Origin of the sequence: Acidaminococcus massiliensis, from assembly GCF_900095825.1 — a bacterium.
Classification (GTDB): domain Bacteria; phylum Bacillota; class Negativicutes; order Acidaminococcales; family Acidaminococcaceae; genus Acidaminococcus; species Acidaminococcus massiliensis.
Genome location: NZ_LT608315.1, coordinates 57,672 through 115,342 on the forward strand (window position 1 = coordinate 57,672; position 57,671 = coordinate 115,342).

49 protein-coding genes, 6 tRNA genes and 1 other annotated feature (2 of these 56 cut by a window edge) are annotated in these 57,671 nt (G+C 52.1%); of the genes, 16 read left to right on the forward strand and 39 right to left on the reverse strand.

Annotated features, from left to right (window positions below; translation table 11 throughout):
• The 3 genes from BQ2657_RS00480 to BQ2657_RS00490 form a co-directional block, all read right to left on the reverse strand.
• Window positions 1-458, reverse strand: the 5' portion of a protein-coding gene (locus BQ2657_RS00480; RefSeq protein WP_075578882.1) for a hydroxymethylglutaryl-CoA lyase. 448 nt of this gene lie to the left of the window's left edge; only the first 458 of its 906 coding nucleotides appear in the window; the start codon lies at window positions 456-458; its stop codon lies off the left edge, out of view.
• A 12-nt stretch (window positions 459-470) separates the two neighbouring features.
• The gene (locus tag BQ2657_RS00485; protein WP_075578883.1) at window positions 471-1,664 is read right to left on the reverse strand and encodes a CaiB/BaiF CoA transferase family protein; all 1,194 of its coding nucleotides are present in this window, start codon (window positions 1,662-1,664) and stop codon (window positions 471-473) included.
• A gap of 209 nt (window positions 1,665-1,873) precedes the next feature.
• Window positions 1,874-3,796 carry a sigma-54-dependent Fis family transcriptional regulator gene (locus tag BQ2657_RS00490; RefSeq protein ID WP_075578884.1) on the reverse strand — a complete coding sequence of 641 codons (1,923 nt, stop codon included), beginning with the start codon at window positions 3,794-3,796 and terminating at the stop codon, window positions 1,874-1,876.
• A gap of 140 nt (window positions 3,797-3,936) precedes the next feature.
• Here BQ2657_RS00490 and BQ2657_RS00495 point away from each other — a divergent pair, with 140 nt between their 5' ends.
• The gene (locus tag BQ2657_RS00495; protein ID WP_075578885.1) at window positions 3,937-4,989 is read left to right on the forward strand and encodes a mechanosensitive ion channel family protein; all 1,053 of its coding nucleotides are present in this window, start codon (window positions 3,937-3,939) and stop codon (window positions 4,987-4,989) included.
• Between the two features lie 24 nt (window positions 4,990-5,013).
• Here BQ2657_RS00495 and BQ2657_RS00500 read toward each other — a convergent pair whose 3' ends face one another.
• From BQ2657_RS00500 to BQ2657_RS00540, 9 genes are all read right to left on the reverse strand, one after another.
• Entirely contained in the window at window positions 5,014-5,514 is a 501-nt protein-coding gene (locus BQ2657_RS00500; RefSeq protein WP_075578886.1) for a shikimate kinase, read from the reverse strand.
• The gene (locus tag BQ2657_RS00505) at window positions 5,507-6,340 is read right to left on the reverse strand and encodes a shikimate dehydrogenase family protein (RefSeq protein ID WP_075578887.1); all 834 of its coding nucleotides are present in this window, start codon (window positions 6,338-6,340) and stop codon (window positions 5,507-5,509) included. Before BQ2657_RS00505 ends, BQ2657_RS00500 begins: the two co-directional genes overlap by 8 nt.
• On the reverse strand, window positions 6,337-7,191 hold the full coding sequence (gene pheA, locus BQ2657_RS00510; protein ID WP_075578888.1) for a prephenate dehydratase: 855 nt from the start codon (window positions 7,189-7,191) through the stop codon (window positions 6,337-6,339). Before pheA ends, BQ2657_RS00505 begins: the two co-directional genes overlap by 4 nt.
• Window positions 7,192-7,194: 3 nt before the next feature.
• On the reverse strand, window positions 7,195-8,283 hold the full coding sequence (gene aroC, locus BQ2657_RS00515) for a chorismate synthase (protein ID WP_075578889.1): 1,089 nt from the start codon (window positions 8,281-8,283) through the stop codon (window positions 7,195-7,197).
• Complete coding sequence (gene aroA, locus BQ2657_RS00520) at window positions 8,264-9,556, reverse strand: 3-phosphoshikimate 1-carboxyvinyltransferase (protein WP_075578890.1); 1,293 nt, start codon at window positions 9,554-9,556, stop codon at window positions 8,264-8,266. Before aroA ends, aroC begins: the two co-directional genes overlap by 20 nt.
• On the reverse strand, window positions 9,537-10,625 hold the full coding sequence (gene aroB, locus BQ2657_RS00525; RefSeq protein ID WP_075578891.1) for a 3-dehydroquinate synthase: 1,089 nt from the start codon (window positions 10,623-10,625) through the stop codon (window positions 9,537-9,539). Before aroB ends, aroA begins: the two co-directional genes overlap by 20 nt.
• Window positions 10,606-11,523: a prephenate dehydrogenase gene (locus tag BQ2657_RS00530; RefSeq protein WP_332835096.1), complete on the reverse strand. Its 918-nt coding sequence runs from the start codon at window positions 11,521-11,523 to the stop codon at window positions 10,606-10,608. Before BQ2657_RS00530 ends, aroB begins: the two co-directional genes overlap by 20 nt.
• Window positions 11,504-12,517 carry a 3-deoxy-7-phosphoheptulonate synthase gene (gene aroF / locus BQ2657_RS00535; protein ID WP_075578893.1) on the reverse strand — a complete coding sequence of 338 codons (1,014 nt, stop codon included), beginning with the start codon at window positions 12,515-12,517 and terminating at the stop codon, window positions 11,504-11,506. The genes BQ2657_RS00530 and aroF overlap by 20 nt, the downstream gene beginning before the upstream one ends.
• A gap of 370 nt (window positions 12,518-12,887) precedes the next feature.
• Window positions 12,888-13,490, reverse strand: a complete 603-nt coding sequence (locus tag BQ2657_RS00540; protein WP_075578894.1) for a hypothetical protein — start codon at window positions 13,488-13,490, stop codon at window positions 12,888-12,890.
• A 343-nt stretch (window positions 13,491-13,833) separates the two neighbouring features.
• Between BQ2657_RS00540 and BQ2657_RS00545 the strand changes: the two genes are divergently transcribed.
• Entirely contained in the window at window positions 13,834-14,682 is an 849-nt protein-coding gene (locus BQ2657_RS00545; RefSeq protein WP_075578895.1) for an Mrp/NBP35 family ATP-binding protein, read from the forward strand.
• Window positions 14,683-14,716: 34 nt separating this feature from the next.
• Here BQ2657_RS00545 and BQ2657_RS00550 read toward each other — a convergent pair whose 3' ends face one another.
• Window positions 14,717-15,253 carry a chromate transporter gene (locus BQ2657_RS00550; protein ID WP_075578896.1) on the reverse strand — a complete coding sequence of 179 codons (537 nt, stop codon included), beginning with the start codon at window positions 15,251-15,253 and terminating at the stop codon, window positions 14,717-14,719.
• A gap of 450 nt (window positions 15,254-15,703) precedes the next feature.
• On the opposite strand from BQ2657_RS00550, the gene BQ2657_RS00555 reads away from it, so the two are divergent.
• The 7 genes from BQ2657_RS00555 to BQ2657_RS00585 all read left to right on the forward strand — a co-directional run bounded on the left by BQ2657_RS00555 (window position 15,704) and on the right by BQ2657_RS00585 (window position 21,924).
• Window positions 15,704-16,909: an aconitase X catalytic domain-containing protein gene (locus BQ2657_RS00555; protein ID WP_075578897.1), complete on the forward strand. Its 1,206-nt coding sequence runs from the start codon at window positions 15,704-15,706 to the stop codon at window positions 16,907-16,909.
• Window positions 16,910-17,311 (forward strand): aconitase X swivel domain-containing protein, encoded by a 402-nt coding sequence (locus BQ2657_RS00560; protein ID WP_075578898.1) that lies wholly within the window; start codon window positions 16,910-16,912, stop codon window positions 17,309-17,311.
• 39 nt (window positions 17,312-17,350) lie between these two features.
• Window positions 17,351-18,376, forward strand: coding sequence for a TRAP transporter substrate-binding protein (locus tag BQ2657_RS00565; protein ID WP_075578899.1), 1,026 nt, complete (start codon window positions 17,351-17,353; stop codon window positions 18,374-18,376).
• 70 nt (window positions 18,377-18,446) lie between these two features.
• Window positions 18,447-18,941 (forward strand): TRAP transporter small permease, encoded by a 495-nt coding sequence (locus BQ2657_RS00570; protein WP_075578900.1) that lies wholly within the window; start codon window positions 18,447-18,449, stop codon window positions 18,939-18,941.
• A 6-nt stretch (window positions 18,942-18,947) separates the two neighbouring features.
• Window positions 18,948-20,219, forward strand: coding sequence for a TRAP transporter large permease (locus tag BQ2657_RS00575; protein ID WP_075578901.1), 1,272 nt, complete (start codon window positions 18,948-18,950; stop codon window positions 20,217-20,219).
• Window positions 20,220-20,235: 16 nt separating this feature from the next.
• Complete coding sequence (locus tag BQ2657_RS00580; protein WP_075578902.1) at window positions 20,236-21,207, forward strand: C-terminal binding protein; 972 nt, start codon at window positions 20,236-20,238, stop codon at window positions 21,205-21,207.
• Between the two features lie 15 nt (window positions 21,208-21,222).
• Window positions 21,223-21,924, forward strand: coding sequence for a GntR family transcriptional regulator (locus tag BQ2657_RS00585; RefSeq protein WP_075578903.1), 702 nt, complete (start codon window positions 21,223-21,225; stop codon window positions 21,922-21,924).
• 38 nt (window positions 21,925-21,962) lie between these two features.
• Here BQ2657_RS00585 and BQ2657_RS00590 read toward each other — a convergent pair whose 3' ends face one another.
• From BQ2657_RS00590 to BQ2657_RS00605, 4 genes are all read right to left on the reverse strand, one after another.
• Complete coding sequence (locus BQ2657_RS00590; RefSeq protein ID WP_075578904.1) at window positions 21,963-23,168, reverse strand: DUF401 family protein; 1,206 nt, start codon at window positions 23,166-23,168, stop codon at window positions 21,963-21,965.
• A gap of 694 nt (window positions 23,169-23,862) precedes the next feature.
• Entirely contained in the window at window positions 23,863-25,152 is a 1,290-nt protein-coding gene (locus BQ2657_RS00595) for an SLC13 family permease (RefSeq protein WP_075578905.1), read from the reverse strand.
• A gap of 59 nt (window positions 25,153-25,211) precedes the next feature.
• Window positions 25,212-26,090 (reverse strand): amidohydrolase family protein, encoded by an 879-nt coding sequence (locus BQ2657_RS00600; RefSeq protein ID WP_075578906.1) that lies wholly within the window; start codon window positions 26,088-26,090, stop codon window positions 25,212-25,214.
• Window positions 26,091-26,122: 32 nt separating this feature from the next.
• Window positions 26,123-27,319: a sodium/glutamate symporter gene (locus tag BQ2657_RS00605; RefSeq protein WP_075578907.1), complete on the reverse strand. Its 1,197-nt coding sequence runs from the start codon at window positions 27,317-27,319 to the stop codon at window positions 26,123-26,125.
• Window positions 27,320-27,640: 321 nt separating this feature from the next.
• Between BQ2657_RS00605 and BQ2657_RS00610 the strand changes: the two genes are divergently transcribed.
• Entirely contained in the window at window positions 27,641-29,032 is a 1,392-nt protein-coding gene (locus tag BQ2657_RS00610) for an MmgE/PrpD family protein (protein ID WP_075578908.1), read from the forward strand.
• 44 nt (window positions 29,033-29,076) lie between these two features.
• Window positions 29,077-30,018 carry a LysR family transcriptional regulator gene (locus BQ2657_RS00615; protein WP_075578909.1) on the forward strand — a complete coding sequence of 314 codons (942 nt, stop codon included), beginning with the start codon at window positions 29,077-29,079 and terminating at the stop codon, window positions 30,016-30,018.
• A gap of 205 nt (window positions 30,019-30,223) precedes the next feature.
• On the opposite strand, the gene BQ2657_RS00620 is transcribed toward BQ2657_RS00615, so the two are convergent.
• From BQ2657_RS00620 to BQ2657_RS00645, 6 genes are all read right to left on the reverse strand, one after another.
• Window positions 30,224-31,171 (reverse strand): LysR family transcriptional regulator, encoded by a 948-nt coding sequence (locus BQ2657_RS00620; RefSeq protein WP_075580923.1) that lies wholly within the window; start codon window positions 31,169-31,171, stop codon window positions 30,224-30,226.
• Window positions 31,172-31,444: 273 nt separating this feature from the next.
• The gene (locus BQ2657_RS00625) at window positions 31,445-32,461 is read right to left on the reverse strand and encodes an aminopeptidase (protein ID WP_075578910.1); all 1,017 of its coding nucleotides are present in this window, start codon (window positions 32,459-32,461) and stop codon (window positions 31,445-31,447) included.
• 100 nt (window positions 32,462-32,561) lie between these two features.
• The gene (locus BQ2657_RS00630; RefSeq protein ID WP_075578911.1) at window positions 32,562-33,872 is read right to left on the reverse strand and encodes a dicarboxylate/amino acid:cation symporter; all 1,311 of its coding nucleotides are present in this window, start codon (window positions 33,870-33,872) and stop codon (window positions 32,562-32,564) included.
• A 507-nt stretch (window positions 33,873-34,379) separates the two neighbouring features.
• Window positions 34,380-35,678, reverse strand: coding sequence for an MATE family efflux transporter (locus BQ2657_RS00635; protein ID WP_075580924.1), 1,299 nt, complete (start codon window positions 35,676-35,678; stop codon window positions 34,380-34,382).
• Between the two features lie 161 nt (window positions 35,679-35,839).
• Window positions 35,840-37,219 carry a triphosphoribosyl-dephospho-CoA synthase CitG gene (gene citG, locus BQ2657_RS00640; RefSeq protein WP_075578912.1) on the reverse strand — a complete coding sequence of 460 codons (1,380 nt, stop codon included), beginning with the start codon at window positions 37,217-37,219 and terminating at the stop codon, window positions 35,840-35,842.
• Window positions 37,220-37,226: 7 nt separating this feature from the next.
• Entirely contained in the window at window positions 37,227-38,138 is a 912-nt protein-coding gene (locus BQ2657_RS00645) for a LysR family transcriptional regulator (protein WP_075578913.1), read from the reverse strand.
• A gap of 241 nt (window positions 38,139-38,379) precedes the next feature.
• Here BQ2657_RS00645 and citD point away from each other — a divergent pair, with 241 nt between their 5' ends.
• The 5 genes from citD to BQ2657_RS00670 all read left to right on the forward strand — a co-directional run bounded on the left by citD (window position 38,380) and on the right by BQ2657_RS00670 (window position 44,581).
• On the forward strand, window positions 38,380-38,679 hold the full coding sequence (gene citD / locus BQ2657_RS00650; RefSeq protein ID WP_075578914.1) for a citrate lyase acyl carrier protein: 300 nt from the start codon (window positions 38,380-38,382) through the stop codon (window positions 38,677-38,679).
• A 1-nt stretch (window position 38,680) separates the two neighbouring features.
• Window positions 38,681-39,592: an aldolase/citrate lyase family protein gene (locus BQ2657_RS00655; protein WP_022486945.1), complete on the forward strand. Its 912-nt coding sequence runs from the start codon at window positions 38,681-38,683 to the stop codon at window positions 39,590-39,592.
• 1 nt (window position 39,593) lies between these two features.
• Complete coding sequence (gene citF, locus BQ2657_RS00660; RefSeq protein ID WP_075578915.1) at window positions 39,594-41,156, forward strand: citrate lyase subunit alpha; 1,563 nt, start codon at window positions 39,594-39,596, stop codon at window positions 41,154-41,156.
• Window positions 41,157-41,583: 427 nt separating this feature from the next.
• Window positions 41,584-42,918, forward strand: coding sequence for a CitMHS family transporter (locus BQ2657_RS00665; RefSeq protein WP_075578916.1), 1,335 nt, complete (start codon window positions 41,584-41,586; stop codon window positions 42,916-42,918).
• A gap of 328 nt (window positions 42,919-43,246) precedes the next feature.
• Window positions 43,247-44,581, forward strand: coding sequence for a CitMHS family transporter (locus tag BQ2657_RS00670; RefSeq protein WP_075578917.1), 1,335 nt, complete (start codon window positions 43,247-43,249; stop codon window positions 44,579-44,581).
• A gap of 46 nt (window positions 44,582-44,627) precedes the next feature.
• On the opposite strand, the gene BQ2657_RS00675 is transcribed toward BQ2657_RS00670, so the two are convergent.
• The 16 genes from BQ2657_RS00675 to BQ2657_RS00750 form a co-directional block, all read right to left on the reverse strand.
• Complete coding sequence (locus BQ2657_RS00675; protein ID WP_075578918.1) at window positions 44,628-45,884, reverse strand: O-antigen ligase family protein; 1,257 nt, start codon at window positions 45,882-45,884, stop codon at window positions 44,628-44,630.
• Between the two features lie 4 nt (window positions 45,885-45,888).
• The gene (locus BQ2657_RS00680) at window positions 45,889-47,169 is read right to left on the reverse strand and encodes a bifunctional folylpolyglutamate synthase/dihydrofolate synthase (RefSeq protein ID WP_075578919.1); all 1,281 of its coding nucleotides are present in this window, start codon (window positions 47,167-47,169) and stop codon (window positions 45,889-45,891) included.
• Between the two features lie 19 nt (window positions 47,170-47,188).
• Window positions 47,189-49,843, reverse strand: a complete 2,655-nt coding sequence (locus tag BQ2657_RS00685) for a valine--tRNA ligase (protein ID WP_075578920.1) — start codon at window positions 49,841-49,843, stop codon at window positions 47,189-47,191.
• Window positions 49,844-49,879: 36 nt separating this feature from the next.
• Window positions 49,880-50,079: a binding site (T-box leader), on the reverse strand.
• 199 nt (window positions 50,080-50,278) lie between these two features.
• Entirely contained in the window at window positions 50,279-52,003 is a 1,725-nt protein-coding gene (locus tag BQ2657_RS00690; RefSeq protein ID WP_075578921.1) for a vWA domain-containing protein, read from the reverse strand.
• A 6-nt stretch (window positions 52,004-52,009) separates the two neighbouring features.
• Complete coding sequence (locus BQ2657_RS00695; protein WP_075578922.1) at window positions 52,010-52,924, reverse strand: AAA family ATPase; 915 nt, start codon at window positions 52,922-52,924, stop codon at window positions 52,010-52,012.
• Between the two features lie 130 nt (window positions 52,925-53,054).
• Window positions 53,055-53,525, reverse strand: a complete 471-nt coding sequence (locus BQ2657_RS00700) for a DUF805 domain-containing protein (protein ID WP_075578923.1) — start codon at window positions 53,523-53,525, stop codon at window positions 53,055-53,057.
• A 144-nt stretch (window positions 53,526-53,669) separates the two neighbouring features.
• Window positions 53,670-54,206 (reverse strand): transcription repressor NadR, encoded by a 537-nt coding sequence (locus tag BQ2657_RS00705; RefSeq protein WP_075578924.1) that lies wholly within the window; start codon window positions 54,204-54,206, stop codon window positions 53,670-53,672.
• Window positions 54,207-54,619: 413 nt separating this feature from the next.
• Window positions 54,620-54,696: transfer RNA gene (locus BQ2657_RS00710), tRNA-Arg, on the reverse strand.
• A gap of 8 nt (window positions 54,697-54,704) precedes the next feature.
• Window positions 54,705-54,778 (reverse strand) — tRNA-Gly (locus tag BQ2657_RS00715).
• Window positions 54,779-54,786: 8 nt separating this feature from the next.
• Window positions 54,787-54,863: transfer RNA gene (locus BQ2657_RS00720), tRNA-Pro, on the reverse strand.
• Window positions 54,864-54,906: 43 nt separating this feature from the next.
• A tRNA-Val gene (locus BQ2657_RS00725) sits at window positions 54,907-54,982 on the reverse strand.
• 10 nt (window positions 54,983-54,992) lie between these two features.
• Window positions 54,993-55,067 (reverse strand) — tRNA-Glu (locus tag BQ2657_RS00730).
• A 3-nt stretch (window positions 55,068-55,070) separates the two neighbouring features.
• Window positions 55,071-55,145, reverse strand: a tRNA-Asn gene (locus tag BQ2657_RS00735).
• A 440-nt stretch (window positions 55,146-55,585) separates the two neighbouring features.
• Entirely contained in the window at window positions 55,586-56,989 is a 1,404-nt protein-coding gene (gene hutW / locus BQ2657_RS00740) for a heme anaerobic degradation radical SAM methyltransferase ChuW/HutW (RefSeq protein WP_075578925.1), read from the reverse strand.
• A 3-nt stretch (window positions 56,990-56,992) separates the two neighbouring features.
• Window positions 56,993-57,520, reverse strand: a complete 528-nt coding sequence (locus BQ2657_RS00745) for a flavodoxin family protein (RefSeq protein ID WP_075578926.1) — start codon at window positions 57,518-57,520, stop codon at window positions 56,993-56,995.
• Window positions 57,521-57,531: 11 nt separating this feature from the next.
• A protein-coding gene (locus tag BQ2657_RS00750) for a TonB-dependent receptor plug domain-containing protein (RefSeq protein ID WP_075578927.1) crosses the window boundary here: on the reverse strand, window positions 57,532-57,671 show its 3' portion. Its footprint extends 1,846 nt past the window's final position; the window shows 140 of its 1,986 coding nt (coding positions 1,847-1,986); its start codon lies off the right edge, out of view; its stop codon occupies window positions 57,532-57,534.

Sequence of the window (57,671 nt, forward strand, 5' to 3'; positions counted from 1 at the left end):
TCCACCGGCATCTCGCCTTCGAAGGGGCAGCCAAAAGCGGTGGCGATATCTTGCGTGATCTTCACATCGGGAAATGCCTGGCGGATCTTTTTCATCTCTTCGATGGATTGGGCTACAGTCCGTTTTACATTATTCATATTGTGGGATTCGCTCAGGGACAGGACTGGAGAAATTTCCGTAAGGCCTGCTTCCACAGCCAGCCTGGCCCCGGTGAAATTGGGGACCAGGGCGAACAGTTTGTTTTTGGGATATTTTGCCAAGCAGTGTTCCACCACCTGACGGCAGTCCCGGAGCTGCGGAATTGCTTTGGGACTGACAAAGGAAGTGATCTGGATCTTCTGGAAGCCTGCAGCCACCAGCTGATCGATGATACGCAGTTTTGTTTCCGTAGGAATGAATTCTTTCACATTCTGGAATCCGTCTCTCGGTCCGATTTCTACCACTTTGACTTTTTTCATGATTGCCACCCCTTAAAATACGCCTTTTTTCAATGCATCCAAATACTCTTCATGGGTCATCCCCAGTTTTTTCTGGAGGATCAGTTCCGTGTGCTGGCCCAAAGTAGGCGCCGGGCGGGTAATGGAGACCTTTTCATGGGTGAACTTCAGCTGGCTGCCTGTAACCTTGATTTTTCCAGCTACTGGATGTTCCATTTCCACAAACATTTCCCGTGCTCCAGCAATGTGGGGATCTTTGACCACCCGGTCGATGGTATTGACCGGAGAAGAAGGGATGCCCGCTTTCAGCATGATATCCACAATGTCATCGATGTTCCGTTCCCGGGTCCAGGCTTCGATGATTTCTTTCAGCGGTCCATGGTTTTCCACCCGCTTGATATTGGTGGCAAACCGTTCTTCTTCCAGCGCCGGGATCTTCAAGACTCCTTTCAGCAGATTGTAGAGTTTGTCATTCCCGCAGGCAATGATGACCATGCCGTCTTTGGCATCGAAGGAATCATAAGGATAAATGGCTTCATACCGATTGCCGATCCGGGTAGGGATCCTGCCGGTGCACAGGTAAATCATATTGATGATTTCCAGCGAGGAAACCATGGAATCCACCAGGGCCACATCCACTTTGTCCCCCTTGCCCGTTTTCAGCCGATGGGCATAGGCTGCCAGGACGCCCACACAGCAGCTGACTCCGCCCATCACATCGGAAATTGCAGTACCAGTCCGGGTGGGTTTTCCTCCCGGCCAACCGGTGGTACTCATCAGTCCGCTCATGGCCTGTCCCAGGATGTCATAGCCTGGCCGCTGGGAATACGGTCCATAGTCGCCGAAGCCAGAAACAGCTCCGTACACAATGGCCGGATTGATTTTTTGGAGTTCTTCATACCCCAGCCCCAGTTTTTCCATGACCCCCGGGCGGAAATTTTCCAGGACGATATCACTTTGCTTCACCAGTTCCCGGAAGATTTCCTTCCCCTTTTCACTTTTCAGGTTCAGGGTCATGCCCCATTTATTGCGGTTCAGATTCATAAAATAGGCACTTTCACCATGGACGATGGGAGCATTTTTCCGGGAGTCATCGCCTCTTCCCGGCATTTCGATCTTAATGACTTCTGCCCCCATATCTGCCAGCATCATCCCGCAGTAAGGTCCGGCCAACACCCGTGTCAGATCCAGTACTTTCACTCCATCCAGCATGCCTTTTCCGTTCATTTTCATTTCTCCTTTCAGAATGGATTCTTGTCTGCCCCGTTTTATTGCAAAATCTATGCCAATTCGAAATTTTCTTTTCATTCCATAAAAAATATGTTTCTTCCCCGCTTAGAAGGCAAAAAAGACTCCTGCAAAACAGAAATTTCTCGTTTTGCAGGAGTCATCCATGCTTCTTTGAAATTAATTGTTTCAAATCATTTCATTTTGTTTCATTTACTTTCTGTATCGTATTTTTTCATTTTCCGCCATAAGGTACTGCGGCTGTATCCCAAAGCAGCTGCCGTCTTGGCCAGATCAAGATCATTTTCCTTCAGGACCCGAAGGATCCGTTCCCGTTCCCATTCCAGCAGTTCGCCGCCAGAAACCCCCTTGCCCATTTCCTGGATCTGCGGCAGAGACTGGAGCAGATAGCGGCGGATAAAATCAGGACCAGCACCCTGCTGGAGGAGCAGGCTGAGCCGTTCCAGCAAGTTGGACAGTTCCCGCACATTCCCCGGCCAGCTGTAGCCCTGGAGCTTTTCCAAGATTCCGCGGACTGTTTTGCGGCTGTTTCCGTCACTTTCCGGCCAAAGCCTGTTGAAAAGTTCCATGCCCAGAGGAAGGATGTCTTCCTGCCGTTCCCGCAAAGGCGGCAGATACAAGTTCAGGACATTCAGCCGATAATAAAGGTCCGCCCGGAACTTTTTCTCCTGGATCTCTTCCAGCAGATTCCGGTTGGTGGCCGCAATGATCCGGATATCCACAGGAGTCACCGTATCGCTGCCCAATCTCCTGACCTCCTTTTCCTGGAGTACCCGGAGCAGCTGCACCTGGGTGGCTACCGGCATCTCTCCGATTTCATCCAGAAAAATCGTCCCCTGATGGGCCATTTCGAACAGTCCTTTTTTCCCGCCCCGGCTGGCACCGGTAAAGGCGCCTTCCACATACCCGAAAAGCTCAGATTCCAAGAGATCCCGGGGAAAAGCACCGCAGTTGACAGCCACAAAGGGGCCGCTGGCCCGAAGACTGGCATTGTGGATGCTTTGGGCAAACATTTCCTTCCCTGTCCCGGTTTCTCCCTGGATCAGGATGGTGGCATCCGTCTTGGAAAATTGTTCAGCCAAGGAGACGGTATCCCGGAGCTGTCGGGATCCGCCTTTGATATCCACAAAATGATATTTGGCCGTCAGTCCTTTTTGGTGGAGCTGGATCCGGATTTTCTGTTCCTGGGCCTGGAGTTTCTTCACATCCTGGAAGATCCCTACGGCACCCAGGGTACGTCCTTCTACTTTGATAGGAAGCAGATTGGCAGAAACCAGTTTCCCTGCCAAATGGTGGAGTTCTCCCAGCCGGGGCTTGCCTCCCTGCAGCACTTCCAGCATCCGGACCTTTCGGATGGCTTCCGTCAAATGCCAAGGATTTTCTCCGGCAGGATTCCCCAAAAGCATCCTGGCCCTTTCGTTCATAAGATCCGGCCGGCCCTGGCTGTCAATGGACAGCACCGCATCATGGGTATAGTCCAGGATCAGGCCATACCGTTCCAACTGCAGTTTCAGGGCCTGCTGTTTCTTTTCTTCATTTTTCTGTACTTCCAGCCATTGGACAGCGGTTTCCATGGCCAAAAGCAACGAATCCACTGAACTTTCAATGGTGGTATGTTCCAGTCCTTCCTGTGCAGAAAAACGGGCGCTGTCCGCACCGCCCACGCCCAGGACCGCTCCGTCCTTTACGGCTTCTGCAACGGCTTCCGCACACTGTTCCAAAGAAGAAAAAGTATAATACAGTGCCTGGATATGCTGAAGGCTGCAGGCCGTCTTCACATCTGCCGGGATCCTCCCGTAGGAGAACAATGCCACCTTTCCCTGGATGGCGGCTGCTTTTTCCAGGGCATCTACATAATCAGCCAAGGTCATGCCGATTTCCACGATAGGAACGGCAAACTGTGCTTCCAGCATTTTCTTCGTCCCTCGGCGGCTGATGAACAGCCTAGCTCCTGCCTTGATCAAATTTTCTCCCACTGACAGGGCATCGCCAAGAGAAGCCTTCACCACCCCGATGGGAAAACGATGCTCCTGCACAAGCTGCCGGCTCCGCCGCGAAAGTTCTTCCGTAGGGGCGATCAGCCAAATCTGCCTATCTTGAGAAGAATCCATGATATCCTCCTTTTCCCATTTTCCCTCATTATACCCTATTTCTCAACTCCCTGAAAAATACCCGGAAATCCGGCACAGCCTTGCACCAAAGTACGGACGGATGGTACAATGGGGCAAACAGCTGAAAAAGGAGTCTTTCCATGACTTTCTATCATGATTTTCTTGCCTGGCTGCCGGCCCTCCTGATCTTGGGGGTGACGGTCCTGTTTTACATCGGCTTCCGGATCGTCAGCATCCGGGTCATCCGGTTCATCCTGGATAAACTGCCCTTTGCCGCTGATGAAAACATCGCTGCAGCGGTTTATCGGCCCGGCCGGATGGCCATCGGAGTTTTCGGGACTTACACGGCCCTGGCCAATTCTCCCTGGGAAAGATTGGCCCAGACGGCCTTTGTTTCCAACTCCGTATCTTCTCTGCTGATCATCGCCTTTTACTGGAGCCTGTACAATTTCAGTTCCACCACCAATGTGATCTTCAACCACTTTTTCAACAAATCCGGCAAAAAACTGGATCCGGCCATCAGCGGCCTGTTCTCTTCTTTCTTCCATGCTCTGATCCTGTTTTTTGCCCTGGCCACCGTCCTGAGCACCTGGGGCTTCAACATCAGCGGCTTCATCGCCGGGCTCTCCATCGGCGGGCTGGCCGTCTCCCTGGCGGCCAAGGATTCCCTGGCCAACATCTTTGCCTGTCTGGTGATCCTGATGGACCAGCCTTTCCATGTAGGAGACTGGATCATCTGCAACAATGTGGAAGGAATCGTGGAATCCATTTCCTTCCGCAGCACCAATGTACGGACCTTCACCCAGGCCCTGGTGTACATCCCCAATTCCCTGATCATCAGCACCCCCATCCAGAATTTCACCAACCGGCATATGCGCCGGCTGGAAATGACCCTAGGAGTCACCTATGACAGCACCCGGGAGCAGATGGAAGAGCTGGTCCGGAAAATCACGGAATTCCTCCGGCAGGATCCGGATATCGTGAATGAAGGGATCACCGTGGCTTTTTCCAATATGGGAGCCAGCAGCCTGGATATCAGCATCGTCTGCTACTGCTGCCATACGGGTTATGACAAGTACATGAAAAGCAAGGAACGGATCAATCTGGAACTGATGCGGCTGCTGGAAGAAACCGGCACCAGCGCCGCCTTTCCCAGCACCAGTGTGTATATCGAAAAAGGACCGGCCGCCTGAGCGGCTGGTCCTTTTTGGTCGGCCTTACAGCCCCGCCTTCCTCACCAGTTCGATGATGTACTCCGTTGTCTTGTCGAAGTCTTCATCCACGGGGATGGTGTAGTCAGCGTATTTCAGATACAGGGGCATCCGCTCCCGGTACAGCTGGGTGAGCCGGTCTTCTGCAGAATTCAGCAGGGGCCGGCTTACTTTGTCCACGCAGCCGGCAATGGCTGCCAGGTCCCGGTTCAGGAAAAAGATTTTTCCCGTTGCCTGGAGAAAAGCGATATTTTCCGGCCGTTTCACCACCCCGCCTCCGCAGGAAATGATGATGCCGTCCATGGCGGAAAGGGCCTTCACCGCAGCCGTTTCCGCCTGGCGGAACACGTCTTCCCCTTCCTGGAACAAGTCCTTGATGGTGCGTCCGGTCTGTTCCACCACCTTATCATCCGCATCCAGCACCGGCCGTCCCAGTGCCTTGCTCAGCTTCCGTCCGATGGTGGTCTTGCCAGCCCCGGGCATCCCGATGAGTACGATATTAGCCATGGAAAGTTGCCTCCAGTTGTTTCATGATTTCCGGGATCAGTTCCGGATCCATTTTTTTCTGCTGCCAGATTTCTTCAGAGGCCACGGCCTGGGCCACCAGCATGTAAAGGCCGTTGCAGGTCCGGGCTCCTGTCTCCCGGGCATCGGCCAGGAAGCGGGTTTCCCCTGGATTATAGATGATATCCACAGCCGCAGCGAACCGGGCAGTGAACGCTGCCGAAACCGGGCTTTCCCCCACTTTGGGGAACATGCCCACTGGGGTGGTATTGATGATCACCTGACCGCCTCTTCCTTCCCGTTCTGCTGATCCATAAGTCTCCAGCAGGGTGTCCGGCCGCTGTGCCAAGAAACGGGCCAATGCGTCCTCCGCCTTCGCCCGGTCCCGGACCAGGATCCGGATGGAAGCCGCCCTGCGGTCCGCCAGTACCTGAAGGACCGCTTTGGCTGCCCCGCCGTTGCCCAGGACGGTCACTGCTGCCCCCTCCAGGGAGATCCCAGCCGCCTGGAGCATCCGATCAAACCCCAGATAATCCGTATTGTACCCCTTCACTCCCTGGGGAGTAAAAGACAGGGTATTCACCGCTCCGATCTTTGCGGCTTCCGGCGCAATGGCCGCCAGATACGGCAGCACCGTTTCTTTGTAAGGGATGGTCACATTGCTGCCCCGGAGCCCCTCTGGATTTTCCTGGACAAAAGAAGCGACCTCTTCCGGTTCCCGTTCCAGGAGCTCATAGGTATCCTCCGTGCCCAGGGCCCGAAAGAGCGCCTGATGGATCTGGGGCGACAGGCTGTGCCCCAGTACCCTTCCCAACAATCCAAATTTCATGATTCTTTTTCTTCCTTTCCGTGATCCGCCGGATAATTCCCCAGGATCTTGCATTCCGTGGTGTCTTCCGGCAGATCTCCCAAGGCTTTCTGCACCGCTGGATCCGTCAGATGGCCGGTGATATCGATGTGGAAATAATATTCCCAAGGCCTTCCTGGTATGGGCCGGGATTCGATGTTGGTCATATTGATCCGATACCGGGCAAAATGGGACAAGACCCGATACAAGGACCCGGGCTGATGCTTCAGGCTGACGATCAGGGTGATCTTGTCTGCTTCCGGCACCAGTTCCCGCTGCCGGCTGAGGATGATGAACCGGGTATAATTGCTCTGGTTGGTATTGATGCCCCGGGCCAGGATGGCCAGTCCATACTGTTCCGCCGCTTGGGCGCCGGCTACCGCCGCCATATGGGGATCTTTTTTCTGGGCCACCAATTCTGCCGCTTTGGCCGTATTGAAATAATTGAATTGCCGCATAGCAGGGTGTTCTTTGAAGAATACCTGGCACTGGGAAAACCCTTGGGGATGGGAATAGACTTCGGTGATCCCTTCCAATTTGGCTCCTGGACAGGCCAGGAGGCAGTGCTCCACTTTGACGATTTTTTCCCCCACGATGGAAGCGCCATACCGCCGGACCAAGTCGTACACATCGGTGATCCCTCCCGTGGAAGAATTCTCGATGGGCAGCACGCCATACCGTACCTTCCCTTCCATCACAGCCTGGATCACGTCCTCGAACAGCATGAAGTTCCTGGCGTCCACCGGTTTTCCGGCAAAATAAGTCTGGAGGGCCAGATGGCTGTACGCCCCGGGCACCCCTTGATAGCCTACAGGAATGGTTTCTTCTGCCATGGTTTACCTCCGTTCTGCCAGCAGGGACAGATCCAGCAGTGTCCAAGCCGTGACGGCTTCGATCACCGGGACAGCCCGGGGCAGGATGCAGGGATCGTGGCGTCCGGTGACTTCCAGGGTGGTGTTTTCTCCTGTAACCACATTCACTGTATGCTGGGTCTTGCCGATGGAAGGGGTTGGTTTGACGGCCACCGTGAACAACAGCGGCATCCCATTGGTGATTCCCCCGGTGACGCCTCCATTGTGGTTGGTGGTACAGACCACTTTTCCATCCTGATAGGTCATGGGATCATTGGCCTCGCTGCCCCGCATTTCTGCCAGGCCGAAACCGTCTCCGAAAGCAATGCCCTTCACTGCCGGAACAGAGAACAGGGCATGGCTCAGCCGGCTTTCCACGGAATCGAAATAGGGTTCTCCCAGCCCCACCGGCAGACCGATGGCCATACATTCGATGGTACCCCCTACGGAATCTTTTTCTTTCTGGGCTTCCGTGATCCGGACCGCCATGGCTTCCCGGACAGAAGGATCCAGCACCGGCAGGGTCTCATCTCCCCTAGCCAGGAGGGTCTCCGCCGTTTCTCCCAGAGGATCGAATTTCCGGTCCCGGACTCCCGCCAGGGTGGCCACATGGGCGCCTACCGTGATCCCTCTGACCGCCAGCAGCTGTTTGGCCACGGCACCGGCAAAGACCAGAGGGGCTGTGAGCCTGCCGGAAAAACTGCCCCCGCCCCGATAGTCATTGCAGCCGTGGAACTTCACATAGCCCGGATAATCCCCATGGCCCGGCCGCATGATTTCTTTCATCTTACTGTAATCTTTGGAATGGGCATTGCTGTTGGGGATCCGGGCACAGAGGGCCATGCCCGTAGTCCGGCCGTTGAAAAAGCCGCTTTCGATGCTGACACTGTCGCTTTCCTTCCGGGGCGTAGCCAGTTTGCTGTTGCCGGGGGCCCGCCGTTTCATTTCCCGGACAATGGCTTCCTGGTCCAATTCGATGCCTGCCGGCAGCCCGTCGATCACCACCCCGATGGAAGGTCCATGGGATTCTCCAAAAATGGTCAGCTTGATCTGCTCACCCATCACACTGCTCATAATGTCCTCCTAACGCTGCAAAATCCTCCCAGAAATCCGGATAGGATTTGGCCACACACTCGGCTCCCACCAAGGTCAGCGGTTCCCGGCACAGGATGCTGGCCACGGCCAGGCTCATGGCGATCCGATGGTCGTTCCAGCATTCCACGGTGCCTCCGCCCAGTTCCACCACCCCATCGATGGACAGGCCATCCGGCCGTTCAGTGATCTTGGCACCCAGCTTGTTCAATTCCGTGGTCATGGCCTGCAGCCGGTCACATTCTTTCAGCCGCAGCCGTTCGGCGTGGATGATTTCCGTATGGCCCTGGCTGAGGGCAGCTGCCACCGTCAATACCGGGATGATATCCGGACAGTCCCCCCCGTCGATGGTAGTACCCAAAGGCACCGCCGGCCGGCTCACCAGTTTTTCTCCTTCAAAGACCACCTGTCCCCCCATCCGCTGGAGGATGGGGATGATGGCCCTGTCCCCCTGGAGAGAGTCAGGATCCATCCCCAATAAGTTGATGGTCCGCCCCAGCATCCCAGCGGTGAGCCAGAAGGCCGCCTGGGAATAATCCCCTTCCACAGCGCCCTGCCGAGGCTGGTACTGCTGGTTCCCAAGGATCCGGTACCATCGATAGTTTTCGTGTTCGATCCGGATGCCGTACTTTTGCAAAGCGGAAAGGGTCAAAGCGATGTAGCTCTGGCTTTCCAGCTTCCCGGTGATTTCCAGGGTGGAATCCCCGTCCAGCAAGGGCAGGGCAAAGAGCAGCCCGCTGATGAACTGGCTGCTCACATCGCCGGGCAGGGTAAATTTCCCCGGACGGAGAGGGCCCCGGACTTTCAGAGGGAAATTGTCCGTATCGCTCCCTTTTTGGAACAACAGTCCCTGTTCCCGGAAAATGGCTTCATAGGGGTCCAAAGGCCGGCTGCCCAGCTTCCCAGAGCCGATGAACGTGAAGGTTTCCCCGGAGACCGCTGCCAGGGGGATCAGGAAACGAAGGGTGGACCCGGATTCCCCGCAGTCCAGGACTGTTCCCGCCTGATGGGGACGGCATCCCTCCACGGCAAAACCAGTACGGCCATCGGTTTCCTCCTGAGAAGAAATCTCCGCCCCCAGCTGCCGGAGGCAGTCACAGGTGGCCAAAATATCTTTGCTGAGGCTCACTTCTTCTACCTGGCTCTTTCCCTGGGCCAGGGCCGCACAGATCAGGGCCCTGTGGCCCATGCTTTTGGAAGAAGGTACCCGGAGCGTTCCGGAGAGAGAGCCCGGCTCAATGCGCAACGTGGTCATGATTCCATCCTTTCACATAGGGTTCCAGATCTGCAAAGGCCACTTTTTTCAGCAGGTGCTTCCCGATTTCCGGGACAATGATCAAGGTAATCTGGTTCCCCCGTTTCTTCTTGTCCATAGCAATCCCCGCCAGTACGTCCTGGTCACTGATGGAGTCTTCCGTAGGGATCTGGTATCTTTCCAGCAAATGCTGGATCCGGTCCGCCGTGCCCGGTTGGGTCAGCCCCATCTTTTCCGTGTTCCGGGTCAGCCGCACCATGCCGATGGCCACTCCTTCCCCATGGGTGTATTTCTCATAATGGTAGTACCGTTCCACTGCATGGCCGATGGTATGGCCGAAATTCAGCACCATCCGAGCCCCCACATCCCATTCGTCTTCTTCCACCACCTTCACTTTCAATCGGCAGCAGGCCGCGCTGATCTCGGCTGCATGAGCCAAGATGTCTTCGTCTCCCTGGAACTGCTCCAGCCGGGCAAACAGATCCGGATCGCCGAAAGCGGCACATTTGATCACTTCCGCCAGCCCGTCGTGGAGATACCGCCGGTCCAGGCTCCGGAGAAGTTCTGGATCCATCAGGACCCCTTTGGGCTGATAGAAGGCGCCTACCAGGTTTTTCCCTTCCGGCAGGTCCACAGCCACCTTGCCCCCTACACTGCTATCGATCTGAGCCAGGAGGGTAGTCGGGATCTGGATGAAATCCACTCCCCGGAGGAAGCTGGCCGCCACAAAGCCTCCCAGATCCCCGGGGACGCCGCCCCCCAGGGTAATCACCAAGTCGCTGCGGGTCATACCGAAATCGGCACAGGCCCGGACCATGCGGCCGAAGGTTTCCAGGTTCTTATGGTCTTCCCCGGCTTCCATCACCAGCCGGCGGACGGCAAACCCCTGTTCCCGGAGCTGCTGTTCCAGGCTGTTTCCATAGAGCCCGTCAACGGTCCGGTCTGTAAGGATGGCCGCCTTGTCCGCCTTAGACAGGGCACGGACCTTTTCCCCCATGGCAGCCCAGGAATGGGCGGCAATTTCAATGGTATAGGATTTTTCTCCCAGATCAACGAAGATTTTTTCCATAGAACATGTCCCTTCTTTTCTTTTTGGCCTGCTCCATCATCTGTTCCAGTTCTTCTCGGTCATCCTGCTGGAGGGCACTCTTCCAGTGCTCCAGCTGCAGCTCCAATTTGTTGATTTCCCGGAGCACCGGTCCTTTGTTCAGGAGGAAAAGATCGCTCCACAGGGCCGCATTGATGTCCGCCACCCGGGTGGCATCCCGGAAGGAGCCGGCCACGAAGTACTTGGTATTTTCCTGCATGGAATCGCTGTTGATCAAGGATACCGCCATCACATGGGGCAGATCACTGGTATAGGCAATGATGCTGTCATGCTCTTCCACGGTCAGTTCCACCACCCGGGCACAGCCCAGCTCATAGGCCATATTCCGCAGCCAGGCTTCATGGTCCGGCAGGTTGTTTGCCCGGCGGATCAAGATGAAATTGGCCCCCTGGAAAATCTGGGAAGTGCTCTGGCTGTAGCCCTTGCCCTCCCGGCCCGCCATGGGATGGGTAGGGACAAAATCCATAGACCGCCCCAGGAGTGCGTCCACTTGGTCGGGGATGCTCCCCTTGATCCCCATCACATCGGTGAGGAGCACATCCGGCTTGAAATACTGGACATGTTCCCGGACAAAGGGGACAAAGGCGCTTGGATACATGCAGCAGATGATCACATCCGCTTCCCGGAGGAGTTCCGGGTTCCCGTCCGCCAGTTCCGTCACATAGCCTTCATCCTTGGCCATGAGAGAGACGATATGGTTCCGGTCCATCCCGATGATCCGTTTTACCTTCTGGCTCTTCAGGGCCTTGGCGTAAGACCCGCCGATCAGCCCCAGCCCTACAATTGCAACTACCGTGTCCTGCAGTTTCTTCATTGCCATTTCCTTCCTGTTTCCGTCCTTACAGTTCCCGTCCCACAGCCGGGGCCAGGATCCGCAGGTCCTGCATCAGTTTGTCAAAATCCGGCAGGGAAAGGCTCTGGGCCCCGTCACACCAGGCGTGTTGGGGATCGTTGTGGGTCTCGATGATCAGACCGTCCGCTCCTGCTGCAATGGCCGCTTTGGACATAGTGGGCACCATCCAGGCCTTTCCGGTAGCATGGCTGGGATCCACGATCACCGGCAGATGGCTCAGCCGCTTCACCGCCTGTACGGCAGAAAGATCCAGGGTGTTCCGGGTATAAGTTTCAAAGGTCCGGATGCCCCGTTCACAGAGGATGACGTTCTCATTGCCTTCCGACATGATGTATTCCGCGCTCATGAGCCATTCTTCGATGGTAGCGGACAGTCCCCGCTTCAGGAGGATGGGTTTCTTCAGTTTTCCCAGTTCTTTCAGCAGGGTGAAGTTCTGCATATTCCGGGCCCCTACCTGGATCAAGTCCACTTTTTCCACAAATTCATCGATCTTGTCCGCAGCCATGATCTCCGTCACAATGGGCAGATGGTTGGCATTCCCTGCCTGGCGGATCATGTCCAGACCCTTGTCGCCCAACCCCTGGAAGGAGTAAGGAGAAGTACGGGGTTTGAACGCCCCGCCCCGGAGCATGGCTGCTCCGCTCTGTTTCACAGAGGCGGCAATGGTGTCCATCTGCTGCTGGCCTTCCACCGAACAGGGACCGGCAATGACCACCAGCTTTTTGCCGCCCACTTTCACCCCGCTGACGTCGATGATGGAATCATCCGGATGGAACATCCGGTTGGCCCGTTTGAAAGGTTCCTGGACCCGCATGGCCTTGTCCACCCATTCATTCACCATGAAATCTTCCGGATCCAATATGCTGGTATCCCCTACGATGCCCAGGACTTCCTGGTTCTCCCCGATGCTGTCATGGATGGTGAAGCCTCTCTGTTCCAGGCTCTTTCTCAGTTTTTCAGATGCTTCCTTGGGTGCACCTTTCTTCATTACGATGATCATGTTGTTTCCTCCTGTTCTTCTTTCCTACCATTCTACTTTTACCAACACCCTCTGCACAAAAAAAGCAGACTCGCAAGGAGTCTGCTTTACGGTTCAATGGGAACCTCCGGGGATCCGGAGCATCAGTCTCTCTTCACGGTGGGATAAACATGCAGTTCATGGCAGCCAAAATAACCAAAGCCAAAATAATAGCTCTGGGTAAAATAGAAGCCATATGCAGTTCCCCAGTTCATTGTGGAAAGAGTCATATTCAAACCGCCTTTATACATTGGAATGCGTATATAATACTCCTGTTTACAAAATCCGTCAATGGAGAAATGATTTTCCTGTCATTGAAACGAAAATATGTATCGATAGTTACAGGGTCGTGCTATCTATCCAACACTACATCCAAATCTTCCAGGGCATGGCCCGTGGTATCAGCAAAACGCACCCGGAGGTTTCCGAAACGGGGCAGCTTCTTTTCTGGGATGGTCACTACATGTTCTTCGCTGAGGGCTTCGCTGCCGTCATCCTGGACCCCGGAAGGATCCTGGATCGCCACGGTCACATTCAGCAGACGGCCGAACAGTTCTGCCTTGGTGATGGCCATTTTCCCGTTCTGTCCATTGGTATCCATGGCCGCATAGAGCACCAGTTTGTTGGCATAGGATGCACCGGAATACCGGCGCCGGGCCTGGAGGACTTTTTCCTGCTGGGTGGTCAGCTTCTTGATGCTGGCAAGTTCCGGGGCATCCTGTCCTGCTTTGGGAGGGATGAATGCGGTGCAGACCAGGCCGGGGACCGCCTTTTCACTGTCATGTTCCCAATCGGTATGGGCATCGGCGGCCTGATAAATGACTTTGCCGTCCTTCACCACCCGTTCTGAGACAAAAAGTTCTCCGTCAGCCAGCTTCGGCCGTTCCGCCGCATAGCCCGGCACGGCACAAAGGGCAGCCAAAAGGGCCACTGCTGCTGTTTTTTTCCACTTCATATCCTTCACTCCTTATGGGTACCGAGGCACCCGGATTTTTCTCTTTCTTATTATACACTGTTTTTGACTTGCAAGTCAGTGGAAGTTTGAAAAGAAAGAGTGACGAAGTGGGTAAAGACGTCAGACCGGCCCTTCGGGCCTTTCAGAAGTCAGCTATCAGCTTACCCCGCGCCAAGCAGATTGGACCTGCATCTAAATCGAACAAAGCTGACGTCTGACATCTCAAGGCCCGTCAGGGCCGTTTCTGACTTCTTACGATAATGTAACCCGATTGCATCCAGTTGGATTTTTTCCTATAATAGGGAAAGGTTGATATCTGTTTACCTTGAGGGAGGTTTTTTCAATGAGCGAATGTGATCACTGCGATCATTCCCACTGCTCCGGCTGCGAATCCAATCCGAAGCAGAATCCGCAGGATGCGGCCATTGCCGATTTCCTGCAGCATGTCAAACATAAGATCGTCGTCATGAGTGGCAAAGGCGGTGTAGGCAAGAGCACGGTTTCCGTGGATCTGGCCCTGCTCCTCAGTGAACGGGGCTATCAGGTAGGCCTGATGGATGTGGACCTCCACGGCCCCAGTGTGGCCGGTATGCTGGGCTATATGGACAAGCATGTCCAGGTGGAAGGAGAAAAGCTGGTCCCCTTCCGTTACAGCGACCATCTGGAATTTTTGTCCGCCCAGGGTTTCCTGGCCCAGCAGGACGACGCCCTGATCTGGCGGGGACCCCTGAAAGTGGGTGCCATCCGGCAGTTCATGAGCGATACCAAATGGGACCCCCTGGACTACCTGATCATCGACTGTCCTCCGGGCACTGGAGATGAACCTCTGACCGTAGTCCAGACCATCAAAGATGCGGAAGCCATCATCGTGACCACTCCCCAGAAAGTAGCCCTGGCCGATGTGCGGAAATCCCTGAGTTTCTGCCAGCTTGGCCATATCCCGGTCCGGGGCATCATCGAGAACATGAGCGGGTTCGTCTGCCCCCACTGCGGCCAGGAAGTGGATATCTTCAAAGCCGGCGGCGGCAAAGCCCTGGCAGAAGAAAAGGGGCTGCCCTTCCTGGGCCGGATCCCCATCGATCCCCAAGTGGTGGCTGCCGAAGATGCAGGGAATCCCCTGGAAAACATCAGTGAAGCCAGCCGCAAAGCTTTGAACAGCATTGTGGACAAGGTGGTTGAACAGGATCAGTAAAAATAAAGAGGTTGTTGCAAGCGCAACAACCTCTTTATTTTTTCAGTCCTAATTTCCCCCACAGCCCTACCATACCGGCAAAAATGACCAGTATCACAGGAGAAACATCGGTGAACAGGTTGATGCCCAGGACCACCAGGAATACTCCGATGGTCAGCCAATCCACGATGGCGCTCCGAGCCAGTTTGGAAACAGCATTGAAGATCAGGATGCACACGCACACCCGGATCCCGGCAAAAGCATCTTTCACCGCTGGATAATCTGCCAGATTGGCCAGCCCTGCCGCCAGGATCGAAATGATCACCAGAGAAGGGAACACCACACCCAGGGTGGCCACGATGCCTCCGATGATTCCCCTTTCCTTGTATCCGATGAAGGTGGCCACGTTGACCGCAATGATGCCAGGGGTGCACTGCCCCACCGCATAATAATCCGTCAATTCTTCTTCCGTGGCCCAATGGTACCGTTCCACGATATCCGACTGCAGAATGGGCAGCATGGCCATCCCTCCCCCAAAGGTCACACCCCCGATCCGGGCAAAAACCACGAACAACTTCCATAATGATGGCATTCTTCCCACCTCCCCTGTTTTTTATTGTAGCGCATTTTCTCCAGAAAATTAAGTTCTTTTACTCCGACTTTGGACTTGGTATACTGTATTTTATATTCTTCAGAATTCTTTTAATTTTTTTGGTATTTTCCCAGCAAAAAATGTATGGATTTTCAAGATTTATGCACATGCTTTCTTTTACAAGGTGAAAGATAATAGACTTTACACGTTTTTCGTGCTGTTTTTCGTCCTATTTTTACCGAATTTTACTTATGATTTTCTTTCCTATAGTTCGTATATAGTTTTATTTTTATTATTTTTTTACAATTTATTCATATAAATCCATTGACTTTACGTATTAAATAAATTAATCCCGTACATTATTGCATTCTCTTCGATTTTTCGGTATATTGATTCTGGAAGTTGCATACAACCTGTATACTAGAAACATGTCAAGGGAGGGAAAAATCCATGGAATTAACGCAGGATCAAAAAGATCTGTTGGAGGGCAAGTATGGACAGGGAGCCCAGCTGGCTATGAAAGTCCAAGTTGCCATCGGGGAATCTTTCGGTGCCAAACGGATGGTCCCCATCACCCGGTCCCATGTGGCCCTGAGCAACCAGGATGCGGATCTGTGGCTGGCAGAGAAAATGGTCGGCCTAGGTGCCAAATGCCGAGTCCGTCCTACGGTCAATCCCGGCTTCTGCCTCAGCTACTTCAAAGCCCTGGGAACCGTCACTGACGATGACTACGCCATGATGGAGCGGACCGACAAGGCCTATCGGGCCCTGGGGGCGGAATTGAGCTACAACTGCACCCCCTACATCGATACCAACGTCCCCCTGTTCGGAGAAATCTGCGCTTTCTCTGAATCCAGTGCTACCCCCTTCGTCAACGCCATCTGGGGCGCCCGTTCCAACCGGGAAGGTGCCAACTCCGCCCTATTTGCTTCCATTACCGGTTATGTACCAGAATATGGCCTGCTCCTGGACGAAAACCGCTACGGGAACATCCTGGTCAATGTGGAAGCCGATATGACCTGTGATGCAGACTACCACATCCTGGGCATGTGCGGAAAAAAGATCGGCCACGGGATCCCTGTCTTCACCGGCCTCCCCAAGAACATTACCAAGGAAGCCCTGCGGAACCTGGGTGCCGAACTGAATACCTCCGGTTGCTATGACATGTATCACATCCCCGGGTTCACTCCCGAAGCTCCTGATGTAAAGACGGCTTTTGGCGGTAAGGATCCGGAACGGGTGGTGACCATCACCAATGAAGACATGGCGGAAGTCCTGGAAGAAATCTCTGTGGATACACCTCGTCCCATCGATTTTGCCATGTTCGGCTGTCCCCATTTCACCCTGAACGAATGCCAGTATATCGCCAAAAAGATCGACGGACGGAAGCTGGCAGTGCCTATGTGGATCCTGACGGGAGAACATGTGCTGGCCATGGCCAAACGCACCGGCATTTACGATCAGCTGGAACCTTATGGAGCCCATATCGTACCGGATACCTGCCCGGATCAGCCCTGCTGGCATTTCCTGAAAGGAAAGATCGGCATCACCGAATCTCCGAAATGTGCCTACTACCCACAGCGGCGGGGCATCCATTTCGTCATCCGCAATCTCGATACCTGCATTGAAGCAGCCCTGACCGGGGAGGTGAAATAAATGAAGACGTTTACCTGTCATAAAATTTCTGAAGGCAAGGCAGAAGGTCCGGCCATCGTTTCCACCGATGATGTGATGTTCTATCTGATCGATCCGAAAACAGGGACCGTCATCGAAAAAGAACACAGCCTGGAAGGAAAGAGCATCGCCGGGAAGATCATGATCTTCCCCAGCGGGAAAGGCAGCAGCGTGGTCCAGGCTGATGGGCTCTTCCAGCTGATGAAGCAGCACAACCAGCCCAAAGGGATGATCGTCCAGCGGCCGGATACGGTACTGGTCACCAGTGCCATCCTCTTTGAGATTCCCATGGTGGATCAGGTAGATCCAGCCTTTTATCAGGAAGTGAAGGAAAACGATACCATCGAGATCGATGCAGATGCAGGTCTGGTAAAGATCCTGTAGGAAACGCCGATTCTCCAGTTCATTAAAGGAGGCTTTACGATGAAAAAATCCAAACTGTTTGTCCTGGCGATGACAGCAATGATTTCCATTGGAGCACTGACCGGCTGCGGCGGTGGAAGCGATAAGGGAGGCGGTAGCAAAGGTTCCGCTGTGACCCTGAAGATCGGCCACGTAGAACCGGAAGACCGCTCCACCCATAAAGCTCTGCTGAACTTCAAAAAGAACGTGGAAGAAAAATCCAAAGGCCGTCTGAAGATTGAGATCTATCCCAACGGTGCCCTGGGCGGAGACGTCCAGCTGATGGAAGCCGTCGCCACCGGTTCCCTGGATATGGCCCTCCCTTCTACCTCGGTCCTGACCACCTACAGCGATGAATTCGGTATCCTGGATATGCCCTACCTGTTCAAGGATGCAAAGTCCGCCTTTGCCGCCATGGACGGAGATGTGGGCAAACAGCTCTCTGAAAAGATCAAATCCAAGGGCATCGATATCCTGGGATACACCTACAATGGTCCTCGGAGCACCACCAGCAAAGTGAAACCCATCGAAAAGCCGGAAGACCTAAAAGGTTTGAAGATGAGAGTCATGGAAAGCCCGATTTTCATCGACTACTACAAGACCCTGGGAGCCAACCCCACTCCCATGAGCTTCACAGAACTGTACACCGGCCTGCAGCAGGGAACAGTGGAAGCCCAGGAAAACCCGCCTTCCCTGACTTTCGCCAACAAGTTCTATGAAGTCCAGAAATATTCCAGCATCGACGAACACGTCCACAACTTCCTGGCCTTCATGATCAACGATGCCAAGTTCAAATCCCTGAGTGCAGATGACCAGAAGCTCCTCCAGGAAGAAGCCAAGAAATACGTGGGTGAACAGCGGAAGATGGAACTGAAGGACAACGAAAAGGCCATCAAAGATCTGGAAACCATCGGCAAACTCCAGACCAACGTCCTGACGGCAGACCAAAAGGCAGCCATGCGGAAGGCCCTGCAGCCCATGTATGATAAGTATGAAGCCAAATTCGGCAAAGCCATGTTCGACCTCTGCGAAAAATACAACAAATAAGAAAGTCTGAGGATACAGGGGGAAAACACATCTTTCCCCCTTTCCCCTTTTCTGCAAGAAAGGAGTGACTATGGATAAGTTCCTGGAAAAATGGACCTTTCTGGAAGAACGCCTGCTCATCTTCAGCCTGGTTTTCAACACCCTGCTGATCTTCACCCAGATCATCATGCGGGGTGCCTTCAACTCTTCCCTTTCCTGGTCCGAAGAATTGTCCCGCTATGTATTCATCTGGCAAATCTGGCTGGGCGCCGATCTGGCCTATGCCTATCATGAGCACATCCGGGTAGAGATGATCTACCACTGGCTGCCTGGACCTAAGGCCTGCCGGATCCTGGATATCCTGGTGGATGTCATGTGGCTGGCCTTCAACATTTTCCTGACCTACAAAGGTTTCGATCTGTGCCAGTCCATGGCCTCCCGCCATACCCTTTCCTCCGGGATGCGCCTGCCTCTGACCTATGTGTATGCGGCCCTGCCCGTAGCTTCGTTTTTTTTAAGCCTGCGCCTGGTATACAGCCTGTATACCAAGCTCCGTGGCGGCAGCCAGGATCCCAAGGAGGTGTAACAGACCATGGAAGCGATTTTTCTCTTTGGACTTTTCCTGATCCTTCTCATGCTCAGCGTCCCCATCGGATATGCCATCGGCATGGTCACCCTGGTCACCATGCTGGAATTCACCTCCATGCCTACTCTGATGATTGCCCAGAACAGCATTGCTGGGGTGGATTCCTTCCCGCTTTTGGCCATTCCTTTCTTTATGCTGGCCGGAAACTTGATGAGCGGCGGCGGGATCGCCAAACGCCTGGTGAATTTCTTTGAATGTTTCATCGGCCACATCACCGGCGGCCTGGGCATGGTCACCATCGTGGTCTGCATGTTCTTCGCCGCCATTTCCGGTTCGGCCGTAGCCACGGTTTCTGCCGTCGGTGCCTTCATGATCCCCCAGATGGTGGAACATGGCTACAGCAAACCCTTTTCTGCTGCTTTGACCGCAGCGGCCGGTACCATCGGGGTCATCATCCCTCCTTCTGTCCCCTTCGTTATTTACGGGGTGGTCTCCGGGGCTTCCATCACCAATCTGTTCACAGCCGGTTTCCTGCCCGGTGTCCTGATGGGGATTGCCCTGATGATTGTCTGCTACATCGTCTCGAAAAAAAGAGGCTACCGGGGAAGCACGGAAAAGGCTTCCTTCGAAAAGATTGTCTGCACGTTCAAAGATGCCATTTGGGCCATCCTGTCCCCGGTGATCATCCTAGGCGGGATCTATTCCGGCAAATTCACCCCGACGGAAGCCGCTGTGGTCTCGGTGGTCTATTCCTATATCGTAGGCCGGTTCGTCTACAAGGAACTGGATGCTTCCACCACCTATAAATCCCTGAAAGATGCTATCGTCATCAACGGCGCCACCACCTTCATGGTAGGCCTTTCCACGGCTTTTGCAGCCCTGCTGACCATGGAACAGATCCCGCTGAAGATTGCAGCCTTCATCACCGGGATCAGCAACAATGGTGTGATCATCCTGCTGATGGTGAACTTGTTCCTGCTGATCGTAGGCATGTTCATCGACAACATCCCCGCCACCATCATCCTCACCCCCATCCTGCTCCCCATCTGCAAGAAGTTCGGGATGAGTCCCATCACCTTCGGGATCATGCTGACCATGAACTTGGCCATCGGCTTCTGCACCCCGCCCTATGGGATCAACCTGTTTGTGGCAACGGCCATTTCCAAAGTGAAGATGGAAGCCCTGTCCAAAGAACTGATCCTATTGATCGGCGCGCTGCTGGTCGTACTGGCTTCCGTAACCTATATCCCGGCTGTCACCACCATATTCCTGAAATAAGAAGGAGGGTTCACTTATGCTGATCTGGATCATCGACGAAGAATGGAAAGACTATGACATGGAAAAGGAACGTCTGGAAGCCCGCTATCCTGGGGTGGAGATCAGATGTTCCACCTATGATTATGAAAAGGATCTGAAAGAATTCGGCTATAAGGCGGACGGCATCCTGGCCCAAGTCTACGCGGCCCTGCCGGCTTCCACCATCGATCAGCTGCAGAACTGCAAGGGGATCGCCGTCTACGGAGGCGGCTATGACCGGATCGACGTGCAGGCGGCTCGAGCCAAGGGGATCTCTGTCACCAACATCAGCGGCTACTGTGCGGAAGACCTGGCAGATTATGTGGTAGCCGCTATGTATTTCGCCAACAAACGGATTGCCCAGTACAGTGCCTCCGTCGTAGAGGACAGCCGCAGCAATCGATGGGGCGCCATGGCCGTCCCCTTCATCGTCAATCGGATCAGCACCCAGACCCTCTGCATCGCCGGCCTGGGTGTCATCGGAAAGACGGTAGCAGCCCGTGCCCAGAGCCTGGGGATCAAGGTCATTGCCTGCGACGATTTCGTATCCAAGGAAGAGATGGCAGCTCTCCAAGTGGAAAAAGTGGACTGGGAGGAAGGTTTCCGCCGGGCGGATTACGTCAGCATCAATCTGAAAGGCTGTGACGAAAACCAGGACAAGATCAGCACACCCCTGCTTTCTCTGATGAAGCCCACTGCCTGGCTGATCAATACCTCCCGGGGCAAAGTGGTGGATGAAGCAGCCTTGATCGCTGCCGTGAAAGAGAAAAAAATCGCCGGTGCCATCCTGGACGTGATCAAGACGGAACCGCCCACTGGAGAAGAACCCATCCTCCACTGCCCGGGCATCTATGTGACTCCCCATGTATCCTATATTTCCGTAGAATCGTTCCGGGCTCTGAAAGAGCGGGCCCTGGAAAATCTGGAAAATATGCTGGAAGGAAAGCCACCCCGCGATTTGGTCAATTGAGAAAAGGACGGACCCATGACAACAATCCCATATCGTCTCGGAAAAATCAAACACCGCTCTCTGGCCGATGAAGCCTACTGCTATCTGAAAGAGCAGATCCTGTCCGGCCATATCCGTCAGGGAGATGTCATCACAGAACAGACGGTAGCGGATATCCTGCATATCAGCCGCACTCCGGTCAAGAATGCCCTGAGCCGGTTGGAAAGCGAGAATTTCGTAACGACCCTCAGCGGCCGCGGTACCCTGGTCAATGTATTGTCCATCGCGGATATGCGGGATATCTATAACGTCCGCATCGTGCTGGAACTGCTGGCTCTGGATACGGCCATCAATCATTTCTCTGCCAGAGATCTGGAAGAAATCCGCCGGGTTTTCGTCGATGCCTACAACGATTACAAAAAGGACAAGTCTTCTCTTCCGGCAGAAGATATGTATCACCTGGACAACATGTTCCACAACCTGTTCATCGAGCATACGTCCAATCATTACATCCGCAAGCTGATGCCCAGCATTTCAGAACGGATCCAGCTGGGCCAGCTCCAGGCCTACATCATGACGGACACCTTCGAAACGAGTACCCTCCAGCATCTGGAGATCATCGATGCCCTGGAGGCCAAAGACCTGCCGGAAGCCAAACGTCTCCTCCAGGCCCATTTGGAGTGGTCCTACAATGTCATGTTCGAAGCCATGATCAAGAGCGGGAAAAAGAAGGTATAAAAGCAAAGGGGCTGTTGCACGGTGCAACAGCCCCTTTTTCACATCATCCCCCGCAGCAGCAGGTAATAGGCCAGGATGAAGGTACAGAACAGCAAAGAATTGGGCAGTGTCTTCTTCACCAGCTGCCCCAAAGTGACATGATAGTAATCGGAGGCCACCACCAGGCATACATGGGTGGGCGAAACCTGGCTGGCCGCATGGGCCATCCCCATAAGCAGGACTAGGGTCGGAATTCCTCCTTGGAGAGAGGCCATGGCTAGGGGCGTCCCCAGGGCAATGATCCCCTGGGCCCCACTGATGATCCCCCCGAGGAAAAACAGGATGGCAAAAGTCAAAAAAGGCGGGATGGGCAGCTGGCTGATCACCTGGGGCAGGAGCAACAGGACCCCTGTGAATTGGATGAATTCCTTCAGGACCAAGACCAGGAAGGTATTCAGGATCAGCTTCTTTTCAAAGGCACTGACCACCATCCGTTTGACTTCCTGGAAAGAGAACCGGTATACGAACAGGCACAGCAGGATGCTGAGCAGGACGGCTGTCACCACGGAGACTTTGAAGATCAGGATGACTGCGATGATCAGGAGCAGGGACCAAAGGTGCTGGAACAGATGGACGGCATCCGCTTTTTTGTCGGTACTGACCGGTGTCCCCGGATCTTTGGGCAGACGGCGGAGATACTGGAAATAGCCAATGGCCATCAGGGCGCACACGGGCCCCAGCATGGCCAGCATAAAGGGAGGCAGCTGGGCATCGGCCAGGTTCATCAGCAGAAGGACACTGGCATAGGTGGGCAGGGAACTTTCCGGGATATGACGGAACCAGCTGGTGACGAAAGCCTGCTCCTCCGGTTCCAGATAGCCGTCCGTGGCTTCCTTCACAATATCCCCGCACAGGATCATGGCCGCAGCCGAAGGCAGAAGGCCGATGAACATAGGAGCGATCCCCGCATTCACCCGCCGGTTGTGGAACAGTCCATTCAGATCCTGCTGGGCCAGCTTGATCTGCTCCCGAGCTTCCAGCATCCGCTGGAGGTAGGTAATGAGATACAGGGACAATAGGACCGACAGCGACCCCCAGTGGGTAAAAACATTGCCCACCAAATGCAGGATTTCCCCAGGTCCGATCCGATACAGCACCGCCGTCAGGCAGAGCCCTCCCAAGATAGCTTGATAAAGGGGCCGTCCCACGGCCAGAAGGATGACAATGGCAAGGAAAACCAGCAGCAGATAGAATAACGATGTCATGGGAACCCTCCTACTCTTTTGTTGCAGACTGCCACAGGTTTCGCTTTCCATCAGCAGAAAAGACAAAAGAAAAAACAGCAGTCTTTCTCTTTATTGTATCGAAAAAAGCTTCCTTTTAAAAGAGATAGAAAAAGTCAAGTATGTGTCAACAAGTTCTCTGTAAAACCTTCATAATTATTCAAAAATAGAGGGACAAAATTCTCTATACCCATACTGACCTGCACCCCACCCTTCCGCTGGGAGGACAGACCCGTTCGTCCCTGGCGGGAGGCTCACAGCCTATCGCCTTGCCCTGACGGTCAAAGGCTGCGGCTACGGACCAGGAAGCCGGATGGTCTCGCCCGCGTGCTCCACTCCAGGAGCGACTACTGCCGATGTTATCCCGCCGACTCCTCCTGGGCCTGCCCTCCCGGCTCCAGGGGTATCCGCGTATACATAAAGTTTTAGCATTCATTCCTGTTCTCCCAGACAGATATGGAGAATAGAATCCTCTCATTCATGTTGAAAATTATTCCGGCAGAGAAATTTCTGAAAAAAGTGGTTCAATAAATTCTTGTACTTAGATAATAGATTTATTCTATTTTATAATATTGAACCCTTATACAATAAAAAGGCTGTGAAAGTTATCGGTCAGCTAACCTCACGATAGCGATTTCACAGCCTTCTTGATTATTTTTGATTAAAAATCAGATTGTTAAAATTTTAAAGGATAGAAAACAGCAATATACACCAAAGAAATTGCAATGCAGATAATTGTCAAGGGGAGCCCTGGCTTTACATAATCCATAAAATTATATCCACCAGGTTCCACTGCCATAGAGTTTGCTGGCATAGCAACAGGAGTAGCAACAGCAATAGAAGCAGCAAAACGGACCGCAATCAAGATGGCTTTGGGTGCGATTCCCAGGGTGTTAGCAATGACAAGGGCAATCGGTGTAAAGAGAATAATGGTCGCTGCGTTGGACATAAAATTAGTAATTGGTGTAATGATTGCAAAAATCAACAGGAGAATCAGCATAGGACTGGTCATTCCACCCATAGCATTCATGGTAGCATCCGCAATCAGTTTGGCTGCGCCAGAATTTTTCATGGCTGCAGCCACTGGAACCATCGCCGCATAAATGATGATTCCACTAATCGGTACAGACTTAGCAGCTGTACTCATAGAGATGCAGCGGAATGCCACTACAATCATAGCGCCGATGATTGCAATGAAGTGTAAAGGAATCCCTATTTCTTTGGAAAAGATCATTCCTAATAAAGCGCCTAACATAACACCAAGACTAATCACTCTTTTCCAAGCTGGCACCTGAGAATAATCTTTTACTTGCAAACTTTCAGAAGAAAATTCACCTTCGTTGCGGGGCTTATCCGGCAACAGTTTGTATCCGATGGTCGCCATATAAAGTGCCGCGACAACCAGCAAAATCAGGGACAATGGGGCAAACTCAAAAAAGGTCATGGTTTCTCCAATATTCAATTTGTCCAGAGTTTCTTTTAAGAAAGGCCCAGAAGTTGTCCCTACAATGGTGATTCCCCCACCAAAGCAGCATCCTACGATTACAGGATAGCAGAGTTTTGACCGCTGCATCCCGGTAGAAGCGCACATCCCCAAGATTAACGCCAGCAGCAGTGCAGCTGCGCCCGTATTTGATAAGAAACCAGACATCAATCCTGACAACAGTACAATGGCAAACATAAAATGCCGTTCGTCTTTTGAGACCTTTGTTAAAAGGGTCCCAATCTTAGCAGCTCCTCCTGTTTCAAAGACAGATTGTCCAATAACTGCCATAGAAGCAATGATCATCGTCGTACCGCTTGCGAAAGATTTGAGAGCCGTATTGGCATCAATAGCTCCGATGAGATAAAAACTGACAGCCACAGACATTGCCGTAACGGGAAGCGGGACAATTTCCGTCATGAACAGGACCAATGCAATAAGAATAATAAGAATGACCAGCACCGCCGTGCTTAACCCAAACATTTTTATTCCTCCTTTAGGTCTTCTCTTTAGAAAGGAACCCGGTAAATTGCTTTGCTGATTTATTCAAATCTAAATAATTTTGCCGGATTATTGACCAACGTCTTATAAAAAATATTTTCATCCCCTACTTGATCCATTAGTTCATCCAACATCAGACTGTCATCAGGAACAGGTACACAATTCGTATAGCATCGTGGATGCGGCCAATCAGTTCCCCACAGCAACTGATTAGGATTACTTTGTGCATATTCTTTGCCAATTAGCAAAGTATCCGAATAATCATCCTTTTGACTTCCAAAATAATATCCTGATAATTTGACCCAGGCTTTCCCAATATCCATCCAATGACAGATAAGGGAAAATGCTGGATGGTTCATCCCTATGCCGGCAGGTAAATTTCCTCTATGATCCAACACCAATGGAGCAGGTAATGCTTCAAAAAAGTTCTTTTTTTCAACAAGGAGGTCGGGATCTATCCATAGACATACACACCATCCTAACGGCGCAATCCGTTCTACTAATAAACGAATATCATCCCAACTATTTTTATAGCCACAAGTCATATTTAACCGGATACCTTTGACTCCCATCAAATCCATCTTCTGAAGGTCCGAATCAGAAATATCATTGTTAATTACAACAATCGCCCTGGCAACTTTTTTCCCCAACTGTGTAAGCGCATCCAAGGTACAGCGGTTATCCAATCCATAGGCAGATGGCTGAACAATGACACTGCGTGTGATTCCTAATTTCCGTTTAAGAAGATTGTAACAATCAACGGTTGCCGGAGGCTGATTCCGTAAATCTGTGTCAATATAAGAGAATCGGACTGGATCATAAATATGATGATGACAGTCACATGCATTGAAAGGAATTTTCTGTTTTGGAAAATTTCTACCCTTACAATAAGGAACCTGATTTCGAATTTCTATTATCATTATCTTCTCCTTTGACTTTTATAGATTCTCTACTAAAGATTTGCTACAAATTTCTCAATCAAAGTTACAAATAATGGGTTATAGATATTTCCTGCTAAAACCGCCATTCCAGGAAATAATATCCAAGCAATATGAGCATAACCGAACTCGTCAATTACAGCTTTTTCATTTGCAACTGCGTTTGGAGTAGCACCTAATCCAGTACCAATTAACCCAGCTACCATAACAGCAGCATTATAAGATTTACCATAAACAGGATAAGCAACAATTACGGCCAACAATACTGTTACAATTACTTCCCCAATCAGAATCATCGACATAGCACCGGCTACAGAAAATAGTTTTGTTAAATCCAAAGTCATAATAGTAATTGCAATAAACAAATAGAGAATTAAGTGGCTCAGTACATTCATTTCTTCTACATAACAATCTTTATGTAGACTTTCCATAGTATTACGAACAATTACACCAGCAATTAGGCATCCTAAAAAATAGGGAACCTCAATATCCGGGATATGCTTCAAAAGCATATAAATAGGTCCTCCAATTCCTCCTGTCATCAAAAGCAAGAAAAATGCATTGGACATTCTTTTTACATTTAAGGGATGTACCGTTTTTTTATCCTTATTATCAGCTGGGGCAGCATCTTCAGGACCAGGCTTCAAGCTATCTCTACGAATAAGAAAACGTGCAGCAGGTCCACCACAAAGAGAAGCCACAACCATTCCAAATGTTCCGGCCGCTACACCAATAGCAGTTGCTCCATCACATCCAAGTTTTTCAAAAATAGGACCAAAAGCAGCTGCTGTTCCCACACCACCATACATAGACAAAGAACCACAAGATAATCCAATCAATGGATGAACGCCTGCAATCTTAGCTAAAAATACACCAACTATATCCTGCAATGTAATTAGGATAACTGTAATAATACTGATTTTGGCGCATAACTTTCCGCCTTTCTTTATCAAATCTGCAGTAAATCCAAATCCTACAGCTGTCAAGAATAGATTCATTGACCATCCGCCAAGGGTAGCTGTCCACTTTACAGACAAAATATGATTTACCTTTAAAATACATAATATAATACTGACGAGCAGACCAGAAACTACAGGAGCCGGAATACAAAAATCTCTAAACACTTTGACGCGATCCACAATAAAATTACCCAATAAAACCACTAACGCTGCGATTCCCGTTGTTATAACTAAATCAATCGTAATGTTCATAGTGTCCCTCTCTTTCTAAATTGTTTTTTCAATAATGGGAAAACATGTAATTATCAGTTTTTACTATGCACATAGTTACAAAACAGCTCGGTCTTACTACAAATACTGTTTTGTTTTTATTCATGTAAATCGTACAACGAAACAGTCATAATCACCAATCATAAAAAGTTGTATGTCTCATAACCTTTCGGTAATTAACCAAAGGGTTATGAGACATAGAATTATTAAGCATTGGGCAAGGGAAAAATCCAAATCTATAATAAAGCCAAAAAGAATCAAAGTTTTCACTCTTTATTGATTTGATTTAAAGGAGGAATTCACATGAACGAATTATTGGCTTTGGCAAAATTCATTGCAGCGTTTTCCCTGGATGAATGCCCCCCAGAAGTAGTCTCAGCTGCAAAGGACTGTGTCCTAGATACAGTAGGGATTTCCATCGGAGCCGTTACCCAAACAATGCAGAGAAACATCCGTCAGATCTATTTAAAATATGATAATTACAATCCCATCAAAGAGCAAAACGATGCACTGTTGGCCACAGTTTGGGGCAGCCATGAAAAAGTAAATCTCAGAACTGCCGTATTTTTCAATGCCATGCAGGGGCATACTTTGGAAATGGATGATGTCCATACTCGTTCCAAGACTCACATCGGTACTGTTGTCATTCCTGCGGCTTGGGGCCTAAGTGAAGTATTGAGCGCCACAGGGAAAGACTTTCTGGAAGCCGTAATCTGCGGTTATGAAACAATGTCTCGGATTGGAATGGGATTCGGCGTATCCAGCCACAGAAACAAAGGATGGCATGTAACCAGTACAGCAGGGACCTTTGGAGCAGCTGCCGCCTGCGCCAAACTGCTTCATTTTGTACCTGAACAAATCATGGGGGCCTTTGGTATGGCTGGTACTCAATCTTGCGGTACCTGGGCATTTCTGGCTGATGGAGCCACCAATAAGGTACTACATCCTGCCAGAGCCGCCGTAAGCGGATTGGAGGCCTGTCTCCTCGTACAAGGAGGCATGAAAGGTTCATCCTATATCTTGGATGCAAAAGATGGAGGTATTTTTCCCATGATGTCCGATGAATATGACTATTCTCTTGTCAGTCAGAATCTTGGTAAAATCTTTGAACTCCTTCAAGTCGATAAAAAACCTTATCCCTGCTGCCGCAGCACCCACTGTGCCATTGATGCAGCTTTATTTTTAAAAGAGAATGAAAAAATTGATATCCAAAACATTCGGAAAGTAACCGTCAAAACCTATCTGGTAGGACTCAAGCAATGTGGACTTTCTGAAACCAGCAAAATCCCCGAGCTGCCTACGCAGGCCAAATTCTCCACGCCTTATGTCGTAGCCTGTGCCTTGACTGACGGGAAAGTCGCTCTACAGCATTTTGACCAAGCAGAAATCCAAAGAAAGGATCTGCAAAATCTGCTGCGTAAAATATCCGTCGTCGAAGATCCTGCTTTTACAGCCCAATATCCGAATCATTGGGGATGTAAAATGGAAATTGAACTGCAAGACGGCACATGTTATACAAAGACCATCCCAGATGCCTCCGGCAGTGTGAAAAGTCCTCTGACACAGGCTCAATTGCAGAAGAAGCTGGAATCTTGCTGTACTGGATTCAACAAATCCTGGCTGGAAGGAATCAGGCAGCAAATCTTAAGATTGGATACTGCTGAACTGCTTCCTCTTTTAAAGTACGATTTATGATACAATAATCGTCAGAAAGTCTCCAGGAGAAAGAAGGGGTTGTGATGACAGAAAATGATCTGGAAAAGATTATTGCCATCTTTGAAGAAGGCAGTATGGCCAAAGCTGCCCAAAAGCTTTTCATCACACAGCCTGCACTGAGCAAAAGTTTGGCCAAGGTTGAAAAAGAATTGGGGGAAGTCCTTTTTATCCGAAGCAATAATGGCCTGATTCCGACTTATGCAGGAAAATATTTCGTAGAAAAAGCCTACCAAATCATGAAACTGTACGAAGATGTGCGGGTTGAATTCTGTGAACTGAATCACATGCGCAAGGGTACATTGAAACTGGGTTCTGCCGAAAGGATTGGTGCCTTGCTGCTTCCTGAACTCCTAAAAAAGTTCAGTGCCCGGTATCCCAATATCCAAATTGATATTGTGGAAGAAAACAGCCACACCCTTGAAGAAAAACTGCTTATGGGCGCCATCGATCTGGCCATTATCTGTCTTCCTCTCCGCAATGCCAATATCAGTTATAAAGTATTTTACCGTGGGCCGATTTACCTAGGCATTCCCAAAGATTCTCCCTTAAATGACCGCTCTTATACCAAAACAGGAGAAAAAATGAAATACATGGATCTGCAGGATGTCCTCCAGGAAAAATTCATCCTGACAAAGCCAATTAAAAAGACGCGGATGGCTGCTGACCGTATCCTCAAAAAAGCAGGGCAAAAATATACCGTCAGTATCGAATCTCGAAATATAGAAACAACCATGCGTCTTGTAGCTGGAGGTATGGGAATTTCCCTCATACCGGATATCTATACCAGATGTTATGATACAGGCAACGAAATCAGTTATTATCGTTTGGAAGAAAAATATGACCCTTACTGGAAATGGGCTGTAATCTACAATGGAGATATCGAACACCTCACCCGCCCTTCCCGTGAACTTTACAACATCATTTGTCAGGAAGGCTGTAAATTCCCCACTTATCTTTGTACCTGAAACTGCTGCTTAATCGGACAATCGGACAAAAGGATGCTTTGCATGTGTGAATATACACGTGCAAAGCATCCTTTTGTCATAGTTTAGACATTATATGCTTGATGCAACGACGGATGGGCGAAAAGTCCTTTTCTGGGAGCCTAAGGCCATGCTTCCTTCCCCTCAGCCCTTTGGCCAGGAACTGCACCATACAGAAAACCTGTTTTCACCTATTTATGGCAAAATTGGCAAGCTCCATAAAAGCCCGAGCTGCTTTAGACAGATAAGACCCTTTTTTAACAGCCCAGTTGATTTCCCGCACGGCCAGAGGATGTCCCAATTTGTAAAAATATAGATTATCAGACTGGGACAAACATTGTACAATATCCGCTCGGATGAACAGTGCTCCCATCCCTGCAGAAGCAATATTCAGCGATGTCATAACCTGATCCACATAGATTTTTACTTTCATGGCGAAACCAGCATCCAAGCAAATCTGTGTAGAACGGCCAAACATGTCATTGCCGGGTTTCATCTTGACAAAAGGAGTATCCCGAAACAATTCCAAAGGTACCGCTGGTACAGAAAGCCCCAAGAAGGCCTGGCTGTTAATACTTTCCCGGAGGATTTGGTATTTTTCCAGTCCTGCATTCACGCTATAGTTTTTGGGAACTGCTAGGATAATCCTTTCCGTTCGATAATAGATATTTTTAATATCACGATCTTCCTGAAGACCTGTTTCCAATACCAGATCAAATCGTCCGTCCAGCAGCCCTTTTCGCAGTTCCTGCACGTTTCCCTCGGTCAAATCACACTGGATGCCTGGGTAAAGATCATTAAAACGGCTGATTAGATCTGGAAATACAAAAGAGCAAAAATAGGATGATCCGCCTAAAGACAGCGTTCCCGTCTTTAATTCTTTCAAATCTTTAAAATACCTCAGCACATTATTTTCTATTTGATAGATGGCTTTTATGGCTTCTATATATTTTTTCCCTTCGGGCGTTAAAGTAATGGGAATAGTACTTCTGTCAAAAATAGGGACGCCGATATCCTGTTCTGCCTTTCGAATCATTTTACTGAGGGCCGGCTGACTGATAAACATTTTTTTCGCTGCTTTTGAAAAACTTCTTTCCTGGTAGACAGCGTAAACATACTCAATTTTTTCAAGCATTTTGTTTCCCCTTATCTCATGAAAAACAGTTCGCCGTCTTTGGGCAGAAAGAAAATATCTGTCCAGTTTTTCCCTCCTTTCTATCATTTTACTCTTTTCTTACATTGTTGTGTTTCCTATGAAATGTGAAATATTAGCTACAAATCTTGGAATCACTATAAAAAATCCACCTATAGGCCGATATTCCAAAGCAAAGGAAAGAATATTTTCCATTCCAAGCAGTGGTAAGTAACCCATAGATGGATTTTTACGATATACGGTTCTTCGAAAGAGTTATTTATCGCCCAGACAGACGACTTTACCATCTTTTACAATCAGTGTTTCTGTAGAAGTCCCTTCATCGAACACAATCGTGGGATTATACTGGACCATGTCAATATGGACCGTACTTCTTGCAGGCTGTCCATAATAGAATCCGTTCCCCATTGCAATATGGCAGGTTCCCCGTGCCTTTTTCTCTTCTTCAAAATCTCCGTTGTAGAGGCATACCGGATTGAGTCCGATTCCAATTTCAGCAATGTTGTCACTGTCTTTGATTTCAGCAATTTGCCGACGGATTTCTTTGCAGATTTTTTGATCTCCGCCTGCCACTTCTACAATCCGTCCACCTTCAATCCGCAGTTCCACAGGAATTGTTGGGCAGCCATAATAGCAGATGGGGCCATCAATGACCAATGTACCATGGGTAGTGCCGATTACTGGGCCCAAGGATACTTCCCCATCGGACCAAGCCATGGCATCCCCAGGATTCCGAGCAATCCCACACTCAATAATCGGTTCCATCTGGTTCATCTCCATGTACAGGTCAGTACCTGCTGGAGTGGTAATATGAGCGGTCTTCTTCCCTCTCCAGATGGCCTGCAGCCGCTGGCCATCCTGATAAACTTTCTCATAGTCTGCCAGCGCTCCTCCTCTTGTGAAATTATCAATATCCCTCAGACAAATGGATACTTCCCGAAGTTTTTTTTGAGTAATCAATTCCTTCAGATGATTATTATAGATGGCCGCTCCTGATGCCGTGGTCATCCCTACAAATACATCACAGGCATCCATTCCAAGTTCCAAAGATTTCGGAAAGATGGTGGCCTTGTCTTTTCCCCGGATTGGCATCATATAAACACCATATTCCGCTCCACAGTTCAGGGCCGCAGCTGCCATAGCCTGTGTTATCCGCTCGTCAGTCTGAGGATCTACCACGATCAGCACTTCTTCCCCAGGCTTTACTGCCATCAGAGTTCCCAAAATATACTGCGCCCGTTCCATACATTCAATGATTCTGTTGTCTGCCATTTTTCTTGCACTCCTTTCCTTGATACCATTGGTTCTTTTCTTTCGTCTTTGTCATTAGCATATTACCTGCCATATGCCCGCAGTCATTTTTCAAAAAGTCTCATGAAGCCCCATCCTTCTGGTCAAGTAAGGTTAGGTCATCAAATTTCTCATGGTCCAATTCATTCTGCAGATTGGAAATACAGACCGTTGCAACCAAATCTCCTACGGAATTGGTTGCCGTATGGATCTGATCCACAATTCGGTAGATTCCTGCCACCAAAGAATAGCCATCCAGAGGCAAACCCATCTGTGTCATCAGTGTCAAGCTGATAACTAACCCAATCTGTGGAGTGGCTGCACATCCTACACTGAGAAAAGTAGCTTGTACGCAAAGGAGAATCTGTTGCGGCAGACTCAGTTCAACTCCGTAGAGCTGTGCCGCAAAAAGGATGACCACAGCAAAATAAGCACAGGTCCCGTTCATCTGGGCCGTACAGCCCAAGGGAAGGATAAAACTGGAAATATCTTTAGGTGCCCCCATTTTATTAGGTGCAATATCCATGGCCACCGGCAGCGCCGCACTGGATGTACAAGTACTGAATGCAACCAGCCAGCTGGCAAAAGCTTTTTTCCAAAAGGTAAACACGTTGACACGGCCTATGAAAATCAATAGCAGAGTATAGATACCAAAAGTGGTTGACAGACAGGCTAGGTAGTCAGTCAGAATGAATTTCAGTACCGGGCCGAAAATGGCCGTACCATATTTGGTCATGGTAGTAGACATCAGTCCAAAAACACCAACTGGAATGATGGCAATCACATAATCTACAATCTTAAACATAACCATAGACAGCATGCTGAAGATTTTGCCCAAAGGTTCCGCCTTCTCTCCCAGAGAAATGATGGCAAATCCAATGAACAAAGAGAATACAATGATTTGCATCATGGATCCGGATGTAAGAGATTCAAAAGGATTGGCCGGAATGAAATCAAGGATTGTCTGATACATCCCTGGCAGTGCTTTTGTTTTCACTCCACTTCCTACAGTTCCCAGCTGCAGTCCTTTTCCCGGTTGGATCAAGTTAACCCAGAAGAGTCCGATCATGGCTGAAATCATCCCGGTTGCCAAGAACCAGATTATGGTAGTCACACCTACACTTTTCAGTTTGTTGATGTCCCCCAGTGACAGTGCTGCATCCACGATACAGAAAAAGACTAAGGGAACCACCACCATTTTGATCAGTTTAATAAAAAAATCTCCGAGGAACTGTAGAAAAGGCAAGATGTGATTGTTAATCACCGGCTGATGGGTTCCCCCTATGGCATTGAGGATATAGCCAAAAGCAATTCCCACACCCAGAGCGATAAAGATCCGACCATACAATGGCATGGATTTTTTAGGCTGCGCCCGTTGTTTCCTTTCCGCCATTTTGATACCTCCTTCTCATTTTCCGTTCCTCATGAGGTCTGATTCCATAGTACAAAAATTGGACAGGAATCTCAAAAGTTATGTAAAATCGATATAGACCATAACTTATTGGATATAAGTTAACATAGACTGAGAATATAAGAACCTGTCATAGATAATCCAAATAATAACTTTTCTGTATCAGCCTTTTGGGGAACAATCCGTCAGCGGTTTTATCTTTGGGGCCCAAAGATCCACTCTCTGCTATTACCAAAGGAATACGATCTGCCCATAGCCAGGCGAAGGACCTCTGAACAACCCTTAAAGGGAGCCGAGTGGAATATAGACAAAGAGACATCGAAAAATGACGAACCATTTTTCGATGTCTCTTTGTAGTCCATAATGACAGTATACGGATAAAAGGGGTTTCAGAGGGTCTCATAGACCATCAACGTGCAGCGGCCCCTTTTTGTTGCATCTCCATGCAACTATTCCTCAAGAAAGATGCTCTATCAGACTGTGCCCCTTTTACCGGGTCAGTTTCCGGATCCACCGGTAGCTCCTGTACCAACAGAACGCCGGGATGACTTTGAAGATTTGATCCGACTGGAGGAGCATGACCACCTGGACCACCGGCAGCTTCCAAACAAAAGCCCCCAGAAAGGAGAGGGGCATGACGATTCCCCAAGTACTGATCAAGTTGGTCACAAAACCGTACCGGGGATCACCGCCGCCCCGGATGATCCCGGAGCTGACCGGCATCTGGTAGGACATGCCCACCATCACCACGCTCATGACGGCCATCAGCTGGTCAGCCAGCTCCATGGCTTGAGGGTTCAATTCGTAAAAGGACAAGAGGGGCAGCCGCAGCAGGTAGAGACCTGCCCCTAAGACAAGCCCTACCAGCACGAAGATCACAGATAAGGTCCGGCCGGCTTCCCGGACCTGGCACAAATCCCCCCTGCCTACGATGCGGCCGATGGTCACGGCGGTAGCTGAGCACATGGCCTGGACAATCACTTTCAAGTATTGATAAAAAGTGGTTGCTACGGAATTAGCCGCAATGGCATCTGCCGACAAATGTCCCAGGATGGCTGTCTGGATGGGGGTGGTCAGGGCCCACAGCAGCTGGGCGCCCAAAATGGGCGTGGTCACCCGGAAATAGTCTTTTTCCAGTTGAGGATCCCGGGCAAATAGCTTTTGAGAAAACAGCCGGAGCCGGGATTCTCTGGCCAGATACAGGAGCACAATGGCCAATTCAGCGATCCGGGCGATGACCGTCCCTACGGCAGCTCCTTGGATGCCCATTTCCGGACAGCCAAAATTCCCATAAATGAAAAGATAATTACAGACCACATTGATACCCAGGGAAAGGACCGAATTGCAGAAAGCAATCTTCACACTGCCTACGGAACGCAGTCCGGCATAAAGAATGGTGGAAAGGATGAAAACAGGAAATGTGAACTGCAGGATCTGGAGGTATTTCTGTGCTTCCAGCAAGATCAGCGGATCCGAAGTAAACAGGCTGAGAAAGCCCCGGGGCCACAGGAAGCACAAGGCCAGGACGGCACTTCCAGCCAGTGCGCCCAGCCGCAGGGCAATGCCGATGCAGCGCCGGATGGGCGGAAGATCCTTTTTGCCCCAATACTGGGAACCCAGGACCACGATTCCTTCCCCCAGTGCATTGGCCAGGAACTGCACCACAAAAAAGATCTGGTTGACGATGGCCGCCCCTGACAGAGCGGACTGGCTGTAGCTCCCCAGCATCACATTGTCTGCCATATTCACACTGTAGGCCACCAAATTCTGGGAAGCAATCAGAGCCATCAGAGAAGCCCAGCCATAAAAAAAGCCTTTTTCTTTGATAAAGAAAGTTTCTCCCGGTTGGAGCTGGTTTCCATAAGCTATAATAAAGACCGCCTTTCTCAATAGCGATATAGGCTTATTATATCAAAAAACGGGCTGCTGCTCATGCAGCAACCCGTTTTTCATTCCATCAACCCTTCCATCTTCTCCAGGAAGATGGCCAAAATCAGAAGATCGGCACAGCCTCCTGGGCTGATGTTCTTTTCCACGAAGCGTTTGTTCAGTTCCCACACGGCTTCCATGCCTTCCTTTGTGAAAGCGCCCCCTTTGGCCAGCACCTCCTGGGCTGCAGCTTGGGCCTCTGCCAGGGTGGCCTGATTGGACCGGCTGAGGATGTTGGTGTCTTCCACCTGGCTCAAAAGGAGCAGCAAGGTCTGGATATAGGCCTCGTTGTCCGCTCTGCCTTCCTTCCGGAACTGCCGCAGGGCCGGCAGGGCAATCTGAGCCACCGCCGGGAATCCGTCCATAGCTTCTCCCCGGATGCCCCGGCAGCCCTGTTCCACATACAGCACTTCTCCGTGGGTATGGGGATGGTACCGGTCAATCTTGGCAAAATCCCTTTCCAGGAGAGGCGTCACGGCTTCTCCGATTTCCCCCAGCACCGCTTCGCTTTCCACTTTGCCGGTCCGGGCCAGATGGTGCAGGGTAAAGCTGGTCACAAGGCCCAGGGAAAAGATGATGCCCTTATGGGTATTCACATTTTCCGTAGCCCGGAACATGGCTTTTTCCGCAGCCGCTCCCATGGGCCGCAGAGCCGCGAACAGGGCTTCCTCCGTTCCCTCCCAGTCCCAGCCTTTTTCCGCCATCTGCCGGAGATGAGGCACGATGGCTTCAGTGCTCCTGGCAAAAGTGTGCCAGTCCATGTCCCGATGGGCTCCAGGATTGTCCTTATCCACCAGCCCTGGCTTGGGAGTGGCGTCCACTTCTCCCTGAAGTCCCTGCCGCAGGGCTGCTTCCACCCAGTCCAGCAGGAAATCTTCCAACACCCGGTGGACGTTCCGCACCAGGACCGGCACGCTGTGCTTCCGGCTCCGGGCGCAGGCTTGGGCAGGCTGGGAACAGACCAGGCACAGGCGGCCTGGCAGCCCGATATCCGTCCGGGAAATCTTGTATCCATCTTCCGCCAGCACATCCATATCATAGAGTCGTCCCAGCCGGTCCTGCCCCTCTATGGCACAGGCGATTTTTTTGATGGCCAAGGCATCCCCATCCAGCACATAGTATTTTTCATACCCTGTTTTCCAGTCGATGACCTTCTGGAACAGGATGGGGATCCCCGCTTCCCGAAGGGCCTTTTCCAGGCGACGGATCCCTTCCAGGAACCCTAGATGGATCAAGGCAGAAGTCTTCACCGGGCCTGGGATATTCTGGGTAAAGAACAGCAGGGGACGGCGGTACCGTTCCAACAGCTTTTTCTGGGCAGCCGCCCTGCCGTCCCGGGCCAGGAGCATGTCCGGCACTTCCACCTGAGGGCCTGCCAGACGGATGACAGTTTCTTTCATGATTGCGTTATTCCTTCCTTTTCTTGCCCAAGGTCCGGATCAATTCAATAAAGGCCCGGGCGTATGGGCTGAGATAGGCGTCCTTGCGGCAGCATACATAGCAGTACCGTTTGTTGGCCACACCCAATAAAGGATACAACACACACTTGTCCTGTGACAAGAAGTATTCGTCCAAATACACATCGGGACAGATGAAGACGGCTTCCATGGCAGAAACCAGCCGCTTCCCCACTTCGATGCTGGAAGTTTCCAGGATCACATTGGGTTTGATTTCATAGACGCTGAACAGGGTATCCTGGACCCGGCGCACATTGTGGCCTTCGGTGATGGAAACGAATTCTTCGTTCCGGGCCTCTGTGATGTGGATGGGGGTCCCGGCTTTCACCCGCTGGGCCAGGGTGGTCATTTTGTTGGCAATCAGCACCACATCCTCGGTTTCCACCAGTTCATATTTCAGTTCATCATTGGTGGGCGTGGTGGTAAGGATGGCCAGATCCACCCCGCCGTTGAGGACTTCATTTTCTGTGATGTTGCTGCCGGCTTCATGGATCTGGAGCTTGATGTGGGGATAGCGCTGACGGAACACTGGCATCACCGCCGGCAGCATCTGCATGGCCCGCTGGACCGGGATGCCCAGCCGCAGGGTCCCGTAGCCTTCATACTGGATATCCGCCACCTCGTGGAGCAGGTTGGAGCTGATGGTGATGACCTGTTTCACCGCTGCAATATATTTTTTCCCCGCCTCCGTCAGGACGATGGGATTGGTGTTCCGCAAAAAAATCGGCGCCCCCAGATATTTTTCCACCGCTTTGATGGTCTGGCTCAGCGCCGGCTGGGAGACATGCATGGTCTTGGAAGCGTTGGTGATGCTTCCTTCCTTGATGATCTCCATGATATACTGCGCATGTTTCAGGTTCATATGCCCCTCCGTTTCTTTTCCCCTAAAATCCATTATTTCCAAAGAAATTTTAATTTCTTATAATTTGACATAATTCCCGAAATTCCTGAACCCCGCATCCTATGAGGAGTTGCGGGATTTGATAAGGAATGTCTTATACAGATTATATCATTATTTATATTCGATTTCCAATTTTTCCTGTGTTACTATCAAAGTGCACCATAATGTACATTGTACAACTGTTTAGAAGGAGTGATTTTACATGGAATTGAAGAAGGCAGCCATGGCTGGCACTGTTGAGTCTTCCGATGCCCAAATCACCGTAGAACCCGGTTCCAACGGCATTGAGCTCACTGTTGAAAGCAGCGTCATCCATCAATATGGACGGCAGATCAAGGCTGTTGTCCTGGATACCCTGAAGAAACTGGACGTAACCAACGCAAAGGTTTCTGTTGTGGACAAGGGCGCTCTGGACTGCACTTTAAAAGCACGCGTGGAAGGCGCAGTATTCCGTTCTGTCAACGAGGATCCTGATACGCCGAATCCCTGGGAGGTGCTGTAATATGGTTATCAATACGAATCCGAATTTCAAGCGTCTGAGAAGATCCATGATGTTCCTGAACGCTCAGAAACCGAGCCTGGTCAAAGACCCGTATGTATATAAACCCGATTCCATCATGCTGGACCTGGAAGATGCCGTTGCAGAAAACCAGAAGGATGCTGCCCGGTACTCCCTGTTCCATGCCCTGAAAGAAATCGACTACCATGGCTGTGAAAGAGTGGTCCGGATCAACGGTCTGGAAACTCCTCACTGGAAAGAAGATATCCGCGTTTCCGTCGCCGGCGGCTGCGATGCCATCCGTCTGGCCAAGACTGAATCCGGCAAAGACATCAAGACTGTGGAAGAACACATCCTGGCTGCAGAAAAGGAATTCCACCGTCCCATCGGCAGCACCCTGATCATGGCGGCCATCGAATCCACCAAAGGGATGCTGAACCTGTATGACATCTGCACTTCTTCCGACCGTCTGTTCGGGATTGCTCTGTCCGGCGGGGACTACACCCGTGACCTGCAGACCAGCATTTCCAAGAGCGGTGTGGAACTGATGGGCGCCCGTCAGCAGATGGTGATCACCGCCCGTGCCACCGGCCGTATGTGCTTCGATACAGTTTACACCGACCTGGATGACATGGAAGGGTTCCGCAAAGACGTGGAAATGATCAAACAAATGGGCTTTGATGGGAAATCCATCATCAACCCCCGTCAGATCCCCGTCTGCCATGACGTATTCACCCCGACTGAAAAACAGATCCGCTGGGCAGAAGCCGTTGTCCGGGAAATCGATACCAAGAAAGCCATGGGTATCGGCGTATTCCAGCTGAACGGCAAGATGCTGGATATTGCCTTCTATGATGGCGCCAAGAGAACCATTTCTATGGCCAAGGCTGCCGGTGTCTATAAGGGGGATTTATAAGATGAAGAACGCAGTAGGTAGAGAGATTCCTGAAGAAATCCTGAAGCAGACCGGGAAAGACGTTTTCAAGGGAAGCTTCGTGAAGCATCTGGCTGAATACAAGGCTGCCACCCATACGGTAGCTCCTGTCATGGATCCCAGCTACAGCAAAGTTGTGGACTCCATTGAAGAAGTCCTGAAAAAATGCGGCATCAGAGACGGCATGACCCTGTCCTTCCATCACCATTTCCGGGAAGGGGATTATGTGGTCAACATGGTCATGGAAGCCATCCACAAGATGGGCATCAAAGACCTGACCATCTGTGCCTCCTCTCTGGGGAAAGCCCAGAACCCCATCGTTCCCATGATCGAAGACGGGACCATCACCAACATCCAGTCTTCCGGTGTCCGGGGCAAGATCGGGGAAGCCATCTCCAATGGCAAACTGAAAGGCCTGGCTATCATGCGGGGCCACGGTGGCCGTGTCCGTGCCATTGAAACCGGCGAAACCCATATCGATATCGCTTTCATCGGCGCTCCCAGTGCTGATGATATGGGCAACTGCCGTGCCATCGGCAGCCAGAACGGCGCTGACTGCGGTGTATTGGGCTATGCAGCTGTTGATGCCCAGTATGCAGATAAAGTGGTCGTGGTGACTGATACCCTGGTCCCCTTCCCCAACGTGCCTGCTTCCATCGATATGACCAATGTGGACTATGTGGTCAAAGTGGACGCCATCGGCGACCCCACCAAGATTGCCACTGGCGCTGCCAAACCCACCACCGACCAGAGAAAGCTCCTGATGGCCAAGTATGCTGCTGATTTCATGGTGCATACGCCTTGGTATAAAGACGGGTTCATCTATCAGACCGGTGTAGGCGGTGCTTCCATCGCTTCCACCAAATATCTGGCTGAACACCTGCGGAAAGATAACATCCACATCGGGGTTGCCATGGGCGGCATTGCCCAGGCCATCTGCGAACTGCAGCATGAAGGCCTGATCGACAAGATTGCCGATACCCAGGATTTCGATATGGCTTCCATCGAAGACATCAAGACCAACCCCAACCATTACGAAATCACCACCTCCCAGTATGCTGACCCCTTCAACAAGGGTGCTTATGTGAATAAGCTGGATTATGTCATCCTGGGCGCACTGGAAGTAGATACCCACTTCAACGTCAACGTGGTCGTGGGCTCTGACGGCGTAATCACCGGGGCTCAGGGCGGCCATCCGGATACCGCTGCCGGTGCCAAATGCACCATCGTCATCGCTCCTTTGCTCCAGGGCCGTATCCCGGCGATCTGCACCGAATGCACCACAGTCACCACTCCGGGTGAAACCATTGACGTGGTTGTCACTGACTACGGCATTGCCATCAACCCCCGCCGGCAGGACATCATCGATGCTGTAAAAGACACCGATCTGCCCATCTGCACCATCGAAGAACTGCGGGATACCGCTTACAAGATGGTGGGCACGCCTGACCCTGTACAGTTCGGCGACCGGGTCGTGGGCATCATCGAAGCCCGTGACGGTTCCATCATGGACGTTGTACGTCAAGTGAAGAAAGCCGAAATCTAATCGTTTGAGGCAAAAAGCCATCCCTTCGGGGGTGGCTTTTTTTCAGCTACCAATGGTCACCGGCCAAAAGCTCTATACATTCAAAAATTTGCCAGCAAATTGATCATTCGACTCAAATCTTTATCCACTGAATCACATCTCCATCTAACCACTTGCTCCTTCCCCTGATTTTTAAAATATTCTTAAATTATTTTTATTTATGTTCAAATGAAACAATTTTGCTTTTCTTTGAAAACCCGCATCACCACTGGCTTTATAGGCATTCTATAAGTATATACTTATGTGTTTTATACCGTTTTTTATATTCGTTTTCAGAATGTTCCTATGGTACTATGTAGTGGTGTTTAATGCACTCTATTTTTCCGGTTTCCGAGGCCAGCCCGTCTCGGAGACACCCCATTTTATTTCCAAAGGAGGAAATTGCACTATGTTTTTGGGCGTTGTTGGTTTCTTGATGGTTGTCATCATCGTGGCAGCTCTGATCCGTGGTAAATCCAACCCGGTACCTCTGTTCGTGATGGTTCCCGTCATCGCTGCTCTGATCTGCGGGTTCACTCCTGCTCAGATTTTCGACTTCGTGAAGGCCGGGGTTGCTAAGACCTGGTCCACCGCTGTACTGTTCATCTTCTCCATCGTTTACTTCTCCATGATGGGTGATATGGGTCTGTTCGATCCTATGGTAAACTGGCTGGTGAAAAAAGCCGGTTCCAACATCGTGATGGTTACCATCGCTACTGCCTGCATCGCTGTTATCTCCCACCTGGACGGTGCTCTGGCTTCCACCCTGCTGATCACCATCCCCGCCATGCTGCCTATCTACAAGAAGCTGCATATGCGTCCTGTGGTGCTGGTCTGCATCATCGGTGCCGCCATGTCCATCATGAACCTGCTGCCCTGGGGCGGCCCTGTGGCCCGTACCGGCGTTGTGCTGAACGCTGACGTGAACGCTCTGTGGCAGGAACTGCTGCCTCTGCAGGGTGTCGGCCTGGTGATCCTGCTGGTCTTCGCCGCTTACATGGGCGTGATGGAAAAACGCCGTGGAGCTGGCCTGGTTGCTACCGGCAAAGCTGCTGAACTGGATGAAGATTCCGATGAACAGTCTGCTGACGATGATCTGTCCGCTGAAGATGCAGCCTTCATGCGTCGGCCTAAGATGATCTGGTTCAACGGCATCCTGACCCTGTTCGTCATCGGCCTGCTGTGCTTCACCAAGATTCCTCTGTACGGTGCTTTCATGTTCGGTCTGGCTGTGGCTCTGGTTGCCAACTTCCATTCCGCCAAAGACCAGGCTCGTGCCATTAAGATGCACGCTGCCACCGCTCTGACCATGCCCATGATCCTGCTGGCTTCCGGCGTATTCCTGGGTGTGCTGTCCAAGACCGGTATGATGAAGGCCATGGCCCAGATGCTGATTTCCATCGTCCCGGCCGCTCTGGGGCCCCATCTGCAGGATGTATTCGGGTTCTTCGCAGTGCCTATCGGCATGATGCTGGGTACCGACTCCTACTTCTTCGGCCTGCTGCCTCTGGCCATCGGTGTTGGCCAGCAGTTCGGCGTTGATCCTCACAACATGGCTATGGCTATGCTGATCGGGAAGAACTACGGCGTCATGGTCACTCCTCACGCTGCCACCACCTTCCTGGCCTGCGGCCTGGCTGGCATCTCCATCAAAGAACTGCTCACCTTCTGCGCACCGCGCCTGTGGGTCCTGTCCTGGATCTCCCTGGCCTGCGGCCTGATGCTGGGTCTGTTCCATCTGTAAGAGTTAGAAAAAAAGCCACCCCTTCGGGGGTGGTTTTTTTGTCACAGATCAGCAGTCTAGTAAACAGCGATTGTTCTTTTCCAAAGAAGTTTTTATTGCTGTAAAAGTCAGAAAATCATATCCATTCCCCGGGGCCCGCATGTGTCCTGGCTTTGCGTTCATTTTATAAGAATTTTCTTATATCTTACATACTCATATTTATATTAGTTTTCAGAAAGTTCATATGCTACCATGGATTCGTAAGCAAAAGGATTCATCTTTCATCCCGTTTCCGGTGGCTTGCCCGTCCCGGAAACACCAAATCCAATCTCAAAGGAGGAAATGCATTATGTTCTTGGGCGTTGTTGGTTTTCTGATGGTTGTGATCATCGTGGTCGCTCTGATCCGCGGTAAATCCAACCCGGTGCCTCTGTTCGTGATGGTACCTGTCATTGCAGCTCTGATTTGCGGATTTACCCCTGCACAGATCTTCGATTTCGTGAAAGCCGGAGTTGGCAAGACCTGGTCCACCGCTGTCCTGTTCATCTTCTCCATCGTTTACTTCTCCATGATGGGTGATATGGGCCTGTTCGATCCTATGGTGAACTGGTTGGTGAAAAAAGCTGGTTCCAATATCGTCATGGTCACTGTAGCCACTGCCTGCATCGCTGTCATTTCCCACCTGGACGGCGCTCTGGCTTCCACCCTGCTGATCACCATCCCCGCCATGCTCCCCATCTACAAGAAGCTGCATATGCGTCCTGTGGTGCTGGTGTGCATCATCGGCGCGGCCATGTCCATCATGAACCTGCTGCCCTGGGGCGGCCCTGTGGCTCGTACTGGCGTGGTACTGAACGCTGACGTGAACGCCCTATGGCAGGAACTGATTCCCCTCCAGGGTGTGGGCCTGGTAATCCTGATGATCTTCGCTGCCTACATGGGCATGATGGAAAAACGCCGTGGGGCTGGCCTGGTTCCCACTGGCAAAACTGCCCAACTCTCTGACGACGACGAAGACAAATCCGCTGACGATGATCTGTCCGCTGAAGATGCAGCCTTCATGCGCCGTCCTAAGATGATCTGGTTCAACGGCCTCCTGACCCTGTTCGTCATCGGCCTCCTGTGCTTCACCAAGATTCCTCTGTACGGAGCCTTCATGTTCGGCCTGGCTGTAGCCCTGGTTGCCAACTTCCATTCTGCCAAAGACCAGGCCCGTGCCATCAAGATGCACGCTGCCACTGCCTTGACCATGCCCATGATCCTGCTGGCTTCCGGCGTATTCCTGGGCGTCCTGTCCAAGACCGGTATGATGAAGGCCATGGCCCAGATGCTGATCAACATCGTTCCTGCCGCTCTGGGACCCCATCTGCAGGATGTGTTCGGGTTCTTCGCAGTGCCCATCGGCATGATGCTGGGGACCGACTCCTACTTCTTCGGCCTGCTGCCTCTGGCCATCGGTGTTGGCCAGCAGTTCGGCGTCGATCCACACAACATGGCTATGGCCATGCTGATCGGGAAGAACTACGGCGTCATGGTCACTCCTCACGCTGCCACCACCTTCCTGGCCTGCGGTCTGGCTGGCATCTCCATCAAAGAACTGCTCACCTTCTGCGCACCGCGCCTGTGGGTCCTGTCCTGGATCTCCCTGGCCTGCGGCCTGGTACTGGGTCTGTTCCATCTGTAAGAGTTATAAAAAAGGGGCTGTTGCATAAGCAACAGCCCCTTTTTCGTTATATCCTCTTCTTCCGTTCCCGGCTCAGTTGGTCTACAATCAGCAGGATTGCATTCCCAGCCCAGAACAGCATGCCCAACTGGCTATTGAACAAGGTATGGTCCGTAAGTCCGCTGATGAAGATACCCACCAGAGACGCCATATAGCCGCAGGCCACCCCGCGGATCCAGGGACGAGCCCGCCGCCGGTGACGGATTTCCCTGGCCAACCGGAACAGCTGGAACATCACATACAGGAACAGGACCAAGCCCAGGATCCCCAGTTCCGCCGTTACATTCAGCAGCAGATTGTGGCTGTGGTACATGAAAACATCTTCTGCAATGAAGAAGTTGTAATCGGGAAAGGCATAACCGTAGCCATACCAGCCCACTCCGAAGGGATGGTCCCGGATCATGTCCAGGGAACTTTCCAGATAAAAGAACCGGAGTTCTGCCGAGGTGTCATGGACGGAAAAGATCGACATGAGCCGTTCCGCCAGCTGGTTCCAGAACACATACAGTACGCCCAGCCCTCCGCCGATGAAGGGCAGGAATGCTTTGTGGTAGAAGGCCCCGGCGAAGACAAAGAGCACCCAGAAATAAGCCACCCAGTTCCCCCGGGAAAAGGTCAGGATCAGGCAGGCCGTAGCCAGGAGAAAGATCCCTGCCAGAGCCCAGCGGGTCTTTCCCCCTTTGAGCGGGGCAAAGAGCCCTTCACAGTAGGCCACCGTGGATACCAGGAAGGTCCCCAGGATGTTGGGGTTCACCAGGGTGGAAATGGCCCGCCGGGACAGGTGCTTGAAAGCCTGGTGGTCGATCCATTCCATATTCTGGAGACTGCTGCCGAAGAAATACTGCCAGATGCCGAAAGCCGCCACCACCCCGGCCGAGATCATGAAAATCTTGGTCAGGAACAGGGTACGGCGGCTGGTACTGGCATACCGGAGCACCAGATAGAACAGGCCGGCTTCCTGGCCCACCACCCACAGCCAGTTGAAGGCACAGGCGGCTGGGTTTTCCGACCACAAGGTGCTGACCCCACTGAGGAGGAACAGGGCCCACAAGGGCCGGCTGATGTTCCGGGGAATCTGGATGGCCGGCCAGAACTGCCCGGTCTGCCAGATGTTCACCAGGTTCAGCAGGAAACAGAGCCCAAAGACAAGGCCAGCGGCCAGCTGGTTCAGGGGAAGGATGAAAAACAGGACACAGAGGACGGCGAAGGTAACCTGGTTCAGGTTCCAGGATGCAGGAAGGCCCCAGCCTCGTGGTCGTTCCATGCCATCACCGATCCAATCCCAGTTCCTTGAAGGTCCCGATAAGATACAGGGAGCCGCAGACGATCACTACGTCCTCAGGACCGGCTTCCCCCACCGCCCGGCGGTAGGCAGCCGTCAGGTCCTCCATGGGCACCGCGTTCTTGTGGAGCCGCTGGGCCAATTTTTCCGGTTTCTCCGACCGTTCTCCCTCATGGGCCAATACCGTATAGATGGTGTCCTCCGGCCGGAACAGGATATCCGAGACTTGGCTCACATCCTTGTCCGCCATCATGCCGAACACGAAGAGCCGCCGTGCCTGTGGATAATATGCATCCAACGCCTTCCGGAGCACCGTCACCCCAGAAGGATTGTGGGCCCCGTCCAGGATGATATCCGGAGCCCGGTGGATCCGCTCCAGCCGTCCCGGCCACCGTGCCGCTGCCATCCCCCGGAGCATGGCAGCTTCATCAGGCACCCCATGCTTGTCCCGGAGGATTTCTGCTGCTGTCAGGGCCGCTGCTCCATTGAGGATCTGATGTTCCCCGGGCAGGTGGATGACCGCTTCCATTTCCTTCTCACCCAGCCGGTACAGGAAAGTCTGGGCCTCCATGGAACTGGTCAGCTTTTCTGCGGTAAAATCTTCTCCATAGACATAAAGGGGCGCGTGATTGGCTTCTGCCGCGGCCCGGATCACCGTGAGGGCCTTTCCTTCCGCTTCCGTCACCACCGGCACCCCCGGCTTGATGATCCCGGCCTTCTGGGCGGCAATGGCTTCGATGGTCTTCCCCAGCCGGTCCGTATGTTCCAAAGTCACATTGGTGATCACCGAAACTTCTGGAGTGATGATGTTGGTAGAATCCCACAGGCCTCCCATCCCCACTTCGATTACAGCACAATCCACCTGTTTTTCCGCGAAATACAGGAATCCCATAGCAGTGATGAATTCGAACTGGGTGGGCTGTTCACCCCCTGCAGCCAAGTACTTTTCCAGGGCATCTTTGGTCCGTTCCGTAACGGCAGCAAAATCTCCATTGGAGATTTCCTGCCCGTCCAGGCAGATCCGTTCGTTGTAGCGGACGAAGTGGGGAGAGGTGTAGCTCCCCACCCGGAGCCCCGCCTGCTGGAGCATATTGGCCAGGAAAGTGGTGACACTGCCCTTGCCGTTGGTCCCGGTCACATGGATGGTCCGGATTTTCCGTTCCGGATGATCCAACTGGGCCGCCAGGCCCTGGATCCGTTCCATGCCCAGATGGATGCCGAACTTGCCCAGGCTTTCTACATATGCTACTGCGGCCGAATAATCCATAGGTCTGCTCCTTTCCCTTTTACAGGCTGCGCAGGGTTGCGATCCGTTCTTTCAGGCCGTCGATCCGCGCCAGGATCTCCGTTTGCTTGGTCTTTTCCTTTTCCACCACTTCCGCAGGTGCCTTAGCCAGGAAGTTCTGGTTGTTCAGTTTTCCGGCCGTCCGTTTGGCTTCCTTTTCGGCGCCGTCCAGTTCCTTCTGGAGACGGGCCAATTCCTTTTCCACATCGATGAGCCCTTTGAGAGGCAGGTACACCTTGGCCCCGTTGACCACGGCCGCCATGGCATTTTCCGGAGCCGTATCTTCCATGCCTCCCAGAGTCAGGGTATCTACCGTGCCCAGCTGCCGGATGTAATCCCCGTTGGCCGCAAAGACAGCTTTCAGGTCTTCGTCCACCAGCACCGTCGCCGGAGCCTTGTGGCCGGGAGCTGCATTCACTTCCGCCCGCATGTTCCGGATGGCTTTGATCACGTCCATGACGGCAGTCATCTGTTTTTCCACCGTATCATCCATCAGATTGTCGTCCGCCACCGGCCAAGGAGCAATCATGATGCTCTGGCCTTCATGAGGCAGATGCTGCCAGATTTCTTCCGTAATGAAAGGCATGTAGGGATGGAGCAGCTTCATGGCATCGCCCAGCACCCGGCACAGAACCGTCTGGGCCGTAGCCCGTGCTGCCGCGTTTTCCCGGTCGTAGAGACGGGGTTTGGCCAGTTCGATGTACCAGTCGCACACTTCGCCCCAGATGAAGTCGTAGATCAGCCGGCCGGCTTCTCCCAGTTCGAATTTTTCCATATAGTTGGATACATCCCGGATGGTATGCTGGAGCCGGGACAGGATCCATTTGTCCGCCAGTGTCAGCGGTGCTTTTTCTGCATCCTTGTCATAACCGTCTAAGTTCATGAGAGCGAACCGGGATGCGTTCCAGATCTTGTTGGCAAAGTTCCGAGTGCTTTCGATCCGGTTCCAGTAGAAACGCATGTCGTTCCCCGGAGTATTGCCGGTGATCAGCATGAACCGCAGGGTATCCGCCCCATACTTATCCACCACTTCCACCGGGTCGATGCCGTTGCCCAGGGATTTGCTCATCTTCCGGCCCTGTTCATCTCGGACCAGGCCATGGATGAATACATGCTTGAAAGGTTCTTTCCCCATGAATTCTTCACCCATGGTGATCATCCGGGCTACCCAGAAGAAGATGATGTCGTAGCCAGTGACCAGCACACTGGTGGGATACCAGTGTTCCAATTCTTCCGTCTTATCCGGCCAGCCGAACGTGGAGAACGGCCACAGGCCGGAGCTGAACCAGGTGTCCAGGCAGTCTTCTTCCTGATGGATGTGGGTGCTACCGCATTTGGGGCATACTGTCAGATCCGTCCGGGAAGCAGCCACTTCTCCGCAGTCGTCGCAGTACCAGACCGGAATCCGGTGGCCCCACCAGATCTGCCGGGAAATGCACCAGTCATGGATGTTTTCCATCCACTGGAGATAGGTATTGGTGAATCGACTGGGGACGAATTCCGTATGGCCTTCGGTGACACATTTGATGGCAGCTTCTGCCAGAGGTTTCATCTTTACGAACCACTGGGTGGATACCATGGGTTCCACCACATGGTGGCAGCGCTGGCAGTGGCCTACAGAGTGGGGGGCATCTTCGATCTTCACCAGAAGTCCCATGTCCTTCAGATCCTGGACGATGTGCTTCCGGCATTCGTACCGGTCTTCCCCTTCATATTTGCCGGCTTCCTTGGTCATCTTCCCGTCCAGGCCGATGACTACGATCTGTTCCAGGTTGTGCCGCTGTCCTACTTCATAGTCGTTGGGGTCATGAGCCGGAGTGATCTTCACAGCACCGGTACCGAATTCCAGGTCCACATATTCATCGGCGATGATGGGGATTTCCCGGTCCGTGGTGGGCAATGCGATTTTCTTCCCGACCAGGCTGCCATACCGTTCATCCTTGGGATTCACGGCTACGGCCGTATCCCCGGGGATGGTTTCCGGACGGCTGGTAGCGATAGTCAGGTACTGGTCTTTTTCCCCCACGATGGGATATTTGATGTACCACAGAGCACCGGGATCATCCTGGTGTTCCACTTCCACATCGGAAAGGGCCGTGCGGCAGTTGACGCACCAGTTGATCATCCGGGTGCCTTTGTAGATCAGGCCCTTTTCATAAAGGCTCACGAAAGCTTCCCGGACCGCCCGGCTCAGGCCCTCGTCCATGGTGAACCGCTGCCGGTCCCAGTCGCAGGAAATCCCCAGGCTTTTCAGCTGGCTGACGATTTCATCTCCGTAAGCTTCCTTCCACTTCCAAACCCGTTTCACGAATTCCTCCCGGCCCAGGTCGTACCGGGTCAGGCCTTCTTTCTTCTTCAGTTCTTCTTCCACCTTGATCTGGGTGGCCAAACCCGCATGGTCATAGCCCGGCAGCCAGCAGGTGTTGTCCCCCAGCATCCGATGCCAGCGCACCAGGATGTCCTGGAGGGTATTGTCCAGGGCATGGCCCATGTGGAGCTTGCCGGTGATGTTGGGAGGCGGGATCACCACACTGAAGGGTTTCCGGCTCTTGTCCACCGGCTGATGGAAAAACCCGTGTTCGATCCAATATGCATACCATTTTTTCTCCACCGCAGCCGGATCATAGACTTTGGGGATGTTGTTTTCTTCTGCCATAAATCTGCCTCCTTAAAAAAATAAACCCGTCCTGCTGTATAGGACGAGTTGTTCGCGGTACCACCTACATTCTCAATTGCTTGAGCACCTCTGTGGCGTAACGTGCCAAAACGGGTACGGCTCACCACCGTACCGGCTCCCGGATGACTTCCAGCGCATTGCCCGGATGCTTCCACCACCCGCATCCTCTCTGTCAGTGCAAGAGGCGCTGTACTCCTTCCCTTCATGGCCATTGACTGTATGGTCGTATGGAGTCATTGTAACAAGGGAGGATTTTTTTGTCAATGGGAAATGAAGAGGTCAGACCGGCCCTTTGGGCCTTTCAGAAGTCAGCCTTCAGCTTGCCTGCCATAATAAGCAGCACGGTCTTCTTGTTATACCGGCCAAAGCTGACATCTGATGTCTCAAGGTCCCTCGGGGCCGTATCTGGCATCTTTACAAACTCTCGATCTGCCGGCACAGCATCTTGCCCACGCTGTCGGCCATTTTGTCCAAATCCCGGACTTCCACACAGTCTTCCCCGAAGATTTTCCGGGCATCTTTCATGATGTGCTGATTCTCCCCGTTGATGAGCCCGATGATCCGGATCCCTTCCCGGCGGAGGCTGGCGGCTTCATCGGCCGTGTTGGCCACGGCTTTTTCGTCCCGGTATTCCGAAGAACTGAACAGGCCGTCCCCCACTAGAGGCTTGTCGTCGTTGGGTTCCGCATCGGTGAGCATGATCAGGATCTTCCGAGTCTGGGTAAAGTCCCCCATCAGCTGCCGGGCGCCCCGGAGAGCCAAGCCGTCCCGGTTCCAGCCGGTGGCTACATAGTTGAAGATATTGGTGCACCGCTTCTTGTCGGCATAATCTTTGAATAGGGTGAGCACCGTGTAGTTCCGCAGGGTACAGAAGGAATACACCTGATAAGGGATCCCGCACTGTCGCAGGCTTTCGGCAATCACATAGGCCTGGGAAGCGATCACCTGCTGGTATTCCCCCCGGGAAGCGGAAGCATCCAGCATCAGGTCTACGGTGAAATCCGGGCTGGAGACCGTTTCCCGTTCAAAGAACACCCGGCTGTCATTCACCTTCAGAGCCCGCCATACCAGTCCCGGCACCAGTTCTCCTTCTTTGGCCGGCACCGGCAGCCGGGTCTGGGCCATGCGCATGACGCTCCGGAGCTGATGGGTGAGCCGGGCTATGCTCTTCCGACACTGTTCCCCATGATCCTTATAATAGGACAGATTCTTCACTCGCTGGGCATGGGCCCCCTGGAGCCAGCGGGAAGCTTCCCCAGTGGCTCCTTTGCTGCCTAGACGGCCCCGGGTAAAGTGCAGATGGCAGCCCCGATGGGGCCCGTTGCACCAGGCCTGGTCGATGTCCAGCATTTTCCGGGGCGGATAGATGCTGGCCCCGAAACAGTCGATGATGTAGTTGTAGTTTTCCGAGGCCGTCTGGCCGGTGATGATGGCCATCAGTCCGTTGTGAGCGTTTTTCCCGGCCAGGATGTCCATGGCCTGTTTCTTGGAATAGAGGAAATTGAACACGCTTTCCTGTTTCCGGAACACATGGGGCAGCAGCCAGTCGATGAAATCTCCCAGCCCTTTGCTGATGATGACCTTTTCCAGGCTTTCCCGGACCAGGAAATGGGAGACGAAGTACTTTTTGGTGATTTTCCGGAAGTGGTCGCACAGCTGCTGGGTATCCCAGGAAGGATCGAAGCACAGGTTGGCATAGAGCCCTTTGGCCCAGGGGTCATGGAGATCCAGCCCTTCTCCCAGCACTTCATGCCACCGGGCCGCCTGCATCTCGTGGGCCACTCCGGTCTTGTCCAGTTTGGTGCCATCGAAATAGGCCCGGGCATGCTGCTTCCGGAGGTAGGGCAGCACCGGCCGCACCGGCGCCTCCTTGGCATAGGTGGCATATTCCAGCCCCAACCAAAATAAGTCCGTAAACGTATCCCGGAGGGCGCTGTCTTCCATCTCTTCGAACATCTGATGGATCAGTTTCACATCATAATACTTTCGGGTAAAGCCCACCACCGCATTCAGGTACAGATCCGGCGTGCCACTTTCCGTATAGGCCAGGAAATCCGGATCGAAATGGTAGTCCCAGGATACATCCCATACGATATTCAAAGCACGGCGGCGTTTGGCATCGTACTTCAGCTTCGCCATGATCCATCATCCCTCGAAGATTTCTTCTTTGGTGTAATTGCCGGGGATATGGAGATTGATCACGTCCCGGATCAGCCCCGGTTCATATTCATCGAAGGATTTATTGACGATTCCCAGATCCAGGGCCTTGTGGGCTTCCAGCCCGGCTTCCATCAGATGGATGGCGTCCAGCATCCCCCGCAGATCCAGAGCTTTTTCCGAAATTTCGCTTTCCTGGCATTTCTTTTCCAAGTCTTTGAAGATCTGACAGAAGGCCTTCCGGGCCTCACTCCGGAGAGCAGGGAATTCGTCCTTCAGCAGCCGTTCCAAGGATTCCATGGAAATGGTGGGCAGCTGGATCACAGCGAACCGGGAAGCCAAGGCTTCGTTCAATTCTCGGGTACCGGAATAGCCGTAATTCATGGTAGCGATGAACCGACAGGCAGGGTCCGCATGAAGCAGATCATAGCCCGGGATATCCACCGTATGGCGGAAATCCAGCAGGGAATGGAGCACGGCCATAGCTTCATTCCGGGCCATGTTGATCTCATCGAATACCCCGAAGCCCCCTTTCACCGCACACTGGTACACCGGTCCCGGCCGGAATTCCACTTCTCCGTTTTTGAAGGTGTCTGTGCCCAGCATCCCGGTGGCATCCATGTTGATGTGGAAGGAAACGTTCCACATAGGCCGTCCGAATACGGCAGCCAGGTTCTCTGCCAGCACGTTCTTCCCAGTAGCTTTAGGACCTGCCAGCAGCAGGTTCTGTCCGCACAACAGGGCCGCAATAGCCTCTTCCCACACATCTTTCCCGTAATAATGGAAATGAGGGACAGGGATACGGGGCTGGAGTTCCGGCGGTGCCGGAAACTCTTTCCGATAATTTTCCACGCCCTGGATCAGATCCGGGCTGATTTTCTCTTCTTTTAAAAAGCTCAGCATGACAGCGGCTCCCCTCGATTAACAATTCCTTGAATCATCCCTTATTATAGCACAAAAGGGGTGTGCTGCACGTTCTGTGCAACACACCCCTTTTCGGGAAGTCTGGAGCCGCTGTGTGCTTCCCGCTCCTTCACTCCGGCACCGCTCCGAACCGGTTGGCCCCGTTTGTCCCTTTTTTGATCAACAGATAAATATACGTGGCCAGATTCAGGATGGGGACCAGGATCAGCAGCACCCACCAGCCGCTCTTGTCCATATCGTGGAACCGGCGGGCCAGCAGGGAAAGACCGCAGAGGAACATGACAAAATAGGCCAAAAGCCACAGGCCCATCAGGGCAATGGCCCCCACTCCGCTCTCAAACAGGGTAAAGATGAAAACACACCCCATCAGGAAAAAAGTCAGGCAGCTGGTCCCACCAAGGAGCAGGGCCCCCCGCAGAGCCAGTTCCACCCGTCCCAGACGGCCGTGGAAATTCAGATACAGATCCAGCAGCGAAGTCCAGTCCCGAGGGATCTGACGGGCAAAAAAGTGCCGTTCCATCCACTGGTAGGGAGAAATTTTATGATCATTTACCTCTGGTGTTCCAACATACAAGTCCATACAGCCTCCTTACCCTCAGCTTTTCCTATATTTTCAGTCGAAAGATATTATATCCATTTTTGCCGAGAAAAGAAAGAGGCCAGGACACAAAAAATACGCATTTTATTGGCAAAAAGAGCATCGCTCATAAAATGCGCATCATTTCTATTTTCCGTTGGGAGCCGGTTCTTCAGAAATCAAGATTCCTGCATCTTGCAGATTCTGCCGGATGGCTTCCAATTCTTCCTGGGAATCAGCTGCCACCGTCAGGGTATGGATCCCTTTGGAAAGGGTAGCGATCAGAGGGATGTTGTAGGCCCGGAAATTTTCCAGATACTGTTTTACATCCCGACGGTTCTTCAGATTCAGGAACGCCTGGATCGGTCCGCAGAAATCCGGCAGCAAAGTAATGCTGGCAATCATGCCCCCATTGTCCACCACGATGTTCATCTCTTCCATGGCTCCATCCGTATCCATGGCTTTGTACCGGCATTCAAAATCCATGGTCAGGCTCCGGCCGTTGATCTGGTAGCCTCTCCGGGTGGAAACAATGGCCGTCCCGGCACTCCGCAGGAGAGCCATATCCAGCACAATGACCTGGCGGGAAACATCCAGATCCTTGGCCAGCTGATCCCCCGTCACCGGGCTGCTGCTGTTCCGCAGGATTTCCAGTATTTTCTTTCTTCGTTCTTGATTCTTCATGATACCCCTCCCATACAGATTCTGCTTTTGGATTCCCTGTATCCATCTTTTTCCATCCTTGGCAGGGCAGTATAGTCCAAAGTTTTGCAGTTGTATTTTATCATATTTGGTTATGAATGTCTAAATTAAATTCATTGTGAATTGTGCTGTATAACTGCTGCCGATGAAATATCAATTCAAGAGTATACTGCCAAATTATGAAGATTCCATGAAGAAGCAGGAAAAGTTATCCCCGTCCCTGCAAAGTTGCGGCCTAGAGCACCATCTAGGCCTGATTCTCTTCTGTACGGGATTAAAAGATCAATAAAAATATTTTATATTATTTTTCTTGGCATCTTCTTGACAAAATGCCATGCGCTCTGAAAAAGGACAAATGAAAAGCCTTCCCGAACCCGGGAAGGCTGATATTTCCTTGGTGACCCTGGAGTGATTCGAACACTCGACACACGGCTTAGAAGGCCGTTGCTCTATCCAGCTGAGCTACAGGGCCAAATAAAATGGAGCGGGTGATGGGAATCGAACCCACGTAACTAGCTTGGAAGGCTAGGGCTCTACCATTGAGCTACACCCGCATTTCTATTGGTCGGAGCGACAGGATTTGAACCTACGACCCCCTGCTCCCAAGGCAGGTGCTCTACCAAACTGAGCTACGCCCCGTCGCAATACGATATCATCCATATGTAAAATTTCGCAACAATAGTGGTGGGCGCTAACAGGATCGAACTGCTGACATTCTGCTTGTAAGGCAGACGCTCTCCCAGCTGAGCTAAGCGCCCGAAAAAAATGTGGTGACCGGAGGGGGAATCGAACCCCCGATACCGCCGTGAAAGGGCGGTGTCTTAACCGCTTGACCATCCGGCCACATGGCTCCCCGAGTAAGACTCGAACTTACAACAACTCGATTAACAGTCGAGTGCTCTACCATTGAGCTATCGGGGAATTTAGACGCTTATGCGTTGCGAGGATTATTATATTAAATATGGTACAAAATGTCAACAGCATTTCTCGATTTTTTTCAAGAAAATTTAAGCAGCCCCGCCTCACGCTAAAAAAAGATATCAGACACGGCCTTTCAGAAGGCAGACGTCAGCTTGTTTGCGAAAAAAGACTTCATCTAATCTGAACAAGGCTGATATCTGCTATCTCAAGGCCTGACTTTTTCCAGGCACACGAGATGGGTCCAGATGCGCGAAAGCGGGGATTTTCGAATGCGGCATAGTACTCTCTCCAATCTCTTCCAGGTGCGGAAGATGTGCCCAGATACGCGAAAGCGGGAAATTTGGTCCGTGGCATAGTACATATTGGTACATGCCGCGAACCAAATTTCTCGCTGACAAAGTAGATGGGTGCATATTCCGCACCTGGGTTATGCGGCAGCGCTAGCCCTGCTCCGCCACCCTCGCCTCCGCCACTTTCCCTTTTTCCGCGCCTTCCAGGAGCAGTTCCACACACTCCAGGACGGTCTGGGTCATGTTCACTTCCCAGAACTGGCCAGCTTCGGTAAGGTGATACAGATATCCGTTATGCTTCCAGAGGCCGTATTCTTCCCATAGGTCTCCCAGCCACTGGAGGCCGGAAAGACGGCTGTCCATCCGGGCCAGGTCTTCCAGATCCAGACGGCATTGGTTCAGCTGGGCCTGGATCCGGTCAGCGATCCGGGCATAAGGAGATTCCTGCTGGAGGAACATAAGGGGTTTCTGGCCGGCGGATACCATCCGTTCATACATGGGCAGAGCCCGGTGGAGCATGGTGGATACACCGTCCACATGGCCTCCGGCCCCGCAGCCGAAGGGGAACAGCTGGACTCCGCTCCGGGCCAAGGTGTTGTACAGGCTCCGTTCCCGGTTATTCCGGGCCCAATGGCAGAAGCTGAGCCGCTTCCAGCCCTGGGCATCCAGGTAGCCTTTCCCCCAGGCAAAGAGAGCCGTCTGCTGCCGGGTGGTAGCCGCCGGAGACAGTCGGCCCTTTTGGATGGAAAGGGCCAAGTCGCTTTTATCGAATACATCCAACTGGTACAGATCCGCGCCATCCACTCCGGACTGGACCAGCAGTTCCACATCTTTTTTCCAGACTTCCAGAGTCTGATCCGGGAGCCCGTACATCAGGTCGATGACCACGGCACACTGGTTCCAGGCCGAAAGAGCCCGGAGTTTTTCCAAAACGGCATCCTGATCATCGATCCGTCCCACCTGCTGGCGGACTTTGGTATCAAAGGACTGGACTCCCAGGGACATCCGATTGACCCCTTCCGCGAACCACACTTCCATCTTTTCCGGTATCAAATCGTGGATCCGGCCTTCTAGGGTCAATTCACAGTCATTGGACAAGGGCAGGCATCGATGGATGGCAGAAAGGAGCTTCCGGGCATTTTTCGGTGCCAGGGAAGTAGGCGTCCCCCCGCCGATGAACACGGCCTGGATGGGAGCCGCCTGGAGCCGGGGCTGGCCCGCATCCTGTTCCAATTCCCGGACCAGGAGATCCACATAGCGGTCTTCTGCCTCCTGGCTGGTTCCGTTCTGGAAGAATCCGCAGTACAGGCATTTGGTCTTGCAGAAGGGAATGTGGAAATAGGCCATTTGGGTAGGCCGGCCCTGGGGGGCTCCTTGGAGGGTCTCTTGCCACACCCCCTGGGCCAGGGGCGGCGGGATCATTTTCCCCTTCATCCCCGCATGGACCACCCTCTTCCGGTCAAAAGCCAAGGCCAGGGGGTCCGGGCTTTTCCGTCCGAACTGGAGCACCTGTTCTTCCGGAGACAGCTGTGAGAAATATGCTTCCAGATCCATGGTTCACCCTTTCCCTTCCAGCTGCCTCAGCACGGCTCTGGCAAACGCAGCGGCGGCTTCTAAGTCCTGGGCATCGGGATGGGTGGAAGCAGCCTTGTGCCGGGCTTCGCTTTGGGGATTGCGCCCATGGAGGCTTTCCGGCGGAAAACGCTTGTACATGGCTTCGATGAGCTTAGGGTCCACCTTTCCCTGGCAGATGAAGGAGTCCACTGGCTCCACTCCTTCCGGCAGCAGAGCGGCCCCTTTTTCCAGCGATCCTCTGGCATGATCGCTGTGGGGATCGGCTCCTAAAGTAGCAAAGAGGGCCACATGGGGGTTGTGGAGCCGAGGAAGGACTTTCTGGGAGGCCGCATCAGCGGTGCCTTTGTCCACCCAGTACCCCAGGAATACACAGTCATAGGCGTCCAAATCTTCCGGAAGCGGCTGGGTCAGATCCAGGCAGGGTGTCCCTGCCGGCAGTGCCGAAGCGATGGCTTCCGCTACTTTGCGGGTATTGCCGGTCCGGCTGGAATACAGTACGATGGTTTTCATGGGCTTCCTCCTTAGAATTTCCATTCAGCGCCCGCTCTCCAGACACGGCCGTCGGTCCAGATGCTGTCGCTGCTGTCGAATTTCTTGTTGAACAAGTTGTCAATGCCGGCATACAGGGACATTTTTCCGATGTCCTTGGTAACTACGAAAT

Excerpts from the sequence above, each read along its gene's own strand:
- BQ2657_RS00555 (WP_075578897.1), top strand. The coding sequence starts at position 15,704 with ATGGAATTAACGCAGGATCAAAAAGATCTGTTGGAGGGCAAGTATGGA.
- BQ2657_RS00540 (WP_075578894.1), bottom strand. The coding sequence starts at position 13,490 with ATGAAGTGGAAAAAAACAGCAGCAGTGGCCCTTTTGGCTGCCCTTTGT.
- aroC (WP_075578889.1), bottom strand. The coding sequence starts at position 8,283 with ATGAGCAGTGTGATGGGTGAGCAGATCAAGCTGACCATTTTTGGAGAA.
- BQ2657_RS00745 (WP_075578926.1), bottom strand. The coding sequence starts at position 57,520 with ATGAAAACCATCGTACTGTATTCCAGCCGGACCGGCAATACCCGCAAA.
- BQ2657_RS00545 (WP_075578895.1), top strand. The coding sequence starts at position 13,834 with ATGAGCGAATGTGATCACTGCGATCATTCCCACTGCTCCGGCTGCGAA.
- BQ2657_RS00665 (WP_075578916.1), top strand. The coding sequence starts at position 41,584 with ATGTTTTTGGGCGTTGTTGGTTTCTTGATGGTTGTCATCATCGTGGCA.
- aroA (WP_075578890.1), bottom strand. The coding sequence starts at position 9,556 with ATGACCACGTTGCGCATTGAGCCGGGCTCTCTCTCCGGAACGCTCCGG.
- BQ2657_RS00625 (WP_075578910.1), bottom strand. The coding sequence starts at position 32,461 with ATGGCAGACAACAGAATCATTGAATGTATGGAACGGGCGCAGTATATT.
- BQ2657_RS00675 (WP_075578918.1), bottom strand. The coding sequence starts at position 45,884 with ATGGAACGACCACGAGGCTGGGGCCTTCCTGCATCCTGGAACCTGAAC.
- aroF (WP_075578893.1), bottom strand. The coding sequence starts at position 12,517 with ATGATCATCGTAATGAAGAAAGGTGCACCCAAGGAAGCATCTGAAAAA.
- BQ2657_RS00565 (WP_075578899.1), top strand. The coding sequence starts at position 17,351 with ATGAAAAAATCCAAACTGTTTGTCCTGGCGATGACAGCAATGATTTCC.
- pheA (WP_075578888.1), bottom strand. The coding sequence starts at position 7,191 with ATGGCAGAAGAAACCATTCCTGTAGGCTATCAAGGGGTGCCCGGGGCG.
- citF (WP_075578915.1), top strand. The coding sequence starts at position 39,594 with ATGAAGAACGCAGTAGGTAGAGAGATTCCTGAAGAAATCCTGAAGCAG.
- BQ2657_RS00495 (WP_075578885.1), top strand. The coding sequence starts at position 3,937 with ATGACTTTCTATCATGATTTTCTTGCCTGGCTGCCGGCCCTCCTGATC.
- BQ2657_RS00610 (WP_075578908.1), top strand. The coding sequence starts at position 27,641 with ATGAACGAATTATTGGCTTTGGCAAAATTCATTGCAGCGTTTTCCCTG.
- BQ2657_RS00560 (WP_075578898.1), top strand. The coding sequence starts at position 16,910 with ATGAAGACGTTTACCTGTCATAAAATTTCTGAAGGCAAGGCAGAAGGT.
- BQ2657_RS00500 (WP_075578886.1), bottom strand. The coding sequence starts at position 5,514 with ATGGCTAATATCGTACTCATCGGGATGCCCGGGGCTGGCAAGACCACC.
- BQ2657_RS00590 (WP_075578904.1), bottom strand. The coding sequence starts at position 23,168 with ATGACATCGTTATTCTATCTGCTGCTGGTTTTCCTTGCCATTGTCATC.
- BQ2657_RS00695 (WP_075578922.1), bottom strand. The coding sequence starts at position 52,924 with ATGCTGAGCTTTTTAAAAGAAGAGAAAATCAGCCCGGATCTGATCCAG.
- citG (WP_075578912.1), bottom strand. The coding sequence starts at position 37,219 with ATGAAAGAAACTGTCATCCGTCTGGCAGGCCCTCAGGTGGAAGTGCCG.
- BQ2657_RS00485 (WP_075578883.1), bottom strand. The coding sequence starts at position 1,664 with ATGAACGGAAAAGGCATGCTGGATGGAGTGAAAGTACTGGATCTGACA.
- BQ2657_RS00600 (WP_075578906.1), bottom strand. The coding sequence starts at position 26,090 with ATGATAATAGAAATTCGAAATCAGGTTCCTTATTGTAAGGGTAGAAAT.
- aroB (WP_075578891.1), bottom strand. The coding sequence starts at position 10,625 with ATGGAAAAAATCTTCGTTGATCTGGGAGAAAAATCCTATACCATTGAA.
- BQ2657_RS00685 (WP_075578920.1), bottom strand. The coding sequence starts at position 49,843 with ATGGCAGAAGAAAACAACATCCCCAAAGTCTATGATCCGGCTGCGGTG.
- BQ2657_RS00615 (WP_075578909.1), top strand. The coding sequence starts at position 29,077 with ATGACAGAAAATGATCTGGAAAAGATTATTGCCATCTTTGAAGAAGGC.
- BQ2657_RS00705 (WP_075578924.1), bottom strand. The coding sequence starts at position 54,206 with ATGAAGAATCAAGAACGAAGAAAGAAAATACTGGAAATCCTGCGGAAC.
- citD (WP_075578914.1), top strand. The coding sequence starts at position 38,380 with ATGGAATTGAAGAAGGCAGCCATGGCTGGCACTGTTGAGTCTTCCGAT.
- BQ2657_RS00595 (WP_075578905.1), bottom strand. The coding sequence starts at position 25,152 with ATGTTTGGGTTAAGCACGGCGGTGCTGGTCATTCTTATTATTCTTATT.
- hutW (WP_075578925.1), bottom strand. The coding sequence starts at position 56,989 with ATGGATCTGGAAGCATATTTCTCACAGCTGTCTCCGGAAGAACAGGTG.
- BQ2657_RS00680 (WP_075578919.1), bottom strand. The coding sequence starts at position 47,169 with ATGGATTATTCGGCCGCAGTAGCATATGTAGAAAGCCTGGGCAAGTTC.
- BQ2657_RS00690 (WP_075578921.1), bottom strand. The coding sequence starts at position 52,003 with ATGGCGAAGCTGAAGTACGATGCCAAACGCCGCCGTGCTTTGAATATC.
- BQ2657_RS00580 (WP_075578902.1), top strand. The coding sequence starts at position 20,236 with ATGCTGATCTGGATCATCGACGAAGAATGGAAAGACTATGACATGGAA.
- BQ2657_RS00670 (WP_075578917.1), top strand. The coding sequence starts at position 43,247 with ATGTTCTTGGGCGTTGTTGGTTTTCTGATGGTTGTGATCATCGTGGTC.
- BQ2657_RS00550 (WP_075578896.1), bottom strand. The coding sequence starts at position 15,253 with ATGCCATCATTATGGAAGTTGTTCGTGGTTTTTGCCCGGATCGGGGGT.
- BQ2657_RS00570 (WP_075578900.1), top strand. The coding sequence starts at position 18,447 with ATGGATAAGTTCCTGGAAAAATGGACCTTTCTGGAAGAACGCCTGCTC.
- BQ2657_RS00655 (WP_022486945.1), top strand. The coding sequence starts at position 38,681 with ATGGTTATCAATACGAATCCGAATTTCAAGCGTCTGAGAAGATCCATG.
- BQ2657_RS00630 (WP_075578911.1), bottom strand. The coding sequence starts at position 33,872 with ATGGCGGAAAGGAAACAACGGGCGCAGCCTAAAAAATCCATGCCATTG.
- BQ2657_RS00575 (WP_075578901.1), top strand. The coding sequence starts at position 18,948 with ATGGAAGCGATTTTTCTCTTTGGACTTTTCCTGATCCTTCTCATGCTC.
- BQ2657_RS00505 (WP_075578887.1), bottom strand. The coding sequence starts at position 6,340 with ATGAAATTTGGATTGTTGGGAAGGGTACTGGGGCACAGCCTGTCGCCC.
- BQ2657_RS00605 (WP_075578907.1), bottom strand. The coding sequence starts at position 27,319 with ATGAACATTACGATTGATTTAGTTATAACAACGGGAATCGCAGCGTTA.
- BQ2657_RS00700 (WP_075578923.1), bottom strand. The coding sequence starts at position 53,525 with ATGGACTTGTATGTTGGAACACCAGAGGTAAATGATCATAAAATTTCT.
- BQ2657_RS00490 (WP_075578884.1), bottom strand. The coding sequence starts at position 3,796 with ATGGATTCTTCTCAAGATAGGCAGATTTGGCTGATCGCCCCTACGGAA.
- BQ2657_RS00645 (WP_075578913.1), bottom strand. The coding sequence starts at position 38,138 with ATGAACCTGAAACATGCGCAGTATATCATGGAGATCATCAAGGAAGGA.
- BQ2657_RS00620 (WP_075580923.1), bottom strand. The coding sequence starts at position 31,171 with ATGCTTGAAAAAATTGAGTATGTTTACGCTGTCTACCAGGAAAGAAGT.
- BQ2657_RS00635 (WP_075580924.1), bottom strand. The coding sequence starts at position 35,678 with ATGGCTCTGATTGCTTCCCAGAATTTGGTGGCCTACAGTGTGAATATG.
- BQ2657_RS00585 (WP_075578903.1), top strand. The coding sequence starts at position 21,223 with ATGACAACAATCCCATATCGTCTCGGAAAAATCAAACACCGCTCTCTG.